Annotated in this window: 51 protein-coding genes and 1 pseudogene (1 of these 52 running past the window's edge); 17 read left to right on the plus strand and 35 right to left on the minus strand. The window is 62.6% G+C overall.

The annotated features are described in order from the left end of the window. Positions 1-262 precede the first annotated feature (262 nt). The 7 genes from uvrA to AB1462_RS25620 form a co-directional block, all read right to left on the minus strand. Positions 263-2,782: an excinuclease ABC subunit UvrA gene (gene uvrA, locus AB1462_RS25590; RefSeq protein ID WP_367248229.1), complete on the minus strand. Its 2,520-nt coding sequence runs from the start codon at positions 2,780-2,782 to the stop codon at positions 263-265. After that, complete coding sequence (locus tag AB1462_RS25595; protein ID WP_090403305.1) at positions 2,779-4,491, minus strand: ATP-binding protein; 1,713 nt, start codon at positions 4,489-4,491, stop codon at positions 2,779-2,781. The genes uvrA and AB1462_RS25595 overlap by 4 nt, the downstream gene beginning before the upstream one ends. A 110-nt stretch (positions 4,492-4,601) precedes the next feature. Continuing rightward, on the minus strand, positions 4,602-7,694 hold the full coding sequence (locus AB1462_RS25600) for an error-prone DNA polymerase (RefSeq protein WP_367248230.1): 3,093 nt from the start codon (positions 7,692-7,694) through the stop codon (positions 4,602-4,604). Continuing rightward, positions 7,670-9,085, minus strand: a complete 1,416-nt coding sequence (locus tag AB1462_RS25605; protein WP_259193133.1) for a DNA polymerase Y family protein — start codon at positions 9,083-9,085, stop codon at positions 7,670-7,672. The genes AB1462_RS25600 and AB1462_RS25605 overlap by 25 nt, the downstream gene beginning before the upstream one ends. Positions 9,086-9,092: 7 nt before the next feature. Then, positions 9,093-9,707 (minus strand): translesion DNA synthesis-associated protein ImuA, encoded by a 615-nt coding sequence (gene imuA, locus AB1462_RS25610; protein ID WP_367248232.1) that lies wholly within the window; start codon positions 9,705-9,707, stop codon positions 9,093-9,095. Continuing rightward, positions 9,707-10,324 carry a transcriptional repressor LexA gene (lexA, locus tag AB1462_RS25615; RefSeq protein ID WP_367248234.1) on the minus strand — a complete coding sequence of 206 codons (618 nt, stop codon included), beginning with the start codon at positions 10,322-10,324 and terminating at the stop codon, positions 9,707-9,709. Before lexA ends, imuA begins: the two co-directional genes overlap by 1 nt. Positions 10,325-10,943: 619 nt before the next feature. Then, entirely contained in the window at positions 10,944-11,852 is a 909-nt protein-coding gene (locus tag AB1462_RS25620) for a LysR family transcriptional regulator (protein WP_090403296.1), read from the minus strand. Between the two features lie 204 nt (positions 11,853-12,056). On the opposite strand from AB1462_RS25620, the gene AB1462_RS25625 reads away from it, so the two are divergent. Both AB1462_RS25625 and AB1462_RS25630 read left to right on the plus strand, forming a co-directional pair. Beyond that, a complete protein-coding gene (locus tag AB1462_RS25625; RefSeq protein WP_090403294.1) occupies positions 12,057-12,455 on the plus strand; it encodes a helix-turn-helix domain-containing protein in 399 nt (132 codons plus the stop codon). A gap of 58 nt (positions 12,456-12,513) precedes the next feature. Continuing rightward, positions 12,514-15,276, plus strand: a complete 2,763-nt coding sequence (locus AB1462_RS25630; RefSeq protein WP_367248235.1) for a winged helix-turn-helix domain-containing protein — start codon at positions 12,514-12,516, stop codon at positions 15,274-15,276. On the opposite strand, the gene AB1462_RS25635 is transcribed toward AB1462_RS25630, so the two are convergent. Together AB1462_RS25635 and AB1462_RS25640 are read right to left on the minus strand one after the other, a co-directional pair. Continuing rightward, positions 15,223-16,746 (minus strand): winged helix-turn-helix domain-containing protein, encoded by a 1,524-nt coding sequence (locus tag AB1462_RS25635; protein ID WP_367248237.1) that lies wholly within the window; start codon positions 16,744-16,746, stop codon positions 15,223-15,225. The two genes, AB1462_RS25630 and AB1462_RS25635, sit on opposite strands and share 54 nt — an antisense overlap. A gap of 95 nt (positions 16,747-16,841) precedes the next feature. Beyond that, complete coding sequence (locus AB1462_RS25640) at positions 16,842-17,792, minus strand: GlxA family transcriptional regulator (RefSeq protein ID WP_090403288.1); 951 nt, start codon at positions 17,790-17,792, stop codon at positions 16,842-16,844. Between the two features lie 180 nt (positions 17,793-17,972). On the opposite strand from AB1462_RS25640, the gene AB1462_RS25645 reads away from it, so the two are divergent. Next, entirely contained in the window at positions 17,973-18,695 is a 723-nt protein-coding gene (locus AB1462_RS25645) for a pirin family protein (protein WP_090403286.1), read from the plus strand. Positions 18,696-18,840: 145 nt separating this feature from the next. Then, a complete protein-coding gene (locus AB1462_RS25650; protein WP_367248239.1) occupies positions 18,841-19,305 on the plus strand; it encodes a phage infection protein in 465 nt (154 codons plus the stop codon). Between the two features lie 62 nt (positions 19,306-19,367). On the opposite strand, the pseudogene AB1462_RS25655 reads toward AB1462_RS25650, so the two are convergent. Continuing rightward, positions 19,368-19,613, minus strand: a pseudogene (locus AB1462_RS25655) (zinc-binding dehydrogenase); the annotation flags it as partial. A gap of 343 nt (positions 19,614-19,956) precedes the next feature. Between AB1462_RS25655 and AB1462_RS25660 the strand changes: the two are divergent. The 4 genes from AB1462_RS25660 to AB1462_RS25675 all read left to right on the plus strand — a co-directional run bounded on the left by AB1462_RS25660 (position 19,957) and on the right by AB1462_RS25675 (position 23,688). Beyond that, complete coding sequence (locus tag AB1462_RS25660; RefSeq protein WP_259194925.1) at positions 19,957-20,685, plus strand: winged helix-turn-helix domain-containing protein; 729 nt, start codon at positions 19,957-19,959, stop codon at positions 20,683-20,685. Next, a complete protein-coding gene (locus tag AB1462_RS25665) occupies positions 20,678-21,382 on the plus strand; it encodes a hypothetical protein (protein WP_090403280.1) in 705 nt (234 codons plus the stop codon). The genes AB1462_RS25660 and AB1462_RS25665 overlap by 8 nt, the downstream gene beginning before the upstream one ends. A 31-nt stretch (positions 21,383-21,413) precedes the next feature. Further along, positions 21,414-22,061, plus strand: a complete 648-nt coding sequence (locus tag AB1462_RS25670) for a helix-turn-helix domain-containing protein (protein WP_090403278.1) — start codon at positions 21,414-21,416, stop codon at positions 22,059-22,061. A 235-nt stretch (positions 22,062-22,296) separates the two neighbouring features. Beyond that, positions 22,297-23,688, plus strand: a complete 1,392-nt coding sequence (locus tag AB1462_RS25675) for an undecaprenyl-phosphate glucose phosphotransferase (protein ID WP_367248241.1) — start codon at positions 22,297-22,299, stop codon at positions 23,686-23,688. Between the two features lie 727 nt (positions 23,689-24,415). On the opposite strand, the gene AB1462_RS25680 is transcribed toward AB1462_RS25675, so the two are convergent. The 18 genes from AB1462_RS25680 to AB1462_RS25765 form a co-directional block, all read right to left on the minus strand. Beyond that, a complete protein-coding gene (locus AB1462_RS25680) occupies positions 24,416-26,491 on the minus strand; it encodes a YjbH domain-containing protein (RefSeq protein ID WP_367248243.1) in 2,076 nt (691 codons plus the stop codon). Next, the gene (locus tag AB1462_RS25685) at positions 26,488-27,255 is read right to left on the minus strand and encodes a capsule biosynthesis GfcC family protein (protein ID WP_367248245.1); all 768 of its coding nucleotides are present in this window, start codon (positions 27,253-27,255) and stop codon (positions 26,488-26,490) included. The genes AB1462_RS25680 and AB1462_RS25685 overlap by 4 nt, the downstream gene beginning before the upstream one ends. Next, positions 27,252-27,905 carry a YjbF family lipoprotein gene (locus AB1462_RS25690; RefSeq protein WP_259194922.1) on the minus strand — a complete coding sequence of 218 codons (654 nt, stop codon included), beginning with the start codon at positions 27,903-27,905 and terminating at the stop codon, positions 27,252-27,254. The genes AB1462_RS25685 and AB1462_RS25690 overlap by 4 nt, the downstream gene beginning before the upstream one ends. A gap of 12 nt (positions 27,906-27,917) precedes the next feature. Further along, the gene (locus tag AB1462_RS25695; RefSeq protein ID WP_315339094.1) at positions 27,918-29,030 is read right to left on the minus strand and encodes a polysaccharide biosynthesis/export family protein; all 1,113 of its coding nucleotides are present in this window, start codon (positions 29,028-29,030) and stop codon (positions 27,918-27,920) included. Between the two features lie 87 nt (positions 29,031-29,117). Next, positions 29,118-29,357, minus strand: a complete 240-nt coding sequence (locus AB1462_RS25700; RefSeq protein ID WP_259194920.1) for a hypothetical protein — start codon at positions 29,355-29,357, stop codon at positions 29,118-29,120. Positions 29,358-29,536: 179 nt separating this feature from the next. Then, positions 29,537-30,946 carry a mannose-1-phosphate guanylyltransferase/mannose-6-phosphate isomerase gene (locus tag AB1462_RS25705; RefSeq protein WP_259194919.1) on the minus strand — a complete coding sequence of 470 codons (1,410 nt, stop codon included), beginning with the start codon at positions 30,944-30,946 and terminating at the stop codon, positions 29,537-29,539. Positions 30,947-30,969: 23 nt separating this feature from the next. Further along, positions 30,970-31,428, minus strand: coding sequence for a GDP-mannose mannosyl hydrolase (locus AB1462_RS25710; RefSeq protein WP_259194918.1), 459 nt, complete (start codon positions 31,426-31,428; stop codon positions 30,970-30,972). Between the two features lie 5 nt (positions 31,429-31,433). Further along, positions 31,434-32,642, minus strand: a complete 1,209-nt coding sequence (locus AB1462_RS25715; RefSeq protein ID WP_367248247.1) for a glycosyltransferase WbuB — start codon at positions 32,640-32,642, stop codon at positions 31,434-31,436. After that, complete coding sequence (locus AB1462_RS25720) at positions 32,642-33,619, minus strand: GDP-L-fucose synthase (RefSeq protein ID WP_053128210.1); 978 nt, start codon at positions 33,617-33,619, stop codon at positions 32,642-32,644. Before AB1462_RS25720 ends, AB1462_RS25715 begins: the two co-directional genes overlap by 1 nt. A 2-nt stretch (positions 33,620-33,621) precedes the next feature. After that, positions 33,622-34,743, minus strand: coding sequence for a GDP-mannose 4,6-dehydratase (gene gmd, locus AB1462_RS25725; protein WP_367248248.1), 1,122 nt, complete (start codon positions 34,741-34,743; stop codon positions 33,622-33,624). A gap of 69 nt (positions 34,744-34,812) precedes the next feature. Further along, complete coding sequence (locus tag AB1462_RS25730) at positions 34,813-35,748, minus strand: glycosyltransferase family 2 protein (protein WP_367248249.1); 936 nt, start codon at positions 35,746-35,748, stop codon at positions 34,813-34,815. 1 nt (position 35,749) lies between these two features. Then, positions 35,750-36,709: a nitroreductase family protein gene (locus AB1462_RS25735; protein ID WP_259194914.1), complete on the minus strand. Its 960-nt coding sequence runs from the start codon at positions 36,707-36,709 to the stop codon at positions 35,750-35,752. A gap of 14 nt (positions 36,710-36,723) precedes the next feature. Next, the gene (locus tag AB1462_RS25740) at positions 36,724-37,275 is read right to left on the minus strand and encodes a putative colanic acid biosynthesis acetyltransferase (RefSeq protein ID WP_259194913.1); all 552 of its coding nucleotides are present in this window, start codon (positions 37,273-37,275) and stop codon (positions 36,724-36,726) included. Continuing rightward, entirely contained in the window at positions 37,272-38,435 is a 1,164-nt protein-coding gene (locus AB1462_RS25745; RefSeq protein ID WP_367248251.1) for a polysaccharide pyruvyl transferase family protein, read from the minus strand. Before AB1462_RS25745 ends, AB1462_RS25740 begins: the two co-directional genes overlap by 4 nt. Continuing rightward, positions 38,432-39,607 (minus strand): O-antigen ligase family protein, encoded by a 1,176-nt coding sequence (locus AB1462_RS25750; RefSeq protein WP_315339097.1) that lies wholly within the window; start codon positions 39,605-39,607, stop codon positions 38,432-38,434. Before AB1462_RS25750 ends, AB1462_RS25745 begins: the two co-directional genes overlap by 4 nt. Next, positions 39,604-40,917, minus strand: a complete 1,314-nt coding sequence (locus AB1462_RS25755) for a lipopolysaccharide biosynthesis protein (protein WP_259194910.1) — start codon at positions 40,915-40,917, stop codon at positions 39,604-39,606. Before AB1462_RS25755 ends, AB1462_RS25750 begins: the two co-directional genes overlap by 4 nt. Before the next feature lie 5 nt (positions 40,918-40,922). Further along, positions 40,923-43,142 (minus strand): polysaccharide biosynthesis tyrosine autokinase, encoded by a 2,220-nt coding sequence (locus AB1462_RS25760; protein WP_367248252.1) that lies wholly within the window; start codon positions 43,140-43,142, stop codon positions 40,923-40,925. Positions 43,143-43,183: 41 nt separating this feature from the next. After that, positions 43,184-43,624 carry a low molecular weight protein-tyrosine-phosphatase gene (locus tag AB1462_RS25765; RefSeq protein WP_259194908.1) on the minus strand — a complete coding sequence of 147 codons (441 nt, stop codon included), beginning with the start codon at positions 43,622-43,624 and terminating at the stop codon, positions 43,184-43,186. A gap of 229 nt (positions 43,625-43,853) precedes the next feature. Between AB1462_RS25765 and AB1462_RS25770 the strand changes: the two genes are divergently transcribed. Both AB1462_RS25770 and AB1462_RS25775 read left to right on the plus strand, forming a co-directional pair. Then, positions 43,854-44,162: a phosphomannomutase gene (locus AB1462_RS25770; protein WP_259194907.1), complete on the plus strand. Its 309-nt coding sequence runs from the start codon at positions 43,854-43,856 to the stop codon at positions 44,160-44,162. Beyond that, positions 44,159-44,491, plus strand: coding sequence for a hypothetical protein (locus AB1462_RS25775; RefSeq protein WP_367248255.1), 333 nt, complete (start codon positions 44,159-44,161; stop codon positions 44,489-44,491). The genes AB1462_RS25770 and AB1462_RS25775 overlap by 4 nt, the downstream gene beginning before the upstream one ends. On the opposite strand, the gene AB1462_RS25780 is transcribed toward AB1462_RS25775, so the two are convergent. Then, positions 44,443-45,066 carry a hypothetical protein gene (locus AB1462_RS25780; RefSeq protein WP_367248256.1) on the minus strand — a complete coding sequence of 208 codons (624 nt, stop codon included), beginning with the start codon at positions 45,064-45,066 and terminating at the stop codon, positions 44,443-44,445. The two genes, AB1462_RS25775 and AB1462_RS25780, sit on opposite strands and share 49 nt — an antisense overlap. Before the next feature lie 255 nt (positions 45,067-45,321). On the opposite strand from AB1462_RS25780, the gene AB1462_RS25785 reads away from it, so the two are divergent. Beyond that, positions 45,322-46,404: an LLM class flavin-dependent oxidoreductase gene (locus AB1462_RS25785; RefSeq protein ID WP_090403232.1), complete on the plus strand. Its 1,083-nt coding sequence runs from the start codon at positions 45,322-45,324 to the stop codon at positions 46,402-46,404. Between the two features lie 71 nt (positions 46,405-46,475). On the opposite strand, the gene AB1462_RS25790 is transcribed toward AB1462_RS25785, so the two are convergent. After that, complete coding sequence (locus AB1462_RS25790) at positions 46,476-47,270, minus strand: class II aldolase/adducin family protein (RefSeq protein ID WP_090403230.1); 795 nt, start codon at positions 47,268-47,270, stop codon at positions 46,476-46,478. A gap of 129 nt (positions 47,271-47,399) precedes the next feature. Further along, on the minus strand, positions 47,400-48,305 hold the full coding sequence (locus AB1462_RS25795; RefSeq protein ID WP_367248259.1) for a LysR family transcriptional regulator: 906 nt from the start codon (positions 48,303-48,305) through the stop codon (positions 47,400-47,402). Positions 48,306-48,521: 216 nt separating this feature from the next. Between AB1462_RS25795 and AB1462_RS25800 the strand changes: the two genes are divergently transcribed. Beyond that, positions 48,522-49,133 carry a cysteine dioxygenase gene (locus AB1462_RS25800; protein ID WP_367248261.1) on the plus strand — a complete coding sequence of 204 codons (612 nt, stop codon included), beginning with the start codon at positions 48,522-48,524 and terminating at the stop codon, positions 49,131-49,133. Continuing rightward, positions 49,130-50,713 (plus strand): rhodanese-related sulfurtransferase, encoded by a 1,584-nt coding sequence (locus AB1462_RS25805; RefSeq protein WP_367248263.1) that lies wholly within the window; start codon positions 49,130-49,132, stop codon positions 50,711-50,713. Before AB1462_RS25800 ends, AB1462_RS25805 begins: the two co-directional genes overlap by 4 nt. 68 nt (positions 50,714-50,781) lie before the next feature. On the opposite strand, the gene AB1462_RS25810 is transcribed toward AB1462_RS25805, so the two are convergent. Continuing rightward, the gene (locus tag AB1462_RS25810) at positions 50,782-50,943 is read right to left on the minus strand and encodes a hypothetical protein (RefSeq protein WP_259194900.1); all 162 of its coding nucleotides are present in this window, start codon (positions 50,941-50,943) and stop codon (positions 50,782-50,784) included. Between the two features lie 397 nt (positions 50,944-51,340). On the opposite strand from AB1462_RS25810, the gene AB1462_RS25815 reads away from it, so the two are divergent. The 4 genes from AB1462_RS25815 (at position 51,341) to AB1462_RS25830 (ending at position 55,928) form a co-directional block, all read left to right on the plus strand. Beyond that, positions 51,341-52,315: an ABC transporter substrate-binding protein gene (locus AB1462_RS25815; protein WP_259194899.1), complete on the plus strand. Its 975-nt coding sequence runs from the start codon at positions 51,341-51,343 to the stop codon at positions 52,313-52,315. 10 nt (positions 52,316-52,325) lie between these two features. Continuing rightward, complete coding sequence (locus tag AB1462_RS25820; protein ID WP_367248265.1) at positions 52,326-53,681, plus strand: LLM class flavin-dependent oxidoreductase; 1,356 nt, start codon at positions 52,326-52,328, stop codon at positions 53,679-53,681. 136 nt (positions 53,682-53,817) lie between these two features. Further along, on the plus strand, positions 53,818-54,987 hold the full coding sequence (locus tag AB1462_RS25825; protein WP_367248266.1) for an acyl-CoA dehydrogenase family protein: 1,170 nt from the start codon (positions 53,818-53,820) through the stop codon (positions 54,985-54,987). Then, a complete protein-coding gene (locus AB1462_RS25830; RefSeq protein WP_367248268.1) occupies positions 54,984-55,928 on the plus strand; it encodes a D-isomer specific 2-hydroxyacid dehydrogenase family protein in 945 nt (314 codons plus the stop codon). Before AB1462_RS25825 ends, AB1462_RS25830 begins: the two co-directional genes overlap by 4 nt. Before the next feature lie 119 nt (positions 55,929-56,047). Here AB1462_RS25830 and AB1462_RS25835 read toward each other — a convergent pair whose 3' ends face one another. The 3 genes in view from AB1462_RS25835 to tolQ are tightly spaced (at most 14 nt apart) and all read right to left on the minus strand, a layout consistent with a single transcriptional unit that may run on beyond the window. Then, on the minus strand, positions 56,048-56,821 hold the full coding sequence (locus AB1462_RS25835) for an energy transducer TonB (RefSeq protein WP_259194896.1): 774 nt from the start codon (positions 56,819-56,821) through the stop codon (positions 56,048-56,050). Further along, entirely contained in the window at positions 56,818-57,264 is a 447-nt protein-coding gene (gene tolR / locus AB1462_RS25840; protein WP_090403198.1) for a protein TolR, read from the minus strand. Before tolR ends, AB1462_RS25835 begins: the two co-directional genes overlap by 4 nt. Before the next feature lie 14 nt (positions 57,265-57,278). Then, positions 57,279-57,671: the 3' portion of a protein TolQ gene (tolQ, locus tag AB1462_RS25845; RefSeq protein ID WP_315338706.1), read on the minus strand. It continues 300 nt past the right edge of the window; only the last 393 of its 693 coding nucleotides appear in the window; its start codon lies off the right edge, out of view; the stop codon is at positions 57,279-57,281.

Here is a 57,671-nt window from a genome sequence, read left to right on the forward strand (position 1 = left end):
GCTGCTACGGGAGCGTGAGATGGCGCGTAGCAGCTGTCGAGCCCTGGCGAGGCTGCGTGAGGCCCTCATAAACACCCAGCATCACGATGAATCGCCGCGAGAACGTGGATGGTCAGTGATATCGGCGGTATGCCCAACGCAGCCTCGCCAAGGCTCGACAGCTGCTACGCGTTATCCTATTGAAGTTGTGTAGATACTTATGCTCATCGGGGGCAAGTCGAATCGTCGCACCACCCCTCCCACATTTGGACCACGTCGCTTATTAGATGAGCTCTCGAGCAAGGAATGGCGCGGTGCGGCTGGTCTTGCTTTTGGCCACCTTCTGCGGCGTCCCACTGGCAACCACCTTGCCGCCCAGATCCCCGGCCCCCGGTCCGATGTCGATCACCCAGTCACTCTGGGCCACCACGCGCATTTCATGTTCCACCACGACCACCGTATGCCCCGCGTCCACCAGGTGATTGAGCTGGCTGAGCAAGCGGTCGACATCCCGTGGGTGCAACCCGGTGGTGGGTTCGTCCAACACATATAACGTCGCGCCTCGGGCGTTGCGTTGCAGCTCGGTGGCCAGTTTGATCCGCTGTGCTTCGCCGCCGGACAGTTCCGTCGCCGGCTGCCCAAGGCGCAGATAACCCAGGCCGATATCCCGCAGTACTTGCAGCGAACGCAGTACCCCAGGTTGTTCGGCAAACACCTCCACCGCCTGCTCCACCGTCAGCCCCAGCACCTGGGCGATGCTCAAGCCTTGCCATTTGACGGCCAGGGTTTCGGGGTTGTAGCGCGCGCCGTGGCAGGTCGGGCACGGCGCGTAGACGCTGGGCATGAACAGCAATTCGACGCTGACAAAGCCCTCACCTTCGCAGTTCGGACAACGACCCTTGGCGACGTTGAAGGAGAACTGCCCGGCGTCGTAATCGCGCTTCTTCGCCGCCGGCGTGGCGGCGAACAACTTGCGTACGTTGTCGAACAAACCGGTGTAGGTCGCCAGGTTGGAACGTGGGGTGCGGCCGATGGGTTTCTGGTCCACCTGCACCAGGCGGCGGATGTGCTCCAAGCCGGCACCGATGCGTCCGCCGCTGGTTTGCGGGGCGTCATCTTCCAGGCTCGGTTCTTCGTCGCTGTCCACCCGGCTGCCGAGACCGCTGCCGACCAGTTCCAGCAGCGCCTGGCTGACCAGGCTGGACTTGCCCGAGCCGGAAATACCGGTGACCGCCGTAAAGCAGCCCAATGGGAAATCCACACTCAGGTCCTTGAGGTTATTGCGCGTAACCCCTTCCAGGCTCAGCCAGCCGGTGGGTTCACGCCGCGTCTGGTGCACAGGGCGCTTGTCGGCAAACAGATAGGCCCGGGTCTGCGACGCCTCGACGTCCGCGAGACCGGCAGGCGGCCCGCTGTACAGCACTTGCCCACCGTGTTCGCCAGCGGCCGGGCCCACATCGATCAGCCAGTCGGCGCGGCGCATGGTTTCCAGGTCATGTTCGACCACAAACAACGAATTGCCCGCCGCTTTCAGGCGTTCGAGCGCGGTGAACAAGGCTTCGCCATCCGCCGGGTGCAGGCCTGCCGAGGGTTCATCCAGCACATAGATCACCCCGAACAACTGCGAGCCCAATTGCGTGGCCAACCGCAGGCGCTGCAATTCTCCGGACGACAGGGTCGGCGTGCTGCGCTCCAGGGACAGATAGCCCAACCCCAATTCGATCAGGGTACTGACCCGCTCCAGCAGGTCCTCGGCGATGCGCTGGGCCGCGAGGCGTTTTTCCACCGACAGCTTCATCTTGTCCTGCCCCGCCGCCACCGGCCGCAACAACGCGGCCAGTTGCGTCAATGACAGTTGCGACAACTCACCAATGTCCACCCCGGCAAACTTCACCGACAGCGCCGCCTTGGTCAGCCGCTTGCCCTCGCACAACGGGCAGGCGCTGCCCTGCATGAACTGCGAGACACGCTTTTTCATCAGCGCGCTTTGCGTGTGGGTGAAGGTGTGCAGGATATAGCGCCGGGCGCCGCTGAAGGTGCCTTGGTAGCTCGGCTCCAGTTTGCGTTTCAGCGCTTCGCGGGTCTGCTCGGGGGTGAAACCGGCATACACCGGCACGGTTGGAGTTTCTTCGGTGAACAGGATCCAGTCGCGTTGCTTTTTCGGCAAGTCGCGCCACGGAACATCCACGTCATAGCCCAGGGTCACGAGGATGTCGCGCAGGTTCTGGCCCTGCCAGGCCAAGGGCCAGGACGCCACCGCGCGCTGGCGGATGGTCAGGGACGGATCGGGCACCATCAGCGCCTCGGTCACTTCATACACGCGGCCCAGGCCATGGCACTGCGGGCAAGCACCCTGGGGCAGGTTCGGCGAAAAGTCCTCGGCATACAGCATCGCCTGCCCCGCCGGGTAGCTGCCGGCGCGCGAATACAACATGCGGATCAGGCTCGACAGGGTGGTGACACTGCCCACCGAGGAACGCGCACTTGGCGTACCACGCTGCTGTTGCAAAGCGACGGCGGGCGGCAGTCCTTCGATACTGTCAACATCGGGCACGCCGACCTGATCGATCAGGCGCCGCGCGTAGGGCGCCACCGATTCGAAATAGCGGCGCTGGGCTTCGGCATACACCGTGGAAAACGCCAGGGACGACTTGCCCGAGCCCGAGACGCCGGTAAACACCACCAGGGCATCCCTTGGAATATCCACGTCGACGTTCTGCAAGTTGTGTTCGCGGGCGCCGCGCACGCGTACAAATCCAAGGTGCTGGGCGGTAATCGGGGAGATGGAGCGCTGTGAAGTCATGAACAACCTTGTCTGACGGTGAGCACGCTGCGCAGCCGTTGCGTCAGGGCCTCTGGGCTGTAGGGTTTGCTCAGCAGGTGAATGTCAGCGCTGAGCAGATGATTGCTGGAGAGAATGTCCCGCGTGTGCCCCGAGGTGAACAGCACCGCCACCGGCGGCGACTGGGCGCGGGCCCACTCGGCCAGGTCGGTGCTTTTGATGCGGCCGGGCATCACCACGTCGGTGAAGATCAGGTCGGGCCGCACCCCGCCCTGCAAGGCTTGCATCGCGCGGTCGCCGTCCTCGGCCGTCAGCACCGTGTAGCCCGCCTGCTCCAGCAGATCCACCACGGTCACCCGCACATCCTCGTTGTCCTCGACCACCAGGATGGTCTCCTGGCCCACGTCGTGCAGCACGGGTTCAGGGTGAGTCTCCTGGACTTCTTCGTCCAGGCTGCGCGGGAAGTACATTTGCACCACGGTGCCCTTGCCCTCCTCGCTCCACACGTCCACGTGCCCACCGCTTTGCCGAACGAAGCCAAACACCATGCTCAAGCCAAGACCGGTGCCGTGGCCATTGCGCTTGGTGGTGAAAAACGGCTCGAACACCCGAGCCAGGATCGCCGCCGGCATGCCCACGCCAATGTCCGTGACGGCCAGGCGCACGTACTCACCGGGCTTGATGCTTTTGCCGATGCAATCCTTGGGGTTGAGGATGATGTTTTCACCGGTGATGCGAATCACGCCCTCGCCTTTCATCGCATCGCGGGCATTGATCGCCAGGTTGAGCAGCGCGTTTTCCAATTGGTTGCGATCGACGTTGATGCACCAGGAATCCTGCGGCAACTGCACATCGATATGAATGGTTTCACCGAGTGCGCGTTGCAGCAGTTCGCCCAGCCCGGCATAGATGCGCTGCGGGTTATACACGGCGGGTGACAGCGGTTGGCGGCGGGCAAACGCCAACAACTGCGATGACAGTTTGGCGCCGCGCTCCACCGCCGCGATAGCCGCAGTGACACGCCGCTGTACCTGGGCATTCTCCGGTTCATGGCGGGCCAGCAAATGCAGGTTGCCGGCGATCACTTGCAGCAGGTTATTGAAGTCGTGGGCCACGCCACCGGTCAGGCCACCGATGGCCTCGAGCTTTTGCGACTGGCGCAGTTGGTCTTCAGCAGCGGAACGCGCCTGGACTTCGGCGGCCACGCGTTGCTCCAGGTTATGGGTCAGTTCCTGGCGCAAGCGTTCGGAATGCACATGGGCGGTGGTTTCCACCACAATCGCCAGCACCCCGGCCGGTTGCTGGTTATCCCCGGCGACGGGACTGTAGTAAAGATCCAGCCACACCGTTTCCGGCTGGCCGTTGCGCAGCAGCACCAGGTCTTTGTTGTGATAGGACAAGGTGCCGCCGGCCAGGCAGGTGTCCACCACATGGCGGTTGAAGTCGGCGACTTCCGGCCAGCCGAGTTCCACCGGCGTGCCGAGCAAATAAGGATGACGGCCACCGGCAAATACCGAATAGCTGTCGTTGTAGATCATGTACCCCGCCGGCCCCCAGAGCATCACCATGGGCACGGGGGACGCCAGCATCATCTGTACGGTACAGGCGAGGCTGGTGGACCAGCGATCAAGCGGTCCCAGGTCGGTGGTTGACCAGTCAAATGCGCGAATTCGCTGGGCCATTTCGCCGGCCCAACCTTCACAGCCGTGGGGGTCGGATAAGAATTGCATCGTTCGGCTCTGCGCAGAGAAAGGGCGGTCGCAATTTTTTTGAGCGCATCAAGGGGAGATGGTTTCATTTTGCATAAATTAGGGGTTAATCACGCCAAACGCTATCGGCCTCAGTGAAAATCCCGGCTGCGCACCGTGATGCCTTCCAGCAGCGGCGTCAGGTCGGTCAGGCGCCCGGCGATCAGGTGTCGCACCTCGCCAACCGCCTCCCAGCGCCCGTCCACTTTGAGCAACCGCGACCCCACCAGCGCCTGGCGCTGACGTTCGGCCAGGTCGCGCCAGACCACCACGTTGAGGTTGCCGAATTCATCTTCGAGGGTGACAAAGGTCACGCCGCTGGCCGTGCCGGGGCGCTGGCGACCGGTCACCAGCCCGGCGACGCTGACAGTGCGCCCATGCTCCACCGCCTGCAGTTCGTTCGAACTGCGGCAGCGCCGTTTACGCAGCTCGGCACGCAGCAGCGCCAACGGATGCGGGCCAAGGGTGGTGCCGAGCATGGCGTAATCGGCATGCAGGTCCTCGCCCACCGTCGGTGTTGGCAGCTCCACCACCGCTTCATCGGGGCTGGGCAGGCCCGCGAACAATCCAAGCTGCTTATGCACCCCAGCCACGGCCCAGCGCGCCGTATGCCGGTTGCCGGCCAGGGCACGCAAGGCCCCGGCATCCGCCAGCAACGCCTGGGCACGCGCATCCAGGTCGGCGCGCTGGTCCAGGTCGGCAATGTCGCTGAACGCCCGGCGCTGGCGTGCGGCTTCGATACGCCGCCCATCCTCTTCGCGAAAGCCCGAGATCATGCGCAAGCCCATGCGAATCGCCGGTTGCTGGCCGTCGATGGGTTCCAGGCTGCAATCCCAGTCGCTGGCCTGCACATCCACCGGGCGGATCTGCAAGCGATGGCGCCGCGCATCCTGCAGGATCTGGTCCGGGCTGTAGAAGCCCATGGGCCAGCTGTTGATCAGCGCACAGGCGAAGGCGGCCGGTTCATGGCATTTGAGCCAGCAACTGGCGTAGGTCAGCAAGGCAAAACTGGCGGCGTGGGACTCGGGGAAACCGTAGCTGCCAAAGCCCTTGATCTGCTCAAAGATCTGCGCGGCAAAGGCCTCGGTGTAGCCATTCTTGAGCATGCCGGTGCGCAGGCGCTGCTGATGCGGCTCCAGGCCGCCGTGACGTTTCCAGGCGGCCATGGAACGGCGCAACTGGTCGGCCTCGCCGGGGCTGTAGTCGGCGGCGACCATGGCGATCTGCATCACTTGCTCCTGGAACAACGGGATGCCCAGGGTGCGCTCCAACACGGTTTCCAATTCCGGCGACGGATAGGTGGTGGGTTCTTCCTTGTTACGTCGGCGCAAGTACGGATGCACCATGCCGCCCTGGATCGGTCCGGGGCGCACGATAGCCACCTCGATCACCAGGTCGTAGAATTTTTGCGGCCGCAACCTGGGCAACATCGACATCTGCGCCCGCGACTCGATCTGGAACACGCCAATGGTGTCGGCCTTGCTGATCATCGCGTAGGTGGCCGGGTCTTCCTTGGGGATCGTCGCCAGGGAAAAGTCCAGATGACGATGGCGACGCAGCAGATCGAAACAGCGGCGGATCGCGCTGAGCATGCCCAGGGCGAGAATATCCACCTTGAGCAGGCCCACGGCATCGAGGTCGTCCTTGTCCCACTGGATGATGGTGCGCTCGGCCATGGCGGCGTTTTCCACCGGCACCAGGGTGTCCAACGGGTACTCGGAAATCACGAAGCCACCGGGGTGCTGGGACAGGTGCCGGGGAAAACCGATCAACTGCTGGGTAAGTGTCAGCACACGGCGCAGGATCGGGCTGTCGGGGTCGAAGCCGCCCTCACGCAGGCGCTCCAGGGGCGGCGCATCGTCACTCCAGCGCCCGCAGCAGTCGGCCAATGCGTTGATCTGGTCCGGCGGCAAGCCCAGGGCCTTGGCCACATCGCGCACCGCACCGGTCGCGTGGTAACTGCTGACCACCGCCGTCAGCGCCGCGCGCGTACGACCATAGCGCTGGAACACGTACTGCAGCACTTCTTCGCGGCGTTCGTGTTCGAAGTCGACGTCGATGTCCGGCGGCTCGTTGCGCTCGCGCGACAGGAAACGCTCGAACAGCATGTTCATCAGGCTCGGGTTGATCTCGGTGATCCCCAAGGCAAAACATACCGCCGAGTTGGCCGCCGAGCCGCGTCCCTGGCACAGGATCGAACGGCTGCGAGCGAAGCGCACGATGTCGTGCACGGTGAGAAAGTAGCTTTCGTAGCCCAGCTCGCTGATCAGTTCCAGCTCGTTGTTGATCTGCTGCAAGGTCTTGGCGTCGACCCCTTGCGGCCAGCGCCGGGCGATGCCTTCTTCGGTGACGGCGCGTAGCCAGGATTTGGCGTCATGGCCCTCGGGCACCAGCTCGCGCGGGTAGTGGTAGCGCAACTGGCCAAGGTCGAAGGTGCAACGGCGCGCGATGTTAACGGTCTCGTCGAGCAAGGCTTGCGGGTACAGCGCGCCCAGCGCCTCGAGGCTGCGCAGGTGACGCTCGCCATTGGGGTGCAGGCGCGTGCCGGCTTCGGCCACCGGCACGTGATGACGGATCGCGGTCATGGTGTCTTGCAGGGCACGGCGGCCGCGCGCATGCATATGCACATCGCCGCAGGCCACCGCCGGGATATGCAGGCTGGCGGCCAGTTGCAGCCGTTGCTCCAGATGTCGCGCATCGTCCTGTCCGCAGTGCAGGTGCACCGCCAGCCACAGGCGATCGGCGAAGGCACGGCGCAACCATTGGAGGGAGGCCTGGGTGTCGCTGTCTTCGGCGACCCATAGTGCCAAGAGGCCGTTGAGGGGTCGGTCGAAGTCTTCTTGCAGCAGGCGATAACGGCCCTTTTCAGCGCGGCGGCGGGCCAGGGTAATCAGGCGGCACAGGGACTGGTAGCCGCTGAGGTCCTGCACCAGCAGCACCAGTTTCGGGCCATTCTCGATGCGCACTTCGCTGCCGATAATCAGCGGCAAGCCCACCGCCTTCGCCGCCTGCCAGGCCCGCACGATGCCGGACAAGGTGCATTCATCGGTGATTGCCAGGGCGCTGTAGCCCTGGCCCTTGGCCCGTTCGAACAACTCCAGCGCACTGGAGGCCCCGCGCTGGAAGCTGAAGTTGGACAGGCAATGCAGCTCGGCGTAACTCATGCGAACCAGCCTTGCAGCCACAGCCCATCGCGTTGCCCCACACTGCGATAGGCCCAGCCTTGCTGGCCGGCGCGGGTCCGGATCAGGTAGTAGTCACGGCGAATGTCGGCGCCGTCCCACCAACCGGATTCGATGCGCTCCGGCCCCATGAGGATCTGCACGCCCTGCTCGGCCAGCAAGGTCGGTTCGTCAAGCAACCAACCGGGACGCTGGACCTTATCCAAGGGGGCGCACGGGCTTTTATCCGCCGCCATTTGCCAGGCACATTCGGGGCGATGGTCGGCATGAAAACGCAGGCCTTGCACCGCCTCATCGCCCAGGCGGGCACGCAGGCGTTCGCGCAGTTGTTCCCACGGCAGGGTCTGTTGCGGGCGATCGTCGAACAGGTCCTGGCGTTGCGGCACGAACACCGGCAGGTCCTGGGCCACCAGGCGAAAGCCGCGCACCGGTGAAGTGACCTGTACGTGCTCCAGGCGCCCACGGGCCAGTTCGAACAGCATCGCCGCTTCACGCTCGGCACTCAGCAGGCCGACCGTGATCACGCTGTCCGGCGCCTGGGCGTGTTCCAGGTGCAGGTCAAAGCGTTGCACGCCACTGTCGCGGCCGCAGAGGAAGGCCGAGAGATCGCCGGTCAAACGGCGCAGGGGGAATAACAAGGCCTGGTGGGATTGCACATCGAAATTCAGCTCGATGCGCACATCGAACTGGTCCGGCGGCTGATAGAAGGCCAAGGCCAATGGCCGTTGCCCGGTCAATGCGTCCAGGTGCTTGAGCAGACTGGCGTCAAAACGCCGCGCCAGGGTGTGCCGGGGCAACGCCTGCACCTGGGCCAGGGTACGCAGGCCCATGCGCGATAATGCGGTGGCCGCCTGCGGGTCGAGGCCGGCGCGGTCGATGGGCAATGGCGCCAGGGCCTGGAGCAACGCATCCTCATCGGCCACGGCCAGGCCATCATAGAGATTGGCCAGCACCCGCGCCGCCGCCGGGTTGGGCGCGGCGACGATACGGTGACGAAAGCCCAGCTCGGTCAGCTCCTGGCGCAAGCGTGCCTCGAACTGCGGCCAAGGCCCGAACAGGCCCAGGCTCGACTCGATTTCGAACAGCAAGGCGCGCGGGTAATACACGCTGACCTGGGAGCTGAAGCGGTAGGCCCAGGCCGCCAGGAACTGCTGCCAGCGTTCGATTTGCACGGGGTCGTATTCGGCGCTGGCAAAGGTCTTGGCCAGGGCATGGGCTGCCGTCAGCGATTGACCGGGGCGCAGGCCCAATGCACGGGCGGCGTCATTGACGGTTTGCAGCACGCGCCGCTGCGTCGTGCCGGCCAGCAGCGCCAGCGGTTGATCCGGCTCGGGGTGCAGGCGCTGCACCCCGTCCAGCGCCAATTGCGGGAAAACAATACACACCCAGCGCATGGCAACCTCAGTGCCCCGCCAGTGCAATCGGCGCCGGGTGGGCCAACCCGCCCCGGCATTTGAGCACCCGCACCTGGGCAGGTTTTGCCTCGACGGCCAGGCGCAAGGCGGCGGGCGAAGCGTTGATCGCCTCACTCAAGGCGCGCCAGGCAAACGCCAGGGTCTGCCCGGTTTCCGCAGCCACCTGCAAGCGACGCAAGGCGCGGTCATCCGCCTTGCGCGGCCAGCACAGCACCGCGCCGCAACTGCCGGAACGCAGGCACTGCTCCACCGCCCACAGCGCATCGCGCTCCTCGGCCTGGACCACCGACAGCTGGCGCAAATCCACCCCGGCGTTCTGCCACGCGTGGGGGTACGGGGTGTAAGGCGGCGCCACCAGCACAATGCGCTCCCCCGCCGCCGATAAGCGCGCCAGGGTCGGCAGCACCAATTGCAGTTCGCCCACGCCTTCCTTGACCATGAGGATTTCGCTCAAGGCCGACTCCGGCCAGCCGCCCGTGGGCAGCACCGCATCCAGCGCCGCCAGCCCCGTGGGGTGCACGCTGGCCGGGGGCGCGGCAGGCCGGCCTTTCCAGACGCGGCCGCCATTGAACAGCGTATCCAGTGCAACCACGGCGCCCATCAACCTTGCCTCACCAGGCCGCAGAACACCCCTTCGATGGCCAGGTCCTGGTCGGGGCCTACCACGATAGGTTCGTACGCTGGATTGCGCGGCAGCAGGCGCACACGGTCGCCACTGCGTTCGAAACGCTTGATGGTGACTTCGCCGTCCAGGCGCGCCACCACAATCTGCCCGTTCAAGGCTTCGGCACTGCGGCGTACGCCCACCAGATCGCCGTCGAGGATGCCGTCTTCGATCATCGAATCGCCTTGCACCCGCAACAGGTAATCCGGGGTTTTCGCAAAAGTGGCGGGGTCGAGTTGCAGGCGGCTGTGCACTTCGGCATCCGCGCCGATGGGCAGGCCTGCCGCCACTCGGCCAAGCACCGGGACATCCAGCCACTCCGGACGCACGGGCTGGTTGAGCAAACGAATACCGCGCGCCTGGTTGGGGTTGACCTCGATGAAGCCGGCTTCGGTCAGGGCCACTACGTGTTTACGCGCGACGCTGCGGGAGGCAAAGCCGAACGCCTCGGCGATCTCGGCGAGGCTGGGGGGTTGGCCTTGTTGCGCGATACGGTCGCGGATGAAGGTCAGGATGGCGGTGCGGCGGGGAGTCAGGGCTGTCATGGAGTACATTTGTACTCTTATGGGAAATTTCTTACAAGAGCCGGTAGTCGGGGTTGAGTTGACTGAGTACATATCCGTTATTCAGGTAACGGCATACCTGGTGTATGCAGATTAAATGTGGGAGGGGCGGTGCGACGATTCGACTTGCCCCCGATGAGGGAGTGTCAGTTGATGGATTTGGTACTGACCCACTGCAATCGGGGGCAAGCCCCCTCCCACATTTTTAACCCAGTACACCAGACCCAACTCCGGTCGGCTCTAAGGCCGCCGCGCTTTGGCTTTTGATCTCAAATCGCCCCGTCAAACACGCTGGCCGAACGCAGGCTTTGGAGCGTGGGTAACCCGGCAGGACGCCGGGTTAGCCGCGCTGGGCCAGGAATGGCCCATCGCGGCGGCCCACGCTCCAAAGCCGGAGTGAGGGCACACCGAGCCTAGGCGAGGTGCCGAGTGTTGGGGCGAGTCCATTCTCTGCGCGAAAGCGCAGCCTGTTTACAGGCTGGGCGGCCTCCCTCGCCACAGACCGCTGAAAGAAGTTGTGTAGATACTTATGCTCATCGGGGGCAAGCCCCTTCCACATTTCTACCGAGTACACCCGGAACAACTCCGGTCGGTCCAGAGGCCGCCAAGCTCACCCGCCTCCCGCCATATGCTCCGCAATCCTGCCCCTCAACCACCGCTCTGCCGGATCATTGTCATGCACTCCACTCCACACCATCGACAACTCCGCCGCATCAATCGCAAACGGCGGATCCTCTGCCCGTAATGCCGTACCCTCGGTCAATGCACACGCCGCATAGTCGGGCACCGTCGCAATAATCTGCGTACCAGCCAGCAATGCCCGCAAGCCGCTGAACTGCGGCACTGCCAGCACCACCCGCCGGGCGCGGCCGATGCGGGCCAGGTCCAGGTCGATGTTGCCGCTCAAGTCTCCCGAGAACGACACCATCGCATGGGGCCGCGCGCAATAGTCGTCGAGGGTCAGCGGTTCAAGGCCGTCATCACCGCGCAGTACCTTGCAGGGAATGTCCCGCAGTTTCTTGCGCTTGGCATTCGCCGGCAGTTCGGTGGTGTAGCTCACGCCTACCGAGATCTCACCACTGGCCAGTAGCGCGGACATCAGCAGGTAATTGGCGCGGCGTACCACCACGATAATGCCTGGGGCTTCTTCGCGCAGTTGGCTGAGCAAGGGGGGGAACAGGCCGAACTCGGCGTCGTCGGACAGGCCGATGCGGAACACCGCACAACTGGTGGAAGGGTCGAAGTCCTTGGCGCGGCTGACCGCGCCTGAAATGGTGTCCATGGCCGGTTGCAACTCCTTGAGTATCGCCACGGCGCGTGGCGTGGGTTCCATGCCGCGACCATTGCGCAGCAGCAACGGGTCGTCGAACAAATCCCGCAGCCGGCCCAATGCCGCACTCACCGCCGGTTGGCCCATAAAGAGCTTTTCGGCGACCCGGGTCAGGTTCTTCTCGAACATCAGCGCTTCGAAAATCACCAACAGGTTCATGTCGACGCGGCGCAGGTCGTTGCGGTTCATGGCGGTATCCAAACGGTTAGCAGGCCGCCAGCTAAGCAGGCAAAACACTGCCTGGATTGCATGCCTGTGCTGTCTTTTCCGTGACCGTACCTGGCGAAATTAACAACGATTAACTCGCCAGCCAGACGGTACGGCGCCAAAAATGACCCGGTCTACACTGCATCCATTCACCGGGAACGCTCCCATCGACTGCGGATATTCGTCATGGCCCGACCTGCGTACTGTGCTCCTCGCTTATCCGCTACCGGCGGCCTGTGCCCCCGGCGCGAGCGGATCGCCAAGCAATTGATCCTCGCCAACCTTGGCGAAAGCCTGGCGATTGCCGACCTGGCCCAAGCCTGCGCCCTGTCGCGCAGCCATTTTTCCCGCGCATTCAAGTGCACCACCGGGCTGTCGCCCCAGGAATGGATACGCCAGCAACGCATCCAACGGGCCAAGGAACTGATCACCGGTTCCTCCTTGAGCCTCACGCAAATCAGCCTGGAGTGCGGGTTTTGCGACCAGGCGCATTTCTGCCATATGTTCACGCGCAGCGAGGGCGTCAACCCGATGACCTGGCGAAATCACCAACTGCGTCACAAGCCTCAAGAGATCGCTGCCTAGTGGTCTGCATGTACCTGGAATATGCTGGCCGCTTACTTTTCCCAGAGCATGGCGCCCCATGAGTGACCCACGCGACCAGGCCGTGCATTTCGGCCCTTACCGCATACACCCGCACCAGCGCCTGGTGCTGGAGGCCGGTCGCCCGTTGCGGTTGGGACGGCGGGCAGTGGACATCCTGCTGATCCTGCTGGAGCAGGCCGGCAATGTGGTGAGCAAGCAGGAACTGATCGCCCGGGTCTGGCCTAAAAGCGTGGTGGAAGACGGCAACCTGCGGGTGCATATGGCAGCGCTGCGCAAGGCTATGGGCGATGGCCAGGCCGGACAGCGCTATATCGTCACGGTGGCCCAGCGCGGCTACAGTTTTGTGGCACCACTGAGCATCGAGCCGATGAGCCTACCCACCGAAGGCGCGCCCCAACGCCCGAGCCACAACCTGCCGCTGCGACGCACGCGCATGCTGGGTCGCCAGGCCCTGATCGACAGCCTGGTGCAGCACCTGCCCGAGCAACGCTTTATCACCCTGACCGGCGCCGGCGGCATCGGCAAGACCACCGTCGCGTTGCGCGTGGCGGAATTGTTGATCGGACATTACCGCGACGGGATTCGCCTGCTGGACCTGGCGCCCCTCAGCGCGCCGTCGATGATCCTGCCCAACCTCGCCGCACTGCTCGACCTCACCCACACTGAGCACGAACCGTTGGCCGTGTTTGCGCGCCGCCTGCAGGAGTACCAATTGCTGCTGGTGATCGACAACTGCGAGCACCTGCTGGACGACATCGCGCTGATCAGCGAAACCCTGCTGCGCCACGCGCCCAAATTGCACATCCTCGCCACCAGCCGCGAGGCCTTGCGCGCCGAGGGCGAGTCGGTGCAACGCCTGGAACCCCTGGCCTGCCCGCCCGCCACCGGCAACCGCGCCCAGGCCCTGGGCTATCCGGCCCTGCAACTGCTGATCGAGCGGGCCATGTCCCATCAGGACAGTTTCGAACTGAGTGAAGCCGAACTGCCCCTGGCCATCGACATCTGCCAACGCCTGGACGGCATTCCCCTGGCAATCGAGCTGGTGGCCGCGCAGATCGAGCGCTTCGGCCTGCCCGGCCTGCTGGTGCAGATGGAAGACAACTTCCGCCTGCTCACCCGTGGCCGACGCAGCGCCCTGCCCCGCCATCAAACCCTGCGCGCCACCCTGGACTGGAGCTTCGAACTGCTCACCGGCTGCGAGCAAATCTGCCTGCGTCGCCTCGCGGTGTTCCGGGGTGGCTTCAGCCTGGCCAGTGCCGCAGCGGTGATCGCCGGGCAACAGGTTGCGCCGGCCGAAGTACTGGGTTCGATCACCCAACTGGTGGCGAAATCCTTGCTCAATGTGGAGGCCGGGGATGACGAGGTGGTCTATCGCCTGCTGGACATCACCCGCACTTATGCCCTGGAAAAACTCAGCGTTGCCAATGAGCTCGACGCCACCCGCGAACGCCACGCCAACCGCTGCCTGGTCCTGATGAACCAGGCGCAGGACGATTGGGAGCAGACGGCTACCCAAACCTGGATCGACCGCTATGCCCCGCTGCGCGAAGACATTCGTGCCGCCCTCGACTGGGGCCTGGGCGACCAGGGTGTCCACCTGCTGGGCATTCGTCTGACCGTCAGCGCCATGCCGTTGTGGCAGGAGCTGTCGCTGCTGCGCGAACACGGCCTGTACGTGGGCAAGGCGCTGGCGCGGCTGGGGCAATCGAGCACGCCAAGCCCGCACTTGAACATGGCCTTGCAATTGGCATTCGGCAGTTTTTCCTATCACACCCAGGGCGGTACGCCGCAGACCATCGAAGCCTTTGCCCGTGCGCGACGCCTGGCCGAAGTCGACAGCAACCTGGTCGGCCAACTGCGCGCGGTGTCGGGGCAAATGACGGTCAACCTGTGTGGCGGCGACTACAGCGAGGCCTTGGAGCAAAGCCTGCATTTCGACCGGTTGGGGCCGCAGGCCGAGCCGTTGCTGGCCCTCAGCGCCCAACGCCTGAGGGTGCTGGCGCAGCACTTCGCCGGCAACCAGGCGCTGGCGCAGCAGAATGCCGAACAGGTGATCCAGCGCATGGCCCAGAGCGGCCATCTCAACCGGTTTACCCACGGCTTTGGCGTGCAGTACGACCAGAGCGTAGCCTCGTTGACCATCCTCGCGCGCATCCTGTGGCTGCGCGGTTTCCCCGAACGTGCGTGGCGCACCGCAAACCAGGCACTGGCGTTGGCGTTGCAGATCAACCACGGCACATCGATTTGCTACACCCTGGCCCTGGCTGGGGTGGTCATCGCTCACTACAACGGCGACACCGTCGCGGCCCGCGACCAGTTGGACCTGCTGTTACAGCAGGCGCAAAAGCATTCGGTGCAGTTGTTCCACTCCTGGGCGCAGTGCTACGAAGGTACGGCGCAGATCGCCGATGTGCAGGGATTGGGGCTGGTCGAAGACATCCTGGTGACCTTCAACGCCCACGCAGTGGATGAGGCCTTGTTCGCACGCGCCCGGAGCGGTGCGGCCGGCTGGTGCAGCCCGGAAATCCTGCGCGTGCGCGCCGAGGCCATGCCCGATGCCCACGGGGCTGAGGCGCTGCTGCTCGAAGCCCTGGGCCTGGCACACCAGCAAGGCGCGCTGGCCTGGGAGCTGCGCTGTGCGGATTGCTTGGCGCGGCTGTGGCAAAAGCAGGGTCGTGTGCAGGCCGCCCGCGAGCTGCTGGGTTCGGTCTACGCGCGATTTACCGAAGGCTTCGCCACCCAGGACCTAGTCCGCGTAGGCCGCCTGCTCGACGAGTTGCAGGACAAACGGCCGGCCTGAAAACGCCCCCAGGTAATGCCCATAGCCCCGTTGCAAACGCGCCACCTGCTGCGGGTCGCGCAGGAGTGCCAGGCCATAGCTGCGTACGCTGTTGAGCAGGCGATAGCGCGGATAGCCCGGACCGGGTTCGAGGCTCAGCAGCGAGGTGCCGACCAGGCGCCCGAGCAGGTACGACAAGTCGGCGTGCTCCAGCTCGGTACCGGCCACCAGCTTACTCAGGGTGGGCAAGGTCACCGCCATCTTGAACAAGCTCAGTTGCAGGAACAGCCAGCGCTCCGGCAGGCTCAGCCGCTCGTATGTCCAGTCCAGGGCGGCGGTCACGGATTGATGGCGCTCCACCGCCGTGCGGCGCCCGCGGGTCAGTACCTGTAATCCACTGTGCAACTGCGCCTGTAAACCGCGTACGCCCAGCGCGTCCACTTGGGCGGCCGCCAGTTCAAGGGCCAGGGGAATACCGTCGAGGCGCCGGCAGATGTCCCGCAACCGCGCCAGGTCCTGTTGCCGCAACACAAAACCCTGTTGACCGGCACACGCCCGTGCGACGAACAGTTGCACGGCGGGGAACGCCATCGCCTGTTCAACACTGCCCATCGCCGACGGTGCCGGCACGCCCAGTGAGGGCACGCGCTGCACCCATTCGCCTGGGGCCTGCAACGCTTCACGACTGCTGACCAGCACGCTGACCGCGGGCGCGTTTTCGCGCAGCGCCCACAGAAGATGTCGACAGGCACCGAGCAGCAGGTCGGCGCCGTCGAGTACCAGCAGCAATTGCCGGGAGACCAACTGGCGGCACAACTCAGTGACACTGCCGCAGGGCTCCAGGTGCAGGGCCGTGGCCAGGTGGCGCAGCATCATCAGCGGCGTCTCCACTGTGGCCAGGTCGACCCACCACACACCATCGCGGTAGCGCGGCAACACGCGCTCGGCCAGCGCCAGGGCCAGGGTGCTCTTGCCCACGCCGGCGCAACCGGTAAGGGTCATCAGGCGCTGCCCGGACACACGCCGCGCCAGCACGCCCAGCAGTTCAGCGCGACCGATCACCGGGCTGAGCCGGGTGCCGAGGTTATGCCGGGGCAGCACCGTTGCGGTGGCAACTTCCACGGGTGCGGCGAAACAGTAACCGCGCTGGGGGTCATTGAGGATAAGACGTTGCCCGTCGAGGGCACGGCGCAGTGCCGCGATGTGCACCCGCAGGTTGTTCTCTTCCACCACGCTGCACGGCCAGACCCGCTCGATCAAGGTAGCCTTGCTGATGAATTGCCCTGGCGACTCCAGCAGCACCGCAAGGACATCCAACGCCCGCCCGCCCAATGGCACCGGCCAACCCGCCTTGCTCACCAGCCGCTGCTGCCGGTGAAAGGCATACTCACCGAAGCGCACCGTGCTATCCGCGTCAATCGCCTGAGGGATATTCATGTCTGCAATCGCGCTGGAACACCCGGTCTTGGGCGTCCGCGCATCCTTTTCCATGGGCTCGACGCTATCTTGCCAGCTACCCGCGACAGGGCAATGCTGGCACGGGGAGCGATACGGACAATCGGGTGCGCGAGACGGACATCCTGTCGTTAACTGAACTGCTGGCGGTATTGGGTAGGGTTGAGGCCGAGTTTTTCACTGAATAGAAAGCGCATGTGCCGCACGCTGCCGAAGCCTGCGTGGAACGCCACAGTCTTGAGCGGCAGGTCGGTGGTTTCCAGCAAATGCCGGGCGCGGTCGATGCGCGCGCCTTGCAGGAAGGCCATGGGTGTCATCTGCACGTCCTTGGCGAACAACCGGGCAAAGTGGCGTGCACTCATGCCGGCCAACTCGGCCATGGACTCGATGGTGAAGGGTTGGTCCAGATGCGCGAGCACATGGTTCTGCACGCGAGTGATCGCGGTTTCCTGGGGCGCCACGGACGCGGTCATCGGGCTGAACTGGGCCTGGCCGCCCTGGCGTTTCATCACCACCAGCAGCACCTTGGCCACATCCACCGCCACTTGCTTGCCATGGTCCTGGGCGACGATCGACAACGCCAGGTCGATACCGGCGGTGACCCCACCCGAGGTAATCAACCGCCCGTCCTGCAGGTAGATGCGATCCGTCTCGACAATGGCCTTGGGGAAGGCCTTGATCAGGCGCTCGGTGTAGTGCCAATGGGTGGTCACGCGGCGCTCGTCGAGCAACCCGGCGTGGCCCAGCACAAAGGCTCCGGTGCAGATCGAGCCGAAGCGCCGCGCCCGTGGCGCCGCCGCCTTGAGCCAGGGCAGCAATGCCGGGTGGCATTCGTTATAGGCACCCGGACCGCCGGGCACCAGCAGCAGGTCATAAGCCGCGTGGGCCTGGTCCAGCAGCAGATCAGTCTGGACCATCACCCCATTGGAGGCGCGCAACGGGCCAGGCTCGGTGCCCAGGGTGAGGATCTGGTAATGCTCCGCCGCCGGCAGGTAGCGGTTGGCAATGGAAAACACTTCGAGCGGCCCGGCCATGTCAAGCAAGAGGAAGTCCGGGAACAGCGCCATGGCCACGGTTTTCATACGGGAAGAATCCATCGGGGGAAGAAAGCGAAATGCATTATGGCATGCCTTTCACTGTCAATCTGAGGGAGACAGTTATTCAGATCTCAGCTTCTTAATGAATATTTCGGTTACCAGTAATCTTCTTCTCAACGCAAGCGCCCTGCATCTCGCAGCCCGCGCTCACTTGAGGACAAGACCATGCTGACCCTTCGCAAAGCTTCCGAACGCGGCGCCGCCAATCACGGTTGGTTGAAGTCGTTCCACACCTTCTCGTTCGCCAACTATTGGAACCCCGAAGAACAGGGCTTTTCCGACCTGCTGGTGATCAACGACGACCGCGTCGCGGCCGGCAAAGGCTTCGGCCAGCACCCGCACCGCGACATGGAGATTTTCTCTTATGTGCTTGAAGGCGCCCTGGAACACAAGGACACCCTGGGCACCGGCTCGGTGATCCGCCCCGGCGATGTGCAACTGATGAGCGCCGGCAGCGGCGTGGCCCACAGCGAGTTCAACCACAGCCAACGCCAGGGCGTGCACTTCCTGCAAATCTGGATCGTGCCCGCCGTGGCCGGTGCCGAGCCGCGCTATCAACAGGAGCACTTCAGCGCGGCGCAGAAACGTGGGCGCCTGCAACTGATCATCTCGCCGGACGGCAGCGACGGCTCCCTGACCGTGCGCCAGGACGCCCGGGTGTACGCCGGGCTGTTCAACGGCGACGAAGCCGCGACCCTCGACCTGCCGCCGGATCGCCACGTGTACATCCATGTGGCTCGGGGCAGCGTGGACATCAACGGCCAGCGCTTGCAGGAAGGCGACGGTGCCCGAGTGCGCGATGAGCGGCAAATCCGCCTGAGCCAGGGCCAGGATGCCGAGGTGCTGGTGTTCGACCTGCGCCCCCAGGAACGGCCACAGATGCCGTGACCGGCGCGGCGATGGCCCTTTGAAACGGGCCATCGCTGGCATCGATAGTCACCATCAGCCCAATGAAGTTCTCTTAAAAAATGCAACGCGTAACATCAAACCCATACCAGGCAACACCCAACTAAAACACTCGGAGCACACCATCATGAAACGCCAAATCTTGCTTAGCCTCGCTTTCTCGGTACTCGCTGCAAACGCATTTGCCCACCCTGTTGTTGCTGAAGGCGGCGCGGATCGCCTGATCGAAAGTCGTGTTGCTGAAGGTGGCTCGGATCGCCTGCTGGAACGTCGTGTTGCCGAAGGTGGTGCTGATCGCTTGCAACAACGCGGTATTGTTGAAGGTGGCGCTGATCGCCTGCAAGGCAACCGTGTCGCCGAAGATGGTGCTGACCGCCTGCAAGGCAACCGTGTCGCCGAAGATGGTGCTGACCGCCTGCAAGGCAACCGTGTCGTCGAAGATGGCGCTGACCGCCTGCAAGGCAACCGCGTTGCCGAAGGTGGCGCTGATCGCTTGCAGGAACGTGGCCTGGCCGAAGGCGGTGCCGATCGTTTGCAGCAACGCGGTATTGTTGAAGGCGGTGCCGATCGCCTGCTGGACAACCATGCTTAATCCCGCACTGTTCGCGGGGCACCCCAAACCGGCCTGATCAGCCGGTTTTTTTTCGCCTTCGATTAATGCAGGTCGCGGTCCACCCACACCACCGCCTTGCCGATCTGCTGCCGTGCTTCGATGCGCTCATGCACCTGCTGCAGCGTTTCCAACGTGTAATGCCCTTCGATTGCCACCGTCAACGTCCCTTCGAGCATCGCCGCAAACACCGCGTTGGCGCGCCGTTGTACGGTCGCGCCGTCGGCCATATGGTCGGCCAACCGGAGGCGCGTCAAAAACAGCGAGCCCGCTTCCCCCCGTTCGATCGGGCCGCGATGCAGTTGCGCCGCTGAGGCAACCGAGGCGACGTCCACCCACCATCGGCCCGCCCCGCCGGGCGTTTTCTCGGTCAGAGAAGGCAACGCTTAAACCGGCGCCCGTCAAAAAAATCGTTGGAACTAAAATACTTATCGAGCATTAAGAGTTTGCACTAGCATATGTGTAAGTCCATACCAGCCCCATGCAATATCCGCCTATTACCCCCCTGCGCTCGTAAAAACCAAGTGACGAATGTTAAAATTTGTCACGTTTTAGCGTAATCAATTCGATTAGTATCTAAACGCTGGCAGCGATTGAACTGACGGCCTTGCATGCCGGAAAAGGGAGTAGGTTATGCATTTTTCCAACGTCCTCGCTATTGCACGGACTCAATCGAAATCGGAGGACTTTCGGGAGCTTTTAGTTCGTACTGTAGCGAATAATTTAAAAGTCGATACACGTTGCTACGGGCAACTAATTGATACCCAGGAAATCCACGTACATTACCGTGCCATCATCATAGAAATTGATACACCCTCCGCCAGCAATTTAAGCCTGGACATAATAAGAAAGGCGCGGACCGAAAACCCCGACTGCACGATATTCGTCGTCGTCACCTTCGCGTCCACCCTGAGCAAAACAAAATACTACCTGGCCGGCGCCGATTACTGCATCAAGGTGATCGAAACTGCCCCTGAAAAAAAGTTGAATCTGTTTGATGCCTTTCTCAGCGAAAACGCTCGATTCAACCAGTGCGACCTGGTGCTCGATCAGGATCGCATGTGCCTGTACGGCGACGGAAAAAAGTTGGAAATATCCTTCGTCGAAATGAAAGTACTGGAAGCGCTTATTCAGAACCGACTGCTCAGTCATAATGAAATCGCCAGTGTCATGGGACTTAACACCAAGTACTACGACTCCCGCGCACTGGAAAAATCCATCAGCCGTTTGCGCAGTAAAATCAAGGCGCACTACGGTGAAAACATCATCCAAAACATTCGCGGTTATGGTTACAAGCTCAGCCGGGGCCTTATTTGCGCCAGCCATTTCCACCCCATCAAGGAGGGGTCGAGCCGTGAATAGTGAAAAACCGCACCCTGTACATACCCCGGACTTCAAGATCATCAGGCAAGCCATCGTTGATCGCAGTCATGCATGGTGGGGAAGTGAAATCAGCGTAGCGGGTGACGTAGACCTCGAACAACTTGAAAGTGCCTGCACTGAGGCCTTGCGCCATATCCAACCCTCGCGCAAAGCGCTTAAGGCGGTCAGCCCGGCGACCAGTCATACGCTTCTGCGCATGGGGCAATCAGCCCTGATGAACGATGACATCCTCAAGGCGATCATTCAGGCCGCGCGGGCACTGGAATACCACAAACAACCCTTCACCCTCAGTCTCGACAACCCGCTGGACGCCCTGCCCGGTCCGGTAGAACGCCGGGCGATGGTACGCCAGCTATATAAGTTGAAAGACCAGAGCGGTATCACGCTGGCCTACAACAACTACAGACTCGATACAAAGCCGGTGGACCTGCTGATCGACCTCGAGCTCTATGACTATATAAAAATGCCCTTTCCGGATTCTGCCCTGCGGCTCAGCCTGAATACCCGCTCGGACCTGTTCGACCGGCTCTATGACCGCATGCTGGAGTTGATCAGTGCGAGCAGAGTGTGTTTTATCGCCGACCAGGTCGAATTTGCCGACAGCGCCATGCTGGCTAAAAACCTGCCGTTCGAATACTTTCAGGGCGGCTATTACTCCCCCGCTGACTGCCTCTAACAATCGCATCTTCCTGATATGGGTGGACCCTATGAGTTCCTTCAAGAAACACGCCTTCGCTCCAACACCTGCTTCTATCGCGCTGCAGGACTTCAGGCCCAACGCAGAGTTCTTCCATTACGATGTAAACGCGCCGGCGACAACGGACCCCGCCGATAAAGACCTGGCGTTTTCTCACCTACAAATCACCCCGCGTTTTAATACCTACATTATTACCCACACCCTCAGCTTGCCCTCGCAACCGTTTAACGCCAAGCGGCAAGAATCCAGAATGCCAACCGCCAAGGACCCTGACAGCGCGCCGAATAACCATACGCGCACTCAGGAGATCAGCGCAGAACGAACGCCACTGTATCCACAGGATTTCTGGCTGCTCACCCAACATGACCGAGCGCTGGTCAAAGGCAGCCTGCGCATCTCCTTGACCACCATTGAATCGGCGCTGATTAAAAAGATGCTGCACCATGAAGAACGTGTGGTCAGCAAAGAGGAGTTGATCCGTAATATAGGTCGTGAACCCGAGTTATACCGCGGGCTGGAAATGTGCCTGAGTCGCCTGCAGGAAAAGTTCAAGCGAGTCAACGACGGTGAACGCCTGTTTCGTGCGGTAAGAAACCGTGGTTATTGCCTGACGCAAAAAATCAAAAAGCCGCTAGAGCTTAGTCAACCACGCCGTTAAACAATAAAAACACTCCAACACTTAGCACGCACCCTGCCTATTACCACACGCTTCTACCTGCCCTTTTATAACATCCATTTCGCTTGTTCCCCACTGGCCTTGTTATAAGTCGTCAGCCACTGCCCCCTGCCGTTCATTACTATCAATAGGCACGCGCCTGCGCGTGCCTGCCGCTTATAACAGTTAACCTTTAACGCCTGCCACCACGTGCGCGGTCATCACCGGGAGCAGAACTATGCTTAATAACACTAGACTGCATCGCAACCTGACCCCCAGGGGTTTGACGTTCTGGGGACAATGGACACTCGCATCGAGTTTAGTTGTTGCACTGTTATTTACATTGGTTATCTTAAAGACCGGCCAACTGGAGTATTACTACCGCGTCCTGGCTGCTTTTACGATATTGGCCTCTCTTCCGGCGTATACCCTGTGCGATGTGTACAGTAAGAAAGATGATTATGCCGTGGGCCTTGGACGCTTGTTCATGGGCTGGCTGTTAACCATGGGTATATTGTTTACCGTGGGCGTGGCATGTAATGCCAGTGCACTGTTCCCACTGGAAACCTTATTACTCTGGGCGGCTGTCAGTTACCCGTTATTGGCACTATGTTATATACCGCTGCATAGCTTGTCCCGGTATTACCACCGCCAACTTCACGAGCGCCACAAGTCATTGATCGTAGGCACTGGCAAGCTTGCCGTGGACCTGGCCAGGACCCTCTCACGGCAAAAACGCTCGCCCCTGGTGGGCCTGGTCGGCAGCCGTGCCGAGGCAGCCGAGGATGCGCAGGCGCAGATCCTCGGCGAGCTGCCGCAACTGCCCCAATTGATCCGGCAGCACGGCATCCGACGGCTCTACATCACCCATTCATTGCAGGACGCCACGCACATCGAGGCGTTGTACCTCAACCTGCTGGACATCAGCGTGGACGTGGTCTGGGTGCCCGACCTCCATAACATGCTGCTGCTCAATCATTGCGTGGCCGAAGTGGATGGGCTGCCGGCGATTTACCTCAACGAAAGCCCGCTGACCAGCCGCCCCACCGCTGCGCTGAGCAAGTCGCTGCTGGACAAGAGCCTGGCGCTGCTGGCGATCATCGTGCTGAGCCCGCTGCTGTTGCTGTTCGCCCTGCTGATCAAGCTCACCTCCCCAGGCCCGGTGATCTTCAAGCAAGACCGGCACGGCTGGAACGGAGAGGTGATCAAGGTGTGGAAATTCCGCTCCATGCGTGTGCATGACGACCATGAGGTACGCCAGGCCAGTCGCAACGATTCGCGCATTACGCCGGTGGGCCGGTTTATCCGGCGTACTTCCATCGATGAATTGCCGCAGTTGTTCAACGTGCTGCAAGGGCACATGGCACTGGTCGGCCCGCGCCCCCATGCGATTGCGCACAACGACTACTACTCGGGGAAAATCCGCGCCTACATGGCGCGCCACCGGATCAAACCCGGCATCACCGGCCTGGCCCAGGTCAATGGCTGCCGGGGCGAGACCGAGACCCTGGAGAAGATGCAACAACGCGTCGACATCGACCTGCGCTACATCAACAACTGGTCGCTGTGGCTGGACATCAAGATCCTGTTGAAGACGCCGTTTACGCTGCTGTCCAAGGACATCTACTGACCCCCTACGTAGCAGCTGCCGAGCGCAAGCGAGGCTGCGTCTGCGGTGTGCCAGACAGACCGCAAACGCAGCCTCGCCGGGGCTCCGCAGCTGCTACGAATGCCAACCCACATCACGACCTCACCCCCGTAGCAGCTGCCGAGCGCAAGCGAGGCTGCGTCTGCGGTGTGCCTGACAGACCGCAAACGCAGCCTCGCCGGGGCTCGGCAGCTGCTACGAATGCCAACCCACATCGCGACCTCACCCCCGTAGCAGCTGCCGAGCGCAAGCGAGGCTGCGTCAGCGGTGTGCCTGACAGACCGTAAACGCAGCCTCGCCGGGGCTCGGCAGCTGCTACGAATGCCAACCCACATCGCGACCTCACCCCCGTAGCGCAAGCGAGGCTGCGCCTGCGGTGTGCCAGACAGACCGCAAACGCAGCCTCGCCGCGGCTCGGCAGCTGCTACAAATGCCAACCCACATCGCGACCTCACCCCCGTAGCGCAAGCGAGGCTGCGTCTGCGGTGTGCCAAACAGACCGCAAACGCAGCCTCGCCGCGGCTCGGCAGCTGCTACGAATGCCAACCCACATCACGACCTCACCCCCGTAGCAGCTGCCGAGCGCAAGCGAGGCTGCGTCTGCGGTGTGCCAGACAGACCGCAAACGCAGCCTCGCCGGGGCTCGGCAGCTGCTACAAATGCCAACCCACATCGCGACCTCACCCCCGTAGCGCAAGCGAGGCTGCGTCTATTCGGTGATCTTGTCGATGTTCTTGTAGAACAGCTCACTGTCGCGCCCATCGGTCATCGAATGCAGTGAGTAGGCGCGGTTCAAGCGTGCGCCACCATCGCGGGTCAGTGGCGCCCATACCAGGTTGGCGCGACGCATCGTCGACAGGCTCATCAACTCATCGAACGGAATGGACAGGTACAGGCCTTTGTCGAAGCTGCCTTCGCCGTACTGTTCACTGGATGCGGTGGTGCGGGTGATCCACGCGCCAATCCGCACGCCATTGTTGAATTCCCGCGACAGGTCCAGGGTCGCGCCCCAGTCCCTGGCCAGGTAGCGGCCGACACTCAAGGCGCCCTGAATGTTGAACGGCAGATCGGTATAGCCGGTGATATGTCCGGTGACGGTGTGATAATCGCGCAAGCTGAAATCCTGCTCGAAACCGCGCTGGCGCACGTAGTTCAGGTCGGCTCCCAATGCCCAGCCTTGGCCCATCGGACGGTACAGCACTTCACTGCCGACACCGGCGTACATCGATTCCAGCAAACCACCATAGACCATGCCGTAGAGGTCCTGGTCCAACTGCATCGCGTGGTTGAGCTGGAAGGTCGGCAGGGTCACATCGGACGTGGTCATGTACCGGCGCAGGTCGGTCCGCACCCGGGGCAAACCACTGGGCGCATCGTAGGTAAACCCGTCGTAGTTGTTCAGCAGGTTGACGCTGAGCAGGCCGCTCCACCAGGTATTGCGGGTGAAACGATACTCGCCGTCAAGGTCGGCGGAAACCTGATAGAGCAAACCATCCGGACCGCCGACGTTCTGCTTGTAGCCCAGCCCCACGCCATAGGTGAAGGGTTTGGGCGGCTGGGTATACAACACGGTCTGGCTGCGGTTGCTGGCGCGATTGACCTCGACCTGGCGATGTAGGTTCTGCAGGTCCTCACGCTGGTTGACCACCTCGCGAAAGGTTTCGCGCGGCACGCTGGTTTCTTCGATCGGCATGGCGTAGCGCTCGCTCACCAGGGTGAACCAATCGATCTGGTCATTCACGCTGTTATCCAGAATCCGACTGGCGCGGCCCACCGCCTTGGCGCTGTAGAAATAACGCTGCTGTTCGCCGTACACCAACAGTTCCGGCCCGCGCTGGGTAATACGCTGCACGTTGTAGCCGGCATTGTCGTGCAGGCGCTGGGATACAGCCGCCCAATCCACTTGGTCCATCGGCGTGGTCGGGGCCTTGGCAGGCAGCTTGGGGGCCGGCGGGTCGTAGGTTTTTACCGGGGCCTTGCGGCTGACGAAATTGGTGTGCAGGGTGATGCCGAACATGGCGGTGTTGCCACGTTCCCAGGCGGCACTCACATCGATGGAGTCGGCCAGCTTGTAGACCACACCAAGGTTGATGGGCGAGTCCTGGCGCTGGTTGTTGTCGCGGGGCTCGTTCTGATAGTCGTTGCCCTCGTATTCCAACTTGAGGCTCAGCGGCGCCCACGGTGTCTGATAGGCAATCCCCCCGAACAACGCGGGCCGGCCGCGAAAGTAGCCGTTGGAAAAACTGCCGGAACCTTCGGCGGTGGGTCGCTCGTTGAAACGATCATCCAAGGCGCCCAACGGGTTGCCGAAATCACCGCGACTGCCCAGGTAACCCCAGGCGACGCCGGCACTGAAATCCACATCACCGTAGCGCTTGTTGGCCACCAGGTACTCGCTGGAAAACAACCCGGTGCCGCCCAGGTCCATGAACCCCAGCGCCACTTCGGGCAGCCAGTGGCTTTCCTGATACAGGCGCACTTTGGCGTCGACAGCCTTGTCCTTATAGCTCTGGCCGCCGCTGAACGACTCGGCACCATAGGGGCGGTTGGTAATCGCGGTGTAGCGAAAGGTACCCTCCAGCCAGTCCAGGGGTTGCGCCGAAAAACTGTAGCGGCTGTAGGGTTCGGTGCGGTTGGCATTCACGCTGAGTTCGCCGGCGGGCGCCATGCGTGCGGTGGGGGTTTGCAGCAGCCCGACGCCGCCAAAATCGCTTTGGGTGTAACGGGGATCGCCATGCGCGACACCACAAGGCACCAGCAGCACGGCTGCAATACATAATTTCAAGGCGTGACCTCGGCCAGGGGTTGGGTGGCAAGAAACTCGGCCAGTTGCTGATTGAGCTCAGGGGTGGGCGGGTCCAGGTCGTCGCTGCGGATCGGCACCAGCAGCGTGCTGCCGGGCGCAGGCGGCGCGCCCTCCTCGCGATTCCATGCCGCGATACCCTGGCGCGTGACATGGCCATCGGGCTGGATCAGCCACAGGTAATCGTGGTCCGCTTCCGTCAGGGCCGGACAAGCGTGGAGGTAATCAAGGGGCCGCTGCAGCGGCTCGAATGCCAACGTGCAGGCTGCAGCGACGGCCCCCACGACGCGCACGCTGTGCGGCCTCGGCGGATAGACCAGGCGGTCGCCATCACTGACCAGCGGGTTCGGCGCAAAGCCGACTTCCACCGCCACCGGGTCCAGCATCGCCGGTTGGCGACCGGTCACCGGCAAGGCCTGCACCTGTTGATAGAGCTGAGCCGCCGCATGCGCCCGACCTTCGCGACCGGCAGCCAACGCGGCCCCGTGCAGGGTTTGCAGGTCAAACAGCACACCGGCCTTGAGCCGTGCCTGCTGCGCCAACAAGGGTTGGCGCAGCCAGGCCGCGCCCAGCCAATAGCCCTGGGCATCCGGTTGCGACGCGGTGATCACATCCAGCAAGCGAGCCTCGGGCGCCAAGGGGATCGGCCCCGGATTGCGCACCTCGCCGCTGACTGTCATCGCGGCCTGAGACACACTGGCGCAACTGCACAACAGCACCAGCGCGCCAAATCTTCGAACCATCATGGGGCGTCCTTGCGGGTCGGTTGCAGTTGGGTGATGGTGAGGGTCAGGTCGGGCGTAAGGTGCTGCTCGCTCTGCACGATAAAACCATCGGCGGGGTCGACCCAGTACCGATTACGCGCGTGAAAGCCGGGGGCCTCGATGTCTTCATCCACCCGCAGCAAGGCATAGGGTTTGTCGAGAACCTCGACGCTCTCCAGACCCTTGCGCGTCATGCGGCTGTGGACCGTAACGCCCAGGCGATAGCCGTCCACCACGTCGATCTGGCGCGTGCTGCGATAGCCGTCCGGCACACGATGCAACCCCTGCTGGAACGGCGACCGACCCTGCCAGCGCGTGCCATCCAGATCGGCGCCCAGGCCCACCGTGCGTACCACCAGACCGTCGCGCAGCAGCAGCACCTGTTTGCCGGACGCCACCCAGAACTGCAGATCGTCACGCTGGCGGATCAGCGCCATCACCCCTTCGCCGGACACCGTGGTGACCTTGATCTGGGGGAACGGCACCGCATCCACCTGGGCCTGGGTCAACACCAGCGGCGCCGGCCCGCCCACGGCAGCCTTGAAGGTATCCAGCGAGGCCTGCATCAGCGGATTGCAGCCAGCCAACAGCCACGCCAACCCCGCGTACGTACCGATTTTCAGACTGTTCACGCAGGTACCACCCTATCGGCTGCTGGCTTCGCTCAGGTTGTTCTGGGTGGATGCGCCAATGCCGATGATCGACGCGGACGGCACCAGTTGGCTGATAAAGCGGTTCCAACGCGTGATATTCGCCGGGCCGACAAACACCACATCCTGGGGCTGCACATCAAAGCGCGTGGCCAGGGCCATGGCCGAGGGGGAGCCGGCTTCCAGCTGGAACACCTTGGCCGGTTCCACATCGATATTCTGCGCGCCGCGAATCACATAGATGGCATCGGCGTTGGAGGTGTTCTGGTTGACCCCGCCCACCGAACCGAGCACGTCGGAGAGGTTCATGCTGCGGGTCTTGAAACTCAGTGCGCGCGGCTGCATCACCTCGCCCATCACGTAGATGCGCTTGCGGTCGTTGTAGGCCAGGTACAACTGGTCGCCGTCCTTGAGGTAGATCTCATTCAGGCGCGATTGCTCAAGGTTGAGCGTGTCGAGGTCCAGGGTGTAGCGCTTGCCGCCACGGGTGAGGGTGAGGTTCGACAAGTCGGCGTTGATCGGGTCGATACCGGCAGCGCCGAGGGCCTCGCTCACGTTCATTGCAATGGTGGTGAGAGGCACCGGACCGGCCTTGATCACCGCGCCGCTGATCACCACTTTCTGGCTGGCAAAGCGCAACACACTGACATCCACCTGGGGGCTGTCGATGTACTGGCGCAGCTTGTCGGTGATCTCACTGCGCAGCGCTTCAATGCTGCGCCCCTTGGCAACCACCTCGCCCACGTAAGGGTAAAACAGGTTGCCCTCGGGGCTGACCAAACGACCGTTGGCGTCGATCTGCTGTTGCGGGCCGGACGGTGCGGTGAGTTCAGGGTGATCCCACACCGTGATGTACAGCGCATCATTTGCACCGATCAAATACGGCCCGGGTTTATAACTCAATAGTTCCGCAGGAATGGAATAAGGCACATGGGTTGCCGCGTCCATGGCCAATAACTTTGGCGTAATCGGAATTAAATCCACGCGACTGTTTTCAGGCCCGCCCTCTTCGGTCAGGGCGGCCGTGTCCATATATTGACCCGGGGCAAACATGCAGCCTTGCAACAATGCAGCGGCCACGGCTGCAATAGAAAAAATACGCATCATAGTGCTAGGACACTCGCGATAGACGACAAGAAAAAAAGACCACTTGGGTGGGGAATCCAAGCGGTCTTAAAAGCGGAGGGTGTACGACTAGTTGCTGGTACCCGTAGTGCCGGTGGTGCCGGTAGTACCCGTGGTGGTGCCGCCATTGGAGCTGCCGCCGCTGTTTGAAACAGCGGCAACACCCGCAACCACGGCAGCGCCGACCAACAACGTCTGCCCCACCGTAACGGTTCCCACCACTGCGGTATCAAGCCCCAACGGTAACTCGTCGGCCATCGCCGAAGTACTCAAGACACTGAGTACCAGAATAGCCAGTGATTTTCTCATTTCAGACTCCTTATCATCAGTGAGCAGGCAAACCGATAGTGCCATTCAACTAAACAACGCACCAGACAGATAATATTCAGCCGGCTTAGTTGAAAATAACGTTTTCCCGGCAAGCCCCCGGCCTTCAATGCATTGAGCTTGGTGAAGTTATTTAAAACGTTATTAATTGTCGGAAAACCTCAGGCCCTGCCGTACTTGTCTTCAAAGCGCACAATATCGTCCTCGCCCAGATAAGAGCCCGACTGCACCTCGATCAACTCCAGCGGGATCACCCCCGGGTTTTCCAGGGCGTGGACCTGGCCGATGGGGATGTAGGTCGACTGGTTTTCCGACACCAGGTAAGTCTGTTCGCCATTGGTCACCCGCGCCGTACCACTGACCACGATCCAGTGCTCGGCGCGGTGGTGGTGCATCTGCACCGACAACTTGGCGCCCGGTTTCACCGTGATGCGCTTGACCTGATAGCGCTGGCCGTTGTCCACCGAGTCGTACATGCCCCACGGCCGATACACCTCGCGGTGGTTGAGATGTTCATGGCGCCCGGCCTGCTTGAGCCGGTCGACGATGCCCTTGACCTGCTGCACCTGGTCCTTGTGGGCCACCAGCACCGCGTCCTTGGTCTCGACAATGATCAGGTCCCGCACCCCTACCGTGGCCACCAGCCGACTGTCGGCGTGGACGTAGGTGTCACGGGTGTCAAGGCTTAGCCCATCGCCGCGTATCACATTGCCGCTGGCGTCTTTTTCGCTGGCCTCCCACAACGCCGACCACGAGCCGATATCACTCCAGCCGGCCTGCAACGGCACCATCACCGCATCACTGGTTTTTTCCATCACCGCGTAATCGATGGAATCGTCCGGGCACGTCGCAAACGTCGCGGCATGTACGCGGGTGAAGGGTTGATCCTGGCTGCCGCCTTCCAGCGCCACGCGACAGGCCTCGAGGATGGCCGGCTGGAAGCGTTCCAGCTCCTCCAGGTAACGGCTGGCGCGGAACATGAACATGCCGCTGTTCCAGTAATACCCACTGTCGGCCACATACGCCGCAGCAGTGGCGGCGTCTGGCTTCTCGACAAAGCGCTTGACCCGATAACCGCCCTCGCCCGCCGCCGCGCCTTGTTCGATATAACCGTAGCCGGTATGGGCGCTGGTCGGCGTGATACCGAAGGTCACCAGCTTGCCGTCACGGGCAAGCGGCAGCGCCACTTCCAGGCTGGCATGAAACGCCGGGATATCTTCGATCAAATGGTCCGCCGCCAGCACCAGCAGGATCGGGTCCTGTTGCTCGGCAAGCGCCTTGCAAGCCGCCAGCGCGATGGCCGGCGCCGTGTTGCGCCCCAGCGGCTCCAACAGGATGCTGGCCTGTTCCATGCCCAACTGGCGCAATTGCTCGGCCACCAGGAAGCGATGCTGCTCATTGCAGATCAACTGCGGCAGCGCAACGTTGGCGCCTTCCAGCCGCGTGATGGTCTGCTGCAGCATCGACAGGTGCGCGTCGGTCAAGCGCAGGAACTGCTTGGGGTTCAGTTGCCGCGAAAGCGGCCACAGGCGCGACCCCGAACCGCCTGCCATGATCACCGGTAACAACATGAGAGCGTCCTCGGGAGAGAGAGTCAGAAATAGGCGCGAGTGTGTTCATGCACCCGCAGGCTGATGCGCAGTTCATCCTCGGACCACCAGCGGTAATGCTGGTGTTGCTCCGTGGGCGGCTGCAGGGCTTGGCCTTCCGGCAGGTCCAGGCAATAGCTGAGCACCACGTAATGGGTGTCCGGCCCGGCCCCGGCGTTGGCGAACACGCTGTCGTCGTAGAAGTGCTCGAACACCCCCAGCAGCCGCGCCTCGGCGCGCTCGAAGGGGTGCCCCAGTTCGTCGCGGGTGATGCGCCGGAATGCGCTGTCGAGGCGTTCGTTTTTCTGGATCCGCCCGCCGGGCACGAACCAGAAGCCGTAGGCCGGTCGGTTGACGCGCAAGCCCAGCAGGACCTCGCCACGGGTGTTTCTCACCACCAGGTCGATCGCCACCAGCGGCGTCGACGCCACGACCGTATTGAAGGTCGGAAAATCAAGCCACATACCCATCAGACCTGTGCCAGAAAGCGTTGCAGAATGCGTTCCTTGTCGAGGAACTCCTTGGCGTAGTTCAGCGCCACCTCGTTGCGCGCGGGCAATGCCAGTGCCCGCTCGATCCCTGTGTTCAACGCCGCGACGGATTCCGGCTCAGTCAGCACCGCAATGCCGGGGTGTTCCTCGCACAGGCGGCCGAGGGTGGTGCCGGGGTCGGCAGTGATGATGGCGTGGCCGCCCACCGCCAGAATGTTGGTCAGCTTGGAGGGCAACACCGCGTCCGCCACCCCGCGCTTCTGGATCACCAGGTGCACGTCGGCCGAGGCCAGCAGCGCCGGCAAATCCTCGTAGGCCTGCAACGGCGCAAACAGCACATTGCGCAGGCCATCGCGCTGCACGCGCTCGAGCAAGCGCGCCTTGCCGGTGCCCTGGCCGACGATCAGGAACACCAGCTCCGGGCGATCGGCATGGGCCTGGGCGGCGTCGAGGATCAATTCCAGGCCCTGCTTCTCGCCGATATTGCCGGAGTACAACAACACCCTTTGGCCAGGCGCCACACCCAGGCGTTGCAGCAGCCCATGGCTGCGGGGCACCTGGCGAAAGCGCGCGGTTTCCGACCAGTTGGGAAAGAACAGCAGGCGCTTGCTGCTTACGCCTTTGCCCCGGGCCTTGTCGAGCATGCCGCTGGAAATCGTCGAGACCCGGTCAAAACGCCGCAACAGCCAGCGTTCAAGCCCAAACGCCAGGCGACGCATAAGGGAGCCGCCACCGATGCCAAGGCCGAACATCGCATCCACTTCATAGTCCTGGATGTGCAGCACCGAGCGTGCGCCACTGAGCTTGGCCAACAGCAATGCCTGGGGCGAACAGAACAAAGTGGGCACCACCAGGATCACCAGGTCCGGCTTCCAGCGCAGTTGCCCCAACACGGCCAGACAGGAGCTGGCGGAAAAGCTCATCAGGTGCAGCAACCGCGTCAGCGCGCTGGGTTGGCGCGGTACATACAGCGGGCAGCGAATCACTGTCACACCGTCATCCTGCTCGGTGCGAAAGCGCCACGGAGAATACCCCTCGCCCACCTGCCACTGCGGGTAATACGGCGGCGCCGTCACCACCCGCACGTCATGCCCCTGGCTCGCCAGCCAGCGCGCCTGTTCACCGCTGTACTTGCCGATGCCGGTGAGCTCCGGGCTGTAATTGATGCCGTACAGGAGGATCTTCATCACTGGCCCCGAGGCTGTTCGAGGGCGGCGAGATAGGCGTTATAGGCGTCGCGCAGGCCCTCCTCCAGCGGCACATAGGCTTCCCAGCCGAGGGCGTTGATCCGGCTCACATCCAGCAGCTTGCGCGGCGCGCCGTCGGGCTTGCTGGCGTCAAAGCGCAATTGCCCCTTGAAGCCGGTGACCCGCACCAGCGCCTGGGCCAGCTCGGCGATGGTGCAATCCACCCCGGTGCCGACGTTCAAGTGCGAACGCATCGGCTGGGTCTGCTCACGGTAGCGTTCCTGGCTGAGCTCCATCACATGCACGCTGGCCGCCGCCATGTCATCCACATGCAGGAACTCGCGCCGCGGCGTGCCACTGCCCCAGATCACCACTTCCTCATCGCCGCGCTGGGTCGCCTCATGGAAGCGCCGCAGCAAGGCGGCGATCACATGACTGTTCTGCGGGTGGTAGTTGTCGCCCGGCCCGTACAGGTTGGTGGGCATCACGCTGCGGTAATCGCGGCCATGCTGGCGGTTGTAGCTTTCGCACAGCTTGATGCCGGCGATCTTGGCCACCGCGTAGGGTTCGTTGGTGGGTTCCAGCGCGCCGTCCAGCAGCACCGCTTCGATCATTGGTTGCGGTGCATGCACCGGGTAGATGCATGACGAGCCCAGGAACAACAGTTTTTCCACGCCATGGCTGTGGGCGGCGTGGATCACGTTGGCCTGGATCATCAGGTTCTGGTAGATGAAATCGGCCGGGTACGTCGCGTTGGCGTGAATCCCGCCGACCTTGGCCGCCGCCAGGTACACCTGGTCCACCCGGTGCCTGGCGAAGTACGCCTGCACTGCCGCCGGGTCGAGCAGGTCCAGCTCATCACGGCCAGCCGTGAGCAACTGCGTGTAGCCCAAGGCCCACAGGCGCCGCACGATGGCCGAGCCAACCATGCCGCGATGGCCGGCCACAAAAATCCGCGCATCAAAGTCACGTGCCATGCTCAGTTCTCCACGGCAATCGGTGCGTCATGCCCGTGCAGGCGCAACAAGGCGTGGCGCTGGGCGACCTTGAGGTCTTCGCGGACCATCTCCGCACACATTTCCTGGGCGCTGATTTCCGGTACCCAGCCGAGCAGGCGCTTAGCTTTAGCCGGGTCGCCCAACAGCGTCTCGACTTCCGCCGGGCGGAAGTAACGCGGGTCGACGCGCACAATCACATCGCCCACCAGGATGCCTGGCGCCAGGTCGCCGTCGATCTGCTCGACCACCGCCACCTCTTCCACGCCCTCGCCGACAAAGCGCAAATGCAGCCCCAGCTCCGCCGCCGACCAGCGAATAAAGTCGCGCACCGAATACTGCACGCCAGTGGCGATCACAAAATCCTCGGGGTGGTCCTGCTGCAGCATCATCCACTGCATGCGCACGTAGTCCTTGGCGTGGCCCCAGTCGCGCAGTGCATCCATGTTGCCCATGTACAGGCACTGTTCCAGGCCCAGGGCGATGTTGCTCAGGGCGCGGGTGATCTTGCGGGTCACGAAGGTTTCACCGCGACGCGGCGACTCGTGGTTGAACAGGATGCCGTTGCACGCATACAGCCCGTAGGCTTCGCGGAAGTTCACGGTGATCCAGTAGGCGTACAGCTTGGCCACCGCATAGGGCGAGCGCGGGTAGAACGGCGTGGTTTCCTTCTGCGGGGTTTCCTGCACCAGCCCGTACAGCTCGGAGGTCGAGGCCTGGTAGAAGCGGGTCTTCTTTTCCAGGCCCAGCAAGCGGATTGCTTCGAGGATGCGCAAGGTGCCGAGGGCATCCACATCGGCGGTGTATTCCGGCGAATCGAAGCTCACCGCCACATGGGATTGGGCGCCGAGGTTGTAGATTTCGTCGGGCTGGATCTGCTGGATGATGCGCGTCAGGTTCGACGAATCCGCCAGGTCGCCATAGTGCAGGATCAGGTTTTTACGCAGGGCCTGCGGGTCCTGGTAGATGTGATCGATGCGCTGGGTATTGAACGACGAAGAACGTCGCTTGAGGCCGTGCACGGTATAGCCTTTTTCCAGCAGCAGCTCTGCCAGGTACGAGCCATCCTGACCGGTGATCCCGGTAATAAGCGCGACTTTATTCATGTCTGTCTCCCAATTGATAGGCGAGCGAAGGCCGACACCCAGACTTGGGTGTTTGTTAAAAACGCTCAGTTACTTCGGTGTGGGCAGGTTCAAGTTATGTCCGGTCAACTTTGATAGTTCCCGGACAATGGCTTCCTTATCGTTTAAGTGCGCAATCGCGGTTTCCAGTTCGAGCACTTTGGCGCCCACCAGAAAGCGGTACCAATACCCCTGGAGCAGGTGATAGACCAGGCCGCTGCGGCCATCGAGAAACCCCAGCTGGATGATGTAGCGCCAGAGGAAATACGCGGTGGAACTGAGGGTGAACGGCACGCGGTTATACACGCGGTTCTTGACCAGGCGCTTGGCCTTGGCCTGGAACGAGCTCTGCCCGGCATGCAATTCATCGCGTATCGCAAACAGCCCCAGCCGCGCGTTAAGCACTTCAATCGCTTCGCGGGTGGCGTACTGGTTGTGCTTGTGGGTGAAGAAGGTCAAGTCATGCAGGTTATGGTCGGCAAACCCGCCTTCGAGGGTGATGGTGCGGCCCTCGGCGACCGAGATGTGCTCGTCCATCCACCGGTCCTCCATACGCCCTTGCCCGGTGCGCCACAGCCGCAGCATTTTCAACGGATAGCGGCCGCCATGGCGCACCCAGCGCCCCATGAAAATATGCTTGCGCTTGAAGTTGATGCCGGTGATGTCGTGGGCCAGGGTCGGCAGCCGGGTATTGATCGCGGCGGCGAGGTCGGCTTCGATGATTTCGTCGGCGTCCAGGCGCATCGTCCAGTTGCCGGTAATCGGCAGGTGATCCAGCGCCCACTGGAACTGCTTGGCCTGGTTGACAAAGGCGTGCTGCACCACCAGCGCGCCATGGCGCCGGGCGATGTCGCAGGTGTCGTCGGTGGAAAACGAATCGACCACCAGCACTTCATCGCTGAAGGCACGCACCGACTCGATGGCCCGGGCGATATGCAGGCTTTCGTTGTAGGTGAGGATGATCACACTGACGGTTTCGCGCGTCATATCAGCCACCGTGCATTTGCAGGACTTCGGTGGTGAGCCGGCGCGGTGAACGCGCGGCCCGGAAGTGGCTTTCCAGCGGCAGCCCCACAGCGATCATCATGATCAGCCGCTCGCTGGCCGGGATGGCGCCGATGCCACGGATCTTCTTTTCCACCGAATTGAGGATCGCCAGGTTCAGCGGGCACGCGCCCAGGCCATTGGCGTGGCAAGCCAGCAGCAGGCCCATGGAAAACAACGCACCGTCGACGTAAAGCTGGTTGCGCTGCCCCGCGCCGCCCCAGGCGGTGACTTCGGACGTGACCACAAACAGGTTGTCCACCGACTGCGCAAACCCGCGCGAGCCGCCTTGCAGTTCAAGCAACTGCGCGATCACCGCGCGGTCCTGATACACATGCACCCGCGATGACTGCCGGTTGCATTGCGAAGGTGACGACTGCGCCAATTCCACCAAGGACGTCAGCAGGCCACTGTCGATCTTGCCAGCCTGGAACATGCGGCAGCTGGAGCGCGATTGCAGGAACGCCTTGGCATCCAGCCCGCCGTTGCCCAGCCACGGCGCCGCACGCTTGATGCCGCCGCTGCCAGCGGTGCCATCGCGCTTGAGGTGCTCCACATAGGCATCCAGGTAGAACACAAAATCGTCGCTGATGCCGAGGGTGCGATGCAGGTCGAGGTAGCCCTGGAAGGCGCCGAGGGCCATCTCCACCGGCAGCGCCGAATACGTGCGGTCGTATTCGTTGAGCATATGGATGATGCCGTTGATCTTGTCCTTGCCGAACAGCGGCTTGGGCTCCTTGAGGGACAGGCCCTTTTCCACGGTGTGGGTTTCGATGAGGATTTTGTAGAACAGCTTCTTGTTGCGGCTTTCCAGCGGCGAGTAACCGTTGTGGCGAATAAACGTGAGCATGTCGCGAAAGAACTCGCTGACGAAATACATCAACTTCCATGCCTTATCCATCATGCGTTTCACCTGTTTCATAGTGCGATGTCTCTCGTTTTGAGGGGGCGGCACGGCGCACCGACGCAAATCATCCAGGCGGGCAGGCTGGCCGTGACCACCGAACGCGCGCCGACCACGCAGCCCTCCTCCAGCACACAACCGGGGTGGATAAAGGCCTCGGCGGCAACCCACACATGGTCCTTGATCACGATCTCGCGGGTCACCAGGGGCCGCAGCAGGCTGCGGGTGTCGTGGGTGCCGGTGCACAGGAAGCTGCGTTGGCTGATGGCGACCTTGGAACCCAGGGTGATCCTGGCCATGGCGTACACATCGACCCCATCGGCGATGGCGGTGTAGTCGCCGATCTCCAGGTTCCACGGCGCCCAGATGCTGCACGTGGGCGCGATGCGGCAGCCCACGCCGACCTTGGCGCCAAAGCAGCGCAGCAACCAACTGCGCCAGCGGTGCAGCATCCAGCGCGGCGTGGGGCGAAACAGCAGCTGGTAGACGATGCCCCACAACAGGCGCCGCGCCTTGTTGCTGCGCGGCAGGGTGTCGACGTACTTGAGTTGCGCGAAATCGCTCATGGGCGGATCGCCGCCAGTTGTTCCAACAGGTAGCGCTCGCCCACCTGTTGCAGGGCCTGGCGCCGGGCCCGCACCGCCACCCAGTCGATGGGCGCCGCGATCAAGGCCTGCACCTGGTCGGCATCGTCTGCGGGCAGGAAGCGTTGCGACAGCTCCAGCTTCTCCAGCAGATTGCGCACACGAGCGTTCAGCGAGGCCTTGTTGCCCGGCAACCCCACGGCGATAAACGGCTTCTCGAAAATGATCGCGAACACCGTGGCATGGAAGGAGTTGGTCACCACGTAGGCGCTCTCCTTGAGCAACTTGAGCCAATCCTGTGGGCCCACCTGCACGGTCTCGCCGATCTGCCGCCAGCGCCGGTGCGCGTTATACGGCGAGACAATCGGCCCGGCCACCTGCCGCGACAGCGCCTGGGCCACTTCGCGCACGCCCACGCCAGTGCGCAGTGCGTAGCAGAACACGTGGCCGGTGCGGGTCTGGGTGGACGTGGCGAGCAGCGCCGAATAGTCGCGGTGCAACAGCGTCGGGTCCGGCACGCACTGGGCGGCCAGCCCCGAGACCTGTTGCACGATGCTCACCCCGCTCTCCTCGCGCACGCTGATCGCCGACAGTTGCTTGAGCAAGCCCTCGGCTTCGGCGTGGTACTGCGGCTCCAGGTATTCCTTGCCGAAACTCGCGGCGTAGGAGATGCGCCGGATCGTCTGGTCGCAATCGAAGGCCAGGAAGTACGCCGGGTCGAGGCCGGTCTGGCCCGAGGGGTTCCAGATCTGGTCGCTGCCGGCCACCAGCAATTGCTGGCCGGCCACCGCCTGGTTGAGCTGGTGGGCGTGGGCGTAGCGCGGCTCCTGGATATTCAGGAAGCGCGCCTTGAACGCCTGGAACTGGCGCGACTGGGCATTCGGCCCCAGCAGCTGGGTTTTCAACGCCAGGGCCTTGAGGTACAGGGCCTTGAGGTTGGCCTTGAGCTGGCGTGGGTTGAGCAACTGACGAATCTCGCTGCCATCCTCCACGTACGCCGGGTGGTAGTTGATCAGGCTCACCTGCAAGCCCTGTTGCTGCAGCCAGCGCTGCAAGGCATAGGCTTGCAGCACCGCGCCGAAGTTTTCGCTGAAGTGGTACGTCAGTATCCCGGCCCTGATGGGGCTTGCAGGTGCGTTCATGATCCAGCCTGTTTCAGTAAGTAATTTGGGTAAACAGCCTGGCGTGCAGGCGCCACCTTGTTGAGCAGGCCGATGAACATCGACCACACCAGCAAGTAGCTGCCATCGAAGGTGGTGAAGAACTGGTAGCTGGTCTTAAACGAGAAAATCAGCAGGATCGCCACCACGGCCAGGGATACCGGGTTGCGCGGCAGAGAGTTGAACAGCAGGCAAAACAGCGCCACGCCGACCACTCCCAGCTTGGCGATCACGCCCCAGTAGCCGTTCTCGATATCGAACTTGGAGTTCTCGAACCAGCGCTCGTCATTGGTGGGCACGCCGGGGGTCAATTGCTTGGCCAGGCCATTACCCAGGAACACCGTGGCGGGGTTGTCGAGAAACGATTCCTTGGCATGCGCGATCTCGAACGCACGGGTCACGTCCTCGCCCTTCTCCTCGAGCAGGTAAGTGGCAAAGCGCGACACCGCCAAGGGGCTGGCATAGAACGTCAACGTACCCAGCGCAGCGATGGCCACCACCAGCACCGACAGTGACTTGAGCTTGCGCTGGGTAATCGCCGACAACAGGATCATCACCGCCATCGCCGCGAGGATGGTCTTGGAACCGGCCGCCAGCAACGTGACCGCGAGGATCAGCATCAAGCCGATCTTGCGGTGGCAACAGGCATAGAAAAACAGCAGCACCGCCGAACTGGTGGGAAACAACATGATCCGCCCGACTTCGTCGCTGGACTTGGAGGCGGCGTTGGTCAGGTCAATGCCCACGCCGTACAGGCTGACCTGCAACAACTGGCCAAGGGCGAAGATATAGATGATGCGTTCGAGGATGCGTCGGTAGTTGACGCTATGGGCTCGCGCGATTTTTTCCACATTCGCCAGCACGTAGCTGTAGCCGGCCAACAGCAGCACAAAATAGAAAAACGGAATGCCGGAACGCAGGAACTGGTACAGCGAGATCTTCGCCCCACTGCTGAGCAAAACCTGCAACACACTGGACGCGACCACCAACGCCAGCAATGGCAGCGCCCGGGTAAAACCACGCGCCGCGTACACCACGAACGGCAGCAACAGCAGCAGCGCCAACGGCTGCGAGAGGTTGTTGCTCAGCGCCAGGGGCAAGGCGAAGAACGTCAGCGGCAAGTAGAGGGTCAGGCGCGCCTGGGAGAGCATCATGGGCCGACCTCCCCCACGCGAATCACCCGCAGGTACACCAACACCACCAGTTCCGGCAGCGACAGCAGCAGCGACGCGCCCAGCAGCGGATCGATGCGCTCCTTGCACGCCAGCCACAGCAGCAGGGCCGCGACGCTGCTCAAGGCGTAGATCACCGAAGTGCGGGTGTGACGGTTGGTGGAAATCAGCATTGCCGCGAGGATGAACCAGGCCACATTCAAAATCGTATGGGAGCCGATCAGCGCCAATGACAGGCGATCGACCTGCACCAGGCCATGGCTCCACAGCAGGATGATCTGCGGCCCGGCCCAGATCCCGGCGGCATACACCAGCACGCACAGGCCCAGCACCAGGGAGCTGGCGCGCTGGGTAAAGCGTCGCGCCTGTTCGAACTCGCCGCGCCCGGCCAGGCGCGAGATCTCCGGGGTCAGGGCGTTGCTGCAGGTGATGCCCAACTGGATGATCAGGCGCATCAAGGTGCGCGCCATGGTGTAACCCACCACCACCGCCGGGCCGGCGATCTGGTTGAGCACTTGCAGGCCACCTTGCAGGGTGATCGCTTGCGCCAGCGGGATCGCCGCGCTGCCCAGCGCCGGTTTCCAGATACCGCGAAACTCGGCCCAGGATGCCGACGCCAGCCCCAGTAACGGCCAAGGTGAGATACGCCGCACAAACAGGGTCACCAGCACCAGGAACAACACCTGACTGAAAAACATGCCTTGGGCCAATTGCAGTTCGGAGCCGCCGAGCAGCAGCACGACGATGGACAACACAATGTCCAGGGTCCTGCGGTTGGCCATGATGAAGACGCCGCCGACCGTTCTGTCGATGGTGCGAAACCAGGCGTCGATCGGCCCACCCAGCAAGCGCGTGCACAGGTAACCGGACATGAACAGCACCACCAGGCTGGCCTGCTCGGGTGTCAACGTCTTGAGCCCGAGCATTGATACCCAGTCGAGCCACTGGCCCAAGGTCAAGGCGAATACCAGCACCAGCGCGACCACCGCCAGGGTAAAGGCCAAGGCGGTCTGCACACTGCGCCGCGCCCCCGGCACATCGCCTTGGCTGGCGCGCAAGGTGGCGCTGGTGGCCGACGCCTGGGCCACCCCCAGGTCGAGCAGGCTGAGCATCGACGGGATACCGGTGAGCACCAGCCAATCGGCATAGCGCCCGGTGCCCCAGGCGTGCAGGAAGAACGGCACCAGCACCAGTTGCGCCGCCAGCGTCACCAGTTGGGTATAGCCGTAGCTCAGCACGTTGAGGCGAAACCGTCGCGACAACGAACGCGGCATTTCAAGCACTTTGCTCATGGTCATCAGGCCTTGTCGGACTGATAGGCGTAGCTGTAGTAGCCGTAGTCGCCATAGCCGTAGCTGGCGGACCGGCGTTTTTCCACACCATTGAAGATCGCGCCCTTGAGATCGATGCCGTTTTGATGGAAGCGGCGCAGGGTCAACTCGATTTCCTTCGCCGAGTTCACGCCAAAACGAGTGACCATCAGGCTGGTGCCGGCCTGGCGCCCAACAATCGCGGCGTCGGTCACGGCCAGCAGTGGCGGCGTATCGATGATCACCAAGTCATAGCGCTCGCTGACTTCGGCCAGCAACGCAGCAAAGTTAGGGTGCATCAACAGTTCCGACGGGTTGGGCGGGATCTGCCCACGGCCAATGAAGTCGAAACGCTCCACGGCGGTCGGGTGAATCGCTTCCTGCAGATCACAACGCTTGGCCAGCAGGTCGGACAATCCCTCCTCCACCGTCTTGCCGAGCATCTTGTGCAAGTAGCCCTTGCGCATGTCGGCATCGATCAGCAGCACGCGCTGACCCGACTGCGCGACAATCGCCGCCAGGTTGGCCGAGACAAACGTCTTGCCCACCTCGGGGCTCGGGCCGGTGATCATCAGGCGGTTGTTCTTGGCCTCGATCATGGCGAAATGCAGGCTGGTACGCAGGCTGCGCATGGCCTCCATCACCAGGTCATGGGGGTGGTTGAGCGCCAACAGCGACGGTGCGGCGGAACGGCCCTTGGCGGCGTTGGTTTCTTCGGCCTTTTGCAACAGGCTGAAGGGGATCGAGGCGTACACCGGCAGGCCGAGTTTCTCGATGTCATCCGGGCTTTCCAGGCCACGATTGAGCAGGCTGCGCACCAGTACAATGCCCACCGAAAGCATGCCGCCGAGCAGCATCGCCAGCAGCACCACGATGACTTTGCGCGGTTCCACAGGCTTGGCCAGGTTGACATCGGCGCTGTCAATCAGGCGCACGTTGCCCACGGTGCCGGCGCGCATCACATCAAGCTCCTGGGAGCGGTTGAGCAACTGGGTGTAGATCTCGGTGCCCACTTGCACGTCGCGGGTCAGGCTGAGTAATTCCTGCTGGGTCGTGGGCAAGCCTTCGACGCGCTTGGTCATCTGCGCCTGCTTGGCGTTGAGTTCCGCCAACTTGGCGATCAAGGCACGATAAGCCGGGTGCTGGGGGGTGAACTTACGGTCCATCTCGGCCTGTTGCAGCTTGAGTTCGGAGATGCCGGTATCCAGGGCCACCACCTGGTCGAGCACCGCCTTGGCTTCGAGGCTGATGTCGATGGATTTGCTGCGGGTCTGGAAGCGGTTCAAGGCGTTCTCAGCCTTCTCCAGGTCGCGCCGCACCTGGGGCAACTGGTCATTGAGGAACGACAGGCTCTGTGCCGCCTCGGCCGAGGTACGGTCGACGTTCTGCTTCACATACAGGTTGGAAATTTCATTCAGCGTACGCACCGCCAGGCCCGGACGCGTGCTCTCCAGGGACAGGCTGATAATGCCCGACTCCTTGCCGCGCTCAATGACCGTCAGCAGGTCCTGATAGTCGGCCACCGCGTCCAGGCGCGGCTTGCGCACGATCTTGAAATGCGCGCCCGGGTTGGCCCTAAGCTCCTTGACCAGAACCTCGACGCCCCCGGCGGCAAACGGCACGCCGACGCTTCCTGCGGCGATCTCGACGCCGTCCTCATCAAATAACGTGTAGGCCTGGGCCTCGCCGGCCACCAGTACCAGGGTGGTCCCGAGCAACGCCGTCGGCAGGTTCAAGCTGCTCAGCACTAGGGCCTCGCCTCCCGCCGAGTAGCGATTGAAACCGAACAGCGGCGGCGCAATATCGCCCTTGTGTTCAGGCACATAACGCCGCGCGAGGAAGCCACCGATCAACGGAAAATGCTGGGGCGTGATGGTGATGTCCAGCGCCAGGGTATCGACGGTCTTGCCAATGATGGTGCGCGACTTGATCAGCTCGATCTCGGTCACCGCCGGCGATTCCTTGCCCAGCAGGCTGCTGACGTCGGAGAAACCGAGCATGTCGTTCTTTTTCGGTTCCACTTGGATCAACGCATTCGCCTGGTACACCGGCGCTGCCAGAATGGCGTAGGCCGCGCCGATCACCATGCAGGTGCCGGTGATCCCAGCGATCAGCCATTTGTGATCGATCAGGGTGCCAAGCATGCCGAGCACATCGATCTCGTCACGGTGGGGGCTTTCAGGGGAAGCGTTCTGGGGTGAATACATAAATCGCGTCTTCGTCCTTGCAATCGTTTAAAGAGGGAGCGTCAGCGCACGAGGCGCTGGGCCCAGGCCTGTGCGGCCTGTTCGATCAAGGCATAAGCCTGCATAAAGGCAGGCTTGCCCTGGCGATAGGGGTCGGTGATCTCGCGATCGTGCTGCCACTTGCCCAACAGGAACACCTTGCCCCGCGCCTCGGGAGCGAGGTTGAGCACGCCGTCGATGTGCCGTTGCTCCATCACCAGGATCAGGTCGGCCTCACTCACCGCTTCAACGCTGAGTTGCCGCGCCTTGTGCGCCCGGGGAACGTGCCCATGCTCCTGCAGCACTTGCCCGGCCGTCGGCTCCAGCGGATGGTCACGCAACGCCGCCAAGCCGGCCGAACTCACCGTGATCCCGGAGGACGTCAGCGCGGCACCCAGCAAGTGTTCCGCCGTAGGGCTGCGGCAGATGTTGCCGATGCACACAATCAATATCTTTTTGAACAAGGCAACCTCCCACGCACCGCACACTTATTCTTCGGCAAAAGGGACGACCTTATTTAATCAAGCGCAACTAACGACGAGTAATTATGACCACAGCCTACAAACCGAGACCATCTATCGCGCAAGACAAAAAATAACAATCCTGGTATTAGCCGACTAAAAATAACATTCCGGTATTTTTCCACCCCCGCATAATAAAGTGCCCATTGAATGCACCAGATAGGGGACGGCCATGAACACGTCAAAGTTATTGGTAGAACGTATTGGCCTATTTCCTTCTTCGGGAAATATTCATGTGGAAGTGCATGACTCAACCCATGTCGTCGAGCGCATACAGGTGCTGTATGCCGATAACTCACTGGACAGCGATGCGTCCGGTGCCGGGTTTTCCATGGTCTTCGCCGACTGGCGCTTCAAGTTGCAGGTCAGTGATCCGCTGTCGGTGTGCCTGTGCGTGGAAAGTCGCGGCGACAGCCAGTTCATGCAGGTCAAGACTGCCGAACTGCTGGCCAATATCTGCGGCACCGAGGAGCGGCCATGAGCCTGTGGGCGGGCTTGAGACGCGGCTATGCGCTGCGCAGGCTGACCGGGATGTTCGAGGGGTTTGCCGAACCGGTGCAGGACGCGCAGTACCAGCGCAACACCCGGGCCATCGGCCACTGGCTGGACCAGCTGCGGGGCAGCTCCCCGCAGCAGATCACCCATGCGCTGTTCCAGCAGATGAAGCGCGCGCGGAACCGTGGCAATGCGCGACGGTTCAACGCGCAGACGACCTTGCTGGCGCTGATGGTGGAAAGCAACCTGGCGCTGGACCTGGCGACTTACTCGGCCTTCCTGTGCGCGGTTCCCAGCCGCCAGGCAGGCTCTTGATGGGCCTGGTCGGCACCTGACAGGGTCACTGCGACGCGGTTGAGCAGCAACTCCGCGTTGTACTTGGGGACCAGCGCACAGACCAGCAAAAACACCAGCCCGCCGCCCATGAACGCGGGCGATACCTTGATGGGCGCGGCATCAATACGCCAAAGAAACACCAGGGCGGCTGTCACCCCGAGTGCGGCACCGGCCAGGGCTTCATTCAGCGGATGTATATAAGGTGCGACACAATAAGCACTGAACCCGAGACTTATCGTTAACCCCAGCAACGCCGCCGGCCAACGCCAGGCCAAGTTGAACTGGCGGGCCAGTAAACTCGTTGCCACCGTGACCATCAAGCAGGTATTCATCGCGTGACCACTTATTACCGCAATATCCAAGTGCTGGGACGATAAGCCCCACCCTTTAAACAGCAACTTGCTGGCCGCCACAATCGAATAAGTAATCCCCACGGTTATTATCCAGGCGCGCAGTGCCCAAGGGGTGGAATACCTTAACCAGACAGCAATCACCAGTGCGGCCGGAATCATGACGGTAATGCCGCCATATTGCGCAAGTTCTGCCCGCATCACTGCTTAACCTTCGAGGTGCCGTTTTCGGCGCTCATCAGACCTCAGGCCCAAAAAAAACACAACGTTATCTAGGGTCAGCAACGCGCTAAAAATGCAATTTACTGATTAAGATAGATCAAGATGATTCTATATTTTAATAATTAGGTTAGAACCAAACGGCATTTTACACCGGCTGTCGCGGCCCCTACCGTGGACGAGCATGACCGACCCCCTGCCCGGCGGAGGTACCCAACCCCTACTCGACAAGGACAGACCATGAGCATTGAATTCATCGGCTATATCGGCGGTCACCACGCTTCCGAGATCCACCCGCGCAGCGGCCCTATCCTGCAACCGGACTACGTGGAAACCGTGGCCCGCGCCCACGAAGAGGCCGGTTTCGACCGCGCGCTGGTGGCGTTCCATTCCAACAGCCCGGACAGCACACTGATCGCCTCCCATGCCGCCAGCGTGACGAAAAAACTGCAGTTCCTGATCGCCCACCGTCCGGGCTTCGCCCAACCCACCCTGGCCGCGCGCCAGTTCGCCACCCTTGATGTGTTCAATGGCGGGCGCACCGCCGTGCATATCATCACCGGCGGCGACGACCGCGAACTGCGCGCCGATGGCAGCCATATCGGCAAGGACGAACGCTACGCGCGCACCGATGAATACCTGAGCGTGGTACGCCAGGAATGGACCAGCGATCAGCCCTTCGACTTTGCGGGCGCCTACTACCAGGTCGAAGGCGCGCACTCTGCGGTGAAGTCGCCGCAGCAGCCGCATATCCCGCTGTACTTTGGCGGCTCTTCCAAGGCCGCGATTGAAGTGGCGGGCAAGCATGCCGATGTGTATGCGCTGTGGGGCGAAACCTATGAGCAGGTCCGCGAGATCGTGACCCAGGTGCGCGCCGAAGCGGCCAGGCATGGGCGCACGATTCGCTTCAGCCTGTCACTGCGGCCGATCCTCGCCGCGACCGAAGAACAGGCGTGGGCGCGTGCCGACAGCATCCTGCAACAGGCCACCGAGTTGGCGCAGAAGAATGGATTTGTGCGGCGTGAACCGCCGAATGAAGGCTCGCGGCGGCTACTCGCAGCGGCGGCACAGGGCTCGCGGCTGGACAAGCGTTTGTGGACGGGGATTGCGCAGTTGCTGGGCGCGCAGGGCAACTCCACCTCGTTGGTGGGTACCGCCGAACAGGTGGCAGAGGCATTGGTGGATTATTACGACCTCGGCATCACCACCTTCCTGATCCGTGGGTTTGATCCGCTCAATGATGCGATCGACTATGGCAAGCGGTTGATCCCCCTCACCCGCCAGCTGATTGCTGAACGCGAGCAGGCCAAACAGGTCGCGTAAGCAAGCACACTACAAAACCAATGTGGGAGGGGCGTGCCCCTCTCACATTCCTATCTTCATTGGGCTCGGGATCAGTTCTTGTAGTCGGTATCAGTCCGCTCCAACTGCCGAATCAGCGCATTCCAATGCCGCGCCACCCCCGGTCCTTCGCCACTGGCAAACACCTTGGCCTGTTGCTCGACCTTCTCCACCACTTCGGCCGGCGGGAAGATCAACTCCGCATTCCCCGCCGCCTGCGCCGCGACCTGGATATTGCAGGCGCGCTCCAACTGTTGCAGCTGCACAAACGCATGTTCAACGCTGACACCGGCGGTCAACAAGCCATGGTTGCGCAGGATCATCACGCTCTTGTCACCCAGGTCCGCGACCAGGCGCTCACGTTCGTCCAGGTCGAGGGCCACGCCTTCATACCCGTGGTACGCCACGCGTCCGGAAAAACCAATGGAGTGCTGGGAGATCGGCAGCAGGCCGTCCTTCTGCGCCGACACCGCGATGCCGTCGCGGGTATGGGTGTGCAGCACCGCTTGCAGGTCATGACGTGCGCCGTGGATCGCGCTGTGAATCACATAGCCGGCGTAGTTGATGCCCAGGCCGGTAGGGTCGTCGACGAGGGTGCCGTCGAGGTCGACCTTGACCAGGTTGGAGGCGCTGATTTCATCAAACAACAGCCCGAAGGCGTTGATCAGGAAATGCTCCTCCGGCCCCGGTACACGGGCGGAGAAGTGGGTATAGATGTGGTCGGTCCACTTGTACAAGGCGGCCAGGCGATAAGCGGCGGCCAATTTGACGCGCACCTCCCACTCTTCCGGGGTAACGCGCTGGCGAACATTGTTGGAGACGCTGGTTATCGAGGTGACGCTGCTCATGGCAAAACTTCCTGGATGGCCTTAAGGACTTCCAGGCAAGCCTAGGGGATGGCAAAAAATAATAAAAAGCACATTTTAATCTAAGCTAATTATTATTTTTTTTCATAACCAATCCCCGTCCTACATGGCTTACGCGGCGTTGCGGACTTTATGCAGGGACGCCGCCACCCGCGTGCCAAACGCATCCACCGGCCCCTGCAGGTTGCCCAGGAAGTGCGGATAGATCAGCCACAAATCCATCACCGGCTTGAAATCCTTGAGCGGCATCACCGCCAGTTGCTCGCGGTGCGCACTGCGTTCGAGCAGTGGCCGTGGCACCAGGCCCAAGCCCAGGCCGTCCGCTACCAGGCCCAGTTGCAGCTCGGTGCCGAAGGTCTCCAGGTTGACCCGCAGGGCCAGGCCCTGATCGGACAAGGTACGCTGCAACCCGGCGCGGAAGCCGCAGCCGTCCGGGTTGAGGACCCAGCCGTTCTGGTACACATCAGCCAGCTTGCACGGCTTTTTCGGCAACTGGGCCTTGGCGCAGACCACCACCAGTTCCATCTTGCCGATGGACTCGCCGACGATGTTGTCCGGGAAGATCTTGCCTGCCGGGAACAACGCCGCCGCCGCGTCCAGTTCGCCGCGCTCGATCTTGCCCACCAACTGGCTGCCCCAGCCGGTGGCAACCTGGGCACGCAAGTCAGGGTATTCGCTGCGCAGGTGCTTGAGCGCATCCAGCAGCACCACGTCGCCGATGGTCTGCGGCACACCCAGGCGCAGCAGGCCGGTGGGCGGTGCGTCGGTGGCCACCAGCTCACGCAGGGCATCCATCTCGCGCAGGATCAGCCGGCACTGCTCATAGACGCGGGTGCCGATCAACGTCGGTTTGAGGGGTTTGGTGTTGCGGTCGAACAGCTCCACGCCCAGCGCCTGCTCGAAGTTCTGCACGCGGCGGGTAATGGCCGGCTGGGTCAATTGCAACGACTCGGCGGCATGGCTGATGGACTGGCAACGAATCACTTCGACAAAGGCATCGATATCGTCAATTTTCATTTGGGCCGCACATAGAGAACAGTCATTAAGATGTGTGTGAAGCATAGTTGCAGGAACGTGGCGTGAATAGCCCGTGCTGCAATCGATAACGTCTAACGCTATTCAGACCGGTTCTAAATTACCTTCAGCTATAAGCTAATCATTAAAAAATAGCATATTAACTATAAACATTATGCTTAGATAAACCCATCCCTGCGACCACACGATGGAAGTGCCATGACCCAGGCCCGACACCCCGAGAGACTCAGAGCCTTCATAGGCGCCCTGGCGGAATTGATCGACGGCAATCCACGCGAAGGCGACCTGTTGCACCGCGGCGGCAAGCTGCTGGCGCAACTGGTCAGCCATGACGACTGGCTCCCCGATGAGTTTGCCCAACCCGACCCCGAGCGCTACCAGCAGTTCTTGCTGCATGCCGATTCGCGCCAGCGTTTCAGCATTGTCAGCTTTGTGTGGGGGCCGGGGCAAAGCACGCCGATCCATGACCATCGGGTGTGGGGGCTGATCGGCATGTTGCGTGGCGCAGAGCTCTCCCAAGGCTTCGAACGCGCGCCCGACGGCAGCCTGGTCGCCGAAGGCCAACCGATTCAACTGGTGCCGGGCCAGGTCGAGGCGGTGTCGCCCAAGGTCGGCGACATCCATCAGGTGAGCAATGCCCACAGCGACCAGGTGTCGATCAGCATCCATGTGTACGGCGCCAATATCGGCGCAGTGCGCCGTGCGGTGTACCAGCCCGACGGCAGTGAGAAACTGTTTATCTCCGGTTATTCCAACGCCTTCCTCCCGAATATCTGGGACTTGTCCAAAGAAAAGAGCCCTGCCCTATGACCACCGTATCGACCCGTAGCTTCGCCCAGATTCGCCAGGCCCTGTTGGACCATGCAGAAGTCGCCCTGGTCGACGTGCGCGAAGAAGCGCCGTTTGCCGAATCCCACCCGTTGTTCGCGGCGAATATCCCGCTGTCCAAACTGGAACTGGAGGTGTATTCGCGCATTCCACGCCGGGATACCCAGGTCACCGTCTACGACAACGGTGAGGGCCTGGCTGCCCGTGCCGCCGAACGCCTGGTTGCGCTGGGCTACACCCAGGTCAGCCTGTTGGAAGGTGGCCTCGACGGTTGGCGCCGGGCCGGCGGCGAGCTGTTTATCGATGTAAACGTGCCGAGCAAGGCCTTTGGCGAACTGGTGGAGAGCGAGCGCCACACGCCCTCCCTCGCCGCCGAAGAAGTGCAGGCGCTGCTCGACAGCCAGGCCGATGTGGTGGTGCTCGACGCCCGCCGTTTCGACGAATACCAGACCATGAGCATCCCCACCGGCATCAGCGTGCCCGGTGCCGAGCTGGTGTTGCGTGCGCGGGAACTGGCGCCCGACCCGGCCACCCGCATCATCGTCAACTGCGCCGGGCGTACCCGCAGCATTATCGGCACCCAGTCGCTGATCAACGCCGGCGTGGCCAACCCGGTGTCCGCACTGCGCAATGGCACCATCGGCTGGACCCTGGCCGGGCAGAAACTCGCCCACGGCCAGTCGCGGCGCTTTGCGCCAACCTCGGAAGAGCATCGCCAGATCGCCGCCGTCGATGCACGCCGCGTCGCCGACAAGGCCCGCGTCGGTCGCGCCACCCTCGCCGACCTGCACGCCTGGCAGCAGGAAGCCAACCGCACCACCTACCTGTTCGATGTGCGCACCCCGGAAGAATTCGAAGCCGGCCACCTGCCCGGCGCGCGCTCGACCCCGGGCGGCCAGCTGGTGCAGGAAACCGACCATGTCGCCAGCGTGCGCGGTGCGCGCCTGGTGCTGGCGGATGACGATGGCGTGCGGGCGAACATGTCTGCGTCGTGGCTGGCTCAACTGGGCTGGGACGTGCATGTACTGGATTACCTGCAAGCGGCGCACTTCAGCGAAAAAGGCGCCTGGGTCGCTCCAGCCCCCGCGCCCCCCCAGGCCGAACTGATCAGCCCGCACACCCTCGCCGAATGGCTCGAGCATGGCGACACCGTGGTGCTGGATTTCACCGCCAGCGCTAACTACGTGAAGCGCCATATCCCCGGTGCCTGGTGGGTATTGCGCGCACAACTGCCCCAGGCCCTGGCCAAGGTGCCCGCCGCCCAGCGTTATGTGCTGACCTGCGGCAGCAGCCAACTGGCGCGCCTGGCGGTGGCTGAAGTCGAAGCGATCACCGGCAAGCAAGTGTTCCTGCTGCAAGACGGCACCGCCGCCTGGATCAACGCGCAACTGCCACTGGAAGAAGGCGAAACCCACCTGGCCTCGCCGCGCATCGACCGCTACCGCCGACCGTACGAAGGCACCGACAACCCCAGGGAAGCCATGCAGGCTTACCTGGACTGGGAATTCGGTCTGGTGGAGCAACTGGCCCGTGATGGGACCCATGGGTTTTACGTCATTTGACCCCAGGCACGCCTGCCCCCATTGCGGGAACAGGCGCTGCCCCATGCTAATGGGGCGGGGGTACTGCGTTACTTTTTTTCTTCTGTGTCGGTGCAAGAAACCGTCTCCGAGCTACCGCTCAACTGAGACTGCATGGCGTGGACACCCGCCTCTATTTGCGAGGCCGCGCTGAACTGGGCGCCAAGCAGCAGGCTGAACATGACGCATGTGGTTCCCAATAATTTGAACATGACGAATCCTCACTGGTTGCCGAAAGGGTAAAAATACACCCATCGTTTATTCGCAGCTGACATGGCTGCGTGCTGCCATTTTCTGCCCAGCGCAACGCCTGAACACCTGTGAAGAATGACAGTGGCCTAGACCACTTCGCTCTATGCAAACCTGCGCTGAGAGCGATTGGCGCCGCCCCCCTTGGACACCCAGGCACCCCCAGCCGCAATTACACACCAAAAAAATACATAAAATGCATATTAGAGTTCAAACTATCTTAATATTTTTAATAATTACCATATAACCAAAAAGACCTTCACAGCAGGTTTTTATGGGAATAACGTAAACTCCTCACCGACCCCTTCTCCAGGCGGAGGTAGCCGAACCCTTTATCGATCTGCCTGGAGCCCGCATCCCATGGTCTTTTCCACTCCGTTCAAACACCTGCTCCTGGGCACCGCCCTGGCCCTTGGCCTGGCCACCAGCGCCCACGCCGCCGACCTGCAACCGCTGCGGGTGGCCAATCAGAAATCGACGATCAAGACGCTGCTGGAAGTCTCCGGCGAAAGTAAAAACGTGCCCTATGAAATCCAGTGGTCGGAGTTCCCGTCCGCCTCGCCCCTGGGCGAAGCCTTGAATGCCGGGGCCGTGGATATTGGCGCGCTGGGCGATGCGCCCTACGTGTTTGCCCTCGGCGCGGGCGCCTCGCTCAAGGTGGTCAGCATCATTCACGCCGAAGGGCGTAACACCACCGCCCTGCTGGTGCCCAAGGATTCGCCGATCAAGACGGTGGCCGACCTCAAGGGCAAGAAAATCGCCACCGGGCGTGGGTCCATCGGGCACTACCTGGCGATCAAGGCCCTGGCCACGGCCGGCCTGACCACAAAGGATGTGCAGTTCATTTTCCTGCTGCCCAGCGAGTCGCGCCTGGTACTGGATAACGGCACCGTCGACGCCTGGTCGACCTGGGACCCCTACACCACCGTGGTCACCTCCCAAAGCCAGGCGCGGATCGTGGCCAGCGGCAACACGTTGTTGAGCAACCACCTGTACCTCGCCGCCACCCGCCAGGCCATCGCCGACAAGCGCACGCAGCTGGACGACTTTGTCGCCCGCGTCGACCGCGCCTACGCCTGGGCCAATACGCACCCCAACGAGTACGCCGCCGCCCAGACCAAAATCACCGGGCTGCCGCTGGCCGTACATGTGGCTGTGGCCAAGGAGACCCACCTAAGCCCGGTGCTGATTGACGACAGCGTGATCAGTGGCCTGCAAGCCACCGCCGACACTTACCAGCAAGAAGGCCTGCTGACCCGGCACATCGATGTGTCCCAGGGCTTCGACAAGAGCTTTAACGCCAAGCGTGCCCCCCTCAACCAAGCATCGCGCTAAGGAGCAGAACATGAGCAAGCCACATCAATCGAAGCCACGCCATTTGAAACTGGGAGCGATGGTCCATGGCGTCGGCCACGGCTGGGGCGAATGGCGCCATCCGCAGGCGCAACCCGACGCCAGTACGAATTTCGGCTTCTACAAGCAACAGACCGAACTCGCCGAAGCGGCCAAGTTCGACTTCGTGTTCATCGCCGACAGCCTGCACATCCACGCCAAGTCCAGCCCGCATTACCTCAACCGCTTCGAGCCGCTGACCATCCTCTCGGCCCTGGCCGCGCTGACCACACACATCGGCCTGGTGGCCACCGTGACCGTCAGCTACACCGAGCCCTACCAGGTGGCGCGCCAGTTCGCGTCCCTGGACCATATCAGCGGCGGTCGCGCCGGCTGGAACGTGGTGACCTCGTGGCTCAGCGGCACCGCCGACAACTTCGGTAAAGCCGAACACCCACCCCACGCCGTGCGCTACCGCATCGCCAAGGAGCACCTGAACACGGTCAAGGGCCTGTGGGATTCCTGGGAAGACGACGCCTTTGCCTACAACAAGCAAAGCGGCGAATTCTTCACCCCGGGCAAGCTGCACGCGCTGAACCACAAGGGCGAGTTTTTCTCGGTCAAAGGCCCGCTGAACATTGCGCGCTCGCGCCAGGGCCAACCGGTGATTTTCCAGGCGGGCACCTCCGAGGACGGGCGTAACTTTGCGGCGCAGAACTCGGACGCCATCTTCGTGCATGTGGAAAGCATCGAAGAAGGCCTGGCCTACACCCAGGACCTCAAACGCCGCGCCACAGGCTTTGGCCGCGATGCCGACAGCCTGTCGATCCTGCCGGGCATCCGCCCGATTGTCGGCCGCGACGAGGCCGAAGTGGAAAGCCGCTACCAGCAAGCCGTGGAGCTGGTCACCGTGGAAGACGCCATCGTCGCCCTCGGCCGCCCGTTCAACGACCACGACTTCAGCCAGTACCCGCTGGACGCGCCCTTCCCGGAACTCGGCGACCTGGGCGCCAACAGCCAGAAAGGCGGCTCCGACCGCATCAAGCAACTGGCCAAGGACGAAGGCCTGACCCTGCGTGAAGTGGCGCTGCGCTTCTCGCGGCCTAGGCGTGATTTTGTCGGCACCCCGGAGCAAGTCGCCGATGCGATCCAGACCTGGTTCGAGCGCGGCGCCAGCGATGGTTTCATCATCAACTCGGTGCTGCCGGACGGCTTGCAGTACTTCACCGAACTGGTGGTGCCGGTGCTGCAACAGCGGGGCCTGTTCCGTAGCGAATACACGGGGCACACCCTGCGCGACAACCTCGGCCTGGACGTGCCGGCCAACCGTTACAGCGTGATCGAAGCCCGCGAAAAGGCCCTGGCCTGAACACTATCCCCTGTGGGAGGGGGCTTGCTCCCGATTGCGGTAGGCCTGTCACAGATGGATTGACTGACACACCGCAATCGGGAGCAAGTCGAATCGTCGCACCGCCCCTCCCACATTTTTGACCGAGCACATACTGATGACTCAATCGTCTCTACGCACTGTGAACGTTGTCGATTTCGACGCCCTGCTCGAATACTTGAGCACCGAGCTGGCCGGCACCGCGCACCTGTATGACGAGAGCGGCGCCTTCCCCCACGCCAACTTCCAGCGGCTGCATGACCACGGCCTGGTCGCCCTCACCGTGCCCAAAGCCCTCGGTGGCGGCGGTGCCAGCCTGCCGCAGGCGCGCAAGGCGATCAGTGCAATTGCCAAGGGCGAACCGTCCACCGCACTGATCCTGGTGATGCAATACCTGCAACATACCCGCCTGCAAGACAGCAAGACCTGGCCGCCCCATCTGCGTACACAAGTGGCCGAGGACGCGGTGCGCAACGGCGCATTGATCAACGCCCTGCGCGTCGAACCCGACCTCGGCACCCCGGCCCGTGGCGGGCTGCCGGCGACCACCGCCGTGCGCACCGCTGAGGGTTGGCGCATCAGCGGACGCAAGATCTACTCCACCGGCAGCCATGGCCTGAGCTGGTTCAGCGTATGGGCGCGCAGCGATGACACCGACCCGCTGGTGGGCGCCTGGCTGGTGCCCAAGGACAGCCCCGGCGTGAGCATCATCGACACCTGGGACCACCTCGGCATGCGCGCCACCTGCAGCCATGAAGTGCGGCTCGACAACGTACTGGTGCCGCTGGACCACGCCGTCAGCGTCAGCCCCTGGAGCGCGCCGCAACCGGAGCTGGATGCCGACGGGTTCCTGTGGATGTCGGTGCTGCTGTCCTCGGTGTATGACGCCGTGGCCCAGGCCGCGCGGGACTGGTTGGTGAACTGGCTGGAAGAACGCCAGCCGTCCAACCTCGGTGCGGCGTTGTCGACATTGCCGCGTTTCCAGGAAACCGTCGGGCATATCGACACGCTGCTGTTCGCCAACCGCAGCCTGCTCGACGCCGCCGCCGACGGCCACACCCCGGCCGCCAACGCCGCGCAGTTGAAGTACCTGGTCACCCACAACGCGATCCGCGCCGTGGAACTGGCCATCGAGGCCTCCGGCAACCCCGGTCTGTCACGCCATAGCCCGCTGCAACGCCACTACCGCGATGTGCTGTGCAGTCGCGTGCATACCCCGCAGAACGATGCGGTGCTGCAAGGTGTCGGTAAAGCCGTGTTCGCCCAACGCCAGAAGGAACGCACATGACTCAGGTGATTATTGCCAGCCAGTTGGACGAAGACTACAACGACGTGATCCGCGCACGCCTCACTGCGATCCACCCCGGAGCCCAGGTAATCGGCGTGCCGGCGGGCGTGCCGAGCGACCTGCCGCCCCAGGCGAATATCCTGCTGCTGCGCCCGATCAACGTGCGCGGCTACACCGCCCCGGACACCCCGCCACCGGGCTGGCCCTACGGCGCGCAATGGGTGCATTTGGTCTCATCGGGCATCGACTTCTACCCGCAATGGCTGTTCAACGGCCCGCCGGTGACCACCTCCCGGGGCAGCGCCGCCGACAACCTCGCCGAGTTCGCCCTGGCGGCGATCTTTGCCGCAGCCAAGCATTTACCGGACATCTGGGTGAAGGACTCGCAATGGAATTTCACCGCCCTGCGCCCACTCAAGGGCACCACCCTGGGCATCCTCGGCTTTGGTGCGATTGGTGAAAGCCTGGCGCAAAAAGCCCTGGGCCTGGGCATCAACGTTGTGGCCCTGCGTCAGAGCCAGGCACCGTTCGGCGCCGGCGTGGACGCCGCCCAGGACATCCACGACCTGTTTGCCCGCGCCGACCACTTGGTGGTGGCCGCGCCACTGACCGACGCCACGCGGCATATCATCAACCGCGATGTGCTGGGCAGCGCCAAGCCGGGGCTGCACCTGATCAACATCGCGCGTGGCGGTTTGCTCGATCAGGAGGCGTTGCTGGAGGCGCTGGATAACGGCCAGGTCGGCCTGGCATCACTCGACGTGACCGAGCCGGAGCCATTGCCGGATGGGCACCCGTTGTACAGCCACCCACGGGTGCGGTTGTCGCCGCATACGTCAGCGATTTCGACCAATAGCCGCAACGAGATTGCCGATACGTTTTTGGCGAATCTGGAGCGCTACGTTTCAGGGATCGCACTGGCGAATCTGGCTAACGCCTGACGCCGTTCAAAAATGTGGCAGGGGGCAAGCCCTTATGCCAGTCAGTTAAGGAGGAACACTGTAACTGTGGCGAGCGGGCTTGCCCCCTCCCACATGGGTCCTGTGTCAGTTGGAAAATATCATTTGATGCGGTAGTGGAAGGTGTTGCGCACCGCCGGCACGGCCACGGCCTTGCCATCAACGATCCTCGGCTGGTAGCGAAAGGTGTTCGCCGCCGCCAGTGAAGGCCGGATAAACAATGGGTGGCAGCCGTCCAGCACCTTGGGGTTTTCCACGCGGCCTTGGGTGTTGACGCTGTACTCCAAGGTGCAGTCGCCTTCGATGTTCTTGTCCAGGGCGCGCTCGGGATAGTCCGGTGCCTCCTTGCTCAGGGGTTGGTATTGCCGGCTGTCGAAGGCCGGTGCAGGGGCTGGCGCGGGTGTGGCAGCCCGGGCTTTTTCAGCGGCCAGGCGTTGCTGACTGAGGCGTTGTTGTTCCAGCTCGCGGTTGCGTTGTTCGGTGGCCAGGCGTTCCTGCTGCTGCTCGAGTTTCTTGTCTTCGACGCGTTTACGCGCCAAGGCGGCTTTCTCGAGTTTTTGCGCCTGTATCTGCGGGTCGACCGTGGGCTTTGCCGGTACCGGTACCGGTACCACCAGCGGCTCCAACGGTGCGGGTGCGGCCATCACCGGTTCAGGCTCGGGTGCTGGCGCAGGCGGCAGCATGACCAACTGCGTGTGCATCACACGCGGGGCATCCACCACCGGCTTTTGCGTCGACCAGCCGAGCATCAACGCGGCCAGCACGCCCAAGTGCAGCGCCACCGCCAGGCTGGCGGCGAGGCTGTTTCTCCACAACCCCGAAGCATCCCGGGGCGCCATCGTCAGTGTGGGACTGTGCATGATCATCGCCGTCATTGCGGGGCCTCGGTCACCAGCCCCAGGTTGCTGACTCCACCCTTCTGCAACACCGCCATGGCCGCGACCACACGGCCGTAACCGGCGTTGTCGTCGGCACGGATGTAGACCTGGGTGTCGTTGCGCGCCGCCACCACCTGCATGACCTTGGCACCCATTTCATCCAGGCTCACGGCACTGTCGGTCTGGTGTTGGGTATCGAGTTCGCCGCCAAGGTTCCAGTAGTAGCCACCGTCGGCCTTTACCGACAGCGTAAGGATCTGCTGGCGGGTGTCGGTGGCCAACGCCTCGGCGGCGACCTTGGGCAGGTCGATCTTCACGCCCTGGGTCAGCATCGGCGCGGTGACCATGAAGATCACCAGCAGCACCAGCATCACGTCGATATACGGCACCACGTTCATCTCGGCCTTGGGCCCGTGCTTGCGTTGCGGCCTGACTAACATGGGAGTTGCTCCTTTCAGGCGGCCACGGCCAGGTTGATCGACGTACCGCGCAGGGTGCGGTGCAGGCGCACTTGCAGCTCATTGCCAAACGCGTAGTAACGGGTGAGCAGGGTCTGGCCGCGCGCCGCGAAGCGGTTGTAGGCGATCACCGCCGGGATCGCTGCAAACAGGCCGATAGCCGTGGCGATCAAGGCTTCGGCGATGCCCGGCGCTACGGTGGACAACGTGGCCTGTTGCACCTGGGAAAGGCCGATAAAGGAATTCATGATGCCCCACACCGTGCCGAACAGGCCGATGTACGGGCTGACCGAACCCACGGTCGCCAGAAATTGCAGGCCCTTTTCCAGCTCGATTTCCTGCTCGGTGATCGCCACCTGCAAGGCCCGCTCCACGCCTTCGAGCACCGC

It is taken from the genome of Pseudomonas sp. SB113 (assembly GCF_040754745.1).
GTDB lineage: Bacteria > Pseudomonadota > Gammaproteobacteria > Pseudomonadales > Pseudomonadaceae > Aquipseudomonas > Aquipseudomonas grimontii.

Bases quoted from the DNA above. Each gene is read 5' to 3' on its own strand.
- uvrA (WP_367248229.1), bottom strand. From the start codon at position 2,782: ATGACTTCACAGCGCTCCATCTCCCCGATTACCGCCCAGCACCTTGGA.
- AB1462_RS25595 (WP_090403305.1), bottom strand. From the start codon at position 4,491: ATGCAATTCTTATCCGACCCCCACGGCTGTGAAGGTTGGGCCGGCGAA.
- AB1462_RS25605 (WP_259193133.1), bottom strand. From the start codon at position 9,085: ATGCGCTGGGTGTGTATTGTTTTCCCGCAATTGGCGCTGGACGGGGTG.
- imuA (WP_367248232.1), bottom strand. From the start codon at position 9,707: ATGGGCGCCGTGGTTGCACTGGATACGCTGTTCAATGGCGGCCGCGTC.
- lexA (WP_367248234.1), bottom strand. From the start codon at position 10,324: ATGTACTCCATGACAGCCCTGACTCCCCGCCGCACCGCCATCCTGACC.
- AB1462_RS25620 (WP_090403296.1), bottom strand. From the start codon at position 11,852: ATGAACCGCAACGACCTGCGCCGCGTCGACATGAACCTGTTGGTGATT.
- AB1462_RS25625 (WP_090403294.1), top strand. From the start codon at position 12,057: ATGGCCCGACCTGCGTACTGTGCTCCTCGCTTATCCGCTACCGGCGGC.
- AB1462_RS25630 (WP_367248235.1), top strand. From the start codon at position 12,514: ATGAGTGACCCACGCGACCAGGCCGTGCATTTCGGCCCTTACCGCATA.
- AB1462_RS25635 (WP_367248237.1), bottom strand. From the start codon at position 16,746: ATGGAAAAGGATGCGCGGACGCCCAAGACCGGGTGTTCCAGCGCGATT.
- AB1462_RS25640 (WP_090403288.1), bottom strand. From the start codon at position 17,792: ATGAAAACCGTGGCCATGGCGCTGTTCCCGGACTTCCTCTTGCTTGAC.
- AB1462_RS25645 (WP_090403286.1), top strand. From the start codon at position 17,973: ATGCTGACCCTTCGCAAAGCTTCCGAACGCGGCGCCGCCAATCACGGT.
- AB1462_RS25650 (WP_367248239.1), top strand. From the start codon at position 18,841: ATGAAACGCCAAATCTTGCTTAGCCTCGCTTTCTCGGTACTCGCTGCA.
- AB1462_RS25660 (WP_259194925.1), top strand. From the start codon at position 19,957: ATGCATTTTTCCAACGTCCTCGCTATTGCACGGACTCAATCGAAATCG.
- AB1462_RS25670 (WP_090403278.1), top strand. From the start codon at position 21,414: ATGAGTTCCTTCAAGAAACACGCCTTCGCTCCAACACCTGCTTCTATC.
- AB1462_RS25675 (WP_367248241.1), top strand. From the start codon at position 22,297: ATGCTTAATAACACTAGACTGCATCGCAACCTGACCCCCAGGGGTTTG.
- AB1462_RS25685 (WP_367248245.1), bottom strand. From the start codon at position 27,255: ATGATGGTTCGAAGATTTGGCGCGCTGGTGCTGTTGTGCAGTTGCGCC.
- AB1462_RS25695 (WP_315339094.1), bottom strand. From the start codon at position 29,030: ATGATGCGTATTTTTTCTATTGCAGCCGTGGCCGCTGCATTGTTGCAA.
- AB1462_RS25700 (WP_259194920.1), bottom strand. From the start codon at position 29,357: ATGAGAAAATCACTGGCTATTCTGGTACTCAGTGTCTTGAGTACTTCG.
- AB1462_RS25705 (WP_259194919.1), bottom strand. From the start codon at position 30,946: ATGTTGTTACCGGTGATCATGGCAGGCGGTTCGGGGTCGCGCCTGTGG.
- AB1462_RS25710 (WP_259194918.1), bottom strand. From the start codon at position 31,428: ATGTGGCTTGATTTTCCGACCTTCAATACGGTCGTGGCGTCGACGCCG.
- AB1462_RS25715 (WP_367248247.1), bottom strand. From the start codon at position 32,642: ATGAAGATCCTCCTGTACGGCATCAATTACAGCCCGGAGCTCACCGGC.
- AB1462_RS25720 (WP_053128210.1), bottom strand. From the start codon at position 33,619: ATGGCACGTGACTTTGATGCGCGGATTTTTGTGGCCGGCCATCGCGGC.
- gmd (WP_367248248.1), bottom strand. From the start codon at position 34,743: ATGAATAAAGTCGCGCTTATTACCGGGATCACCGGTCAGGATGGCTCG.
- AB1462_RS25730 (WP_367248249.1), bottom strand. From the start codon at position 35,748: ATGACGCGCGAAACCGTCAGTGTGATCATCCTCACCTACAACGAAAGC.
- AB1462_RS25735 (WP_259194914.1), bottom strand. From the start codon at position 36,709: ATGATGGATAAGGCATGGAAGTTGATGTATTTCGTCAGCGAGTTCTTT.
- AB1462_RS25740 (WP_259194913.1), bottom strand. From the start codon at position 37,275: ATGAGCGATTTCGCGCAACTCAAGTACGTCGACACCCTGCCGCGCAGC.
- AB1462_RS25745 (WP_367248251.1), bottom strand. From the start codon at position 38,435: ATGAACGCACCTGCAAGCCCCATCAGGGCCGGGATACTGACGTACCAC.
- AB1462_RS25750 (WP_315339097.1), bottom strand. From the start codon at position 39,607: ATGATGCTCTCCCAGGCGCGCCTGACCCTCTACTTGCCGCTGACGTTC.
- AB1462_RS25755 (WP_259194910.1), bottom strand. From the start codon at position 40,917: ATGAGCAAAGTGCTTGAAATGCCGCGTTCGTTGTCGCGACGGTTTCGC.
- AB1462_RS25760 (WP_367248252.1), bottom strand. From the start codon at position 43,142: ATGTATTCACCCCAGAACGCTTCCCCTGAAAGCCCCCACCGTGACGAG.
- AB1462_RS25770 (WP_259194907.1), top strand. From the start codon at position 43,854: ATGAACACGTCAAAGTTATTGGTAGAACGTATTGGCCTATTTCCTTCT.
- AB1462_RS25775 (WP_367248255.1), top strand. From the start codon at position 44,159: ATGAGCCTGTGGGCGGGCTTGAGACGCGGCTATGCGCTGCGCAGGCTG.
- AB1462_RS25785 (WP_090403232.1), top strand. From the start codon at position 45,322: ATGAGCATTGAATTCATCGGCTATATCGGCGGTCACCACGCTTCCGAG.
- AB1462_RS25790 (WP_090403230.1), bottom strand. From the start codon at position 47,270: ATGAGCAGCGTCACCTCGATAACCAGCGTCTCCAACAATGTTCGCCAG.
- AB1462_RS25795 (WP_367248259.1), bottom strand. From the start codon at position 48,305: ATGAAAATTGACGATATCGATGCCTTTGTCGAAGTGATTCGTTGCCAG.
- AB1462_RS25800 (WP_367248261.1), top strand. From the start codon at position 48,522: ATGACCCAGGCCCGACACCCCGAGAGACTCAGAGCCTTCATAGGCGCC.
- AB1462_RS25805 (WP_367248263.1), top strand. From the start codon at position 49,130: ATGACCACCGTATCGACCCGTAGCTTCGCCCAGATTCGCCAGGCCCTG.
- AB1462_RS25810 (WP_259194900.1), bottom strand. From the start codon at position 50,943: ATGTTCAAATTATTGGGAACCACATGCGTCATGTTCAGCCTGCTGCTT.
- AB1462_RS25815 (WP_259194899.1), top strand. From the start codon at position 51,341: ATGGTCTTTTCCACTCCGTTCAAACACCTGCTCCTGGGCACCGCCCTG.
- AB1462_RS25820 (WP_367248265.1), top strand. From the start codon at position 52,326: ATGAGCAAGCCACATCAATCGAAGCCACGCCATTTGAAACTGGGAGCG.
- AB1462_RS25825 (WP_367248266.1), top strand. From the start codon at position 53,818: ATGACTCAATCGTCTCTACGCACTGTGAACGTTGTCGATTTCGACGCC.
- AB1462_RS25830 (WP_367248268.1), top strand. From the start codon at position 54,984: ATGACTCAGGTGATTATTGCCAGCCAGTTGGACGAAGACTACAACGAC.
- AB1462_RS25835 (WP_259194896.1), bottom strand. From the start codon at position 56,821: ATGACGGCGATGATCATGCACAGTCCCACACTGACGATGGCGCCCCGG.
- tolR (WP_090403198.1), bottom strand. From the start codon at position 57,264: ATGTTAGTCAGGCCGCAACGCAAGCACGGGCCCAAGGCCGAGATGAAC.